This is a genomic window from Algibacter luteus (assembly GCF_900141715.1).
Classification (GTDB): Bacteria; Bacteroidota; Bacteroidia; order Flavobacteriales; family Flavobacteriaceae; genus Arenitalea; species Arenitalea lutea.
The window spans coordinates 115,343-163,196 of record NZ_FQYK01000006.1 but is presented as its reverse complement, the minus strand read 5'-3'; the positions used below and the strand labels follow the sequence as shown (position 1 = coordinate 163,196).

The window sequence follows — 47,854 nt, the reverse complement described above, 5'->3', positions numbered from 1 at the left end:
GATATTCATGGTAACGTAAACAGTGAAACAGCTACGGTAACAGTAGAAGATAAGATTAAACCAATAATTACTTGTGCATCAAATGATACGCGATTTATTGACCCTTATCAAACATACTACACTGTAGATGGAACAGAGTTTGATGCAACGGCTACAGATAATTGTGAAATTGCTTCAATTACTTATACAGGTGGCTCACCTAGTTCAAGTGGGTCTTTAATGGATGGAGTCCAATTATCTTTAGGAACAAATACAATGAGTTGGACGGCGTTAGATGTTAATGGAAATGACTCTGATTGCACAACAATTGTTGAAGTAATAAAACGCCCAACAACATTAACATATAATGGCGATTTAGTTGAGCAATATTCGGATAGCGTCGATTTATCTGCAACCTTAACTGATGATGTATCTGGAGATGGTGTCCAAGGAAAAACAATAACATTCACTATCGGGTCACAATCAACAACGGCAGTCACTAATACAAGTGGTGAAGCTTCTACAACTTTAATTTTAACTCAGGATCCAGCAGGTATATATACAGTAAATGCTGAATTTACTGAAGATGCTAGTTACCTTGGTAGCAGTGATAACAAATATTTCGATATTACTCAAGAAGATGCCATTGTAAATTATACGGGGCAATCGCTTCAGGCAACACCGAATGCTAATAGCACAAGCACTACAGTAATTCTTAGTGCTAATATTCAGGATATTACAATTAATCCTAGCAATACGCTTTATGATCCATACCAAGGAGATATTTTGAATGCAAGATTAAAGTTTGTAGATAGAGAAGGCACTTTTGATTCTGGTTGGTTAGATGTTAACGATTTGATAGACCCAGTAACGGGTACAGTAAGCTACGAATGGGCAACTTCAATATCTGGAAATAACACATCCGAATCATTTACAATAGGAATTATTGTTGATACTGGTTTTTATATTAGAAATTCTAGTGAAGATGATACGGTTGTTACTATTTATATTCCAACAGGAGATTTCATCACTGGTGGTGGTTACATATTACCAAATGCTTCAGCTGGTGAATATGCTTCAACCGATGGCTTGAAAACAAATTTTGGTTTTAATGTGAAGTATAATAAAAAAGGAAATAAATTGAAAGGGCATATGAATGTCATTTTTAGAAGACTAGAGAATGACGGCATTATACACGTGTATCAAATTAAAAGTAACGCCGTACAATCTTTAGGTGTTGATGTTTCAGATGAAGATGCACAATTTGCTACATTCATAACAAAATCTAATTTAAAAGACATTACAGATCCTTTAAACACAATTTCTTTAGGGGGTAATCTAATTTTAAAAGTAGATATGACCGATAGAGGAGAACCAGGTGAATTTGATACGATTGCATTTAATTTAACCGATGAAGGGTCAGGAGAACTTCTTTACTCAAGTAATTGGACTGGAATTGCTACAGATGAATTGCAACTTACAGGGGGGAATCTTAAAGTCCATAGTGGATTTAGTTTAGGTAATACTAGTAGTAAGGCTACAGAACCATTAGCAGAGGAGTTATTTGACAGCTTAGAATTAGTATCATGGCCAAATCCATCGGACGATTACTTTATTCTTAAATTAAAATCTAAAAACACGGTTGATAAAATGTATATCCAGGTTTTTGATTTAAATAACAGATTAGTTTCCTTTAAAACGGGTATTCCAAATAGGGATTATAAAATTGGGGCAACGCTGGAAGCTGGATTATATTTTGTAACAGTTACTCAAGGTAATGCTACTAAAATTGTAAAACTTATTAAGCATTAGGAAATTTAAATAAGATAATTTATAATAAGCAGGGTTTTAATTGATTTTGAGACCCTGTTTTATTTTATTGTCTCTCAAGAAGGCATTTCAATTCTACGAGCAGAAAAATGTTTATGAACAGTTGTGTTTACTGGAGGAAAAAGTTAAAGCCGTCTTGATTTTAAGGCACTGGATCATAGCCGGAACCTCCCCAAGGATGACAACTAAAAATACGTTTTAACGCTAACCAACCTCCTTTAATCAACCCATGTTTCTGTAAAGCTTCTTTGCTGTATTGTGAACAAGTTGGATGGTATCTACAAGTCGCAGGCGTCAGTGGAGATATAAGTGTTTGGTACACTTTTATCAGAATCAAAAACGGTGCAATGAGAAGTTTTTTCATTTTGTGTTAGTCTGTCAGGTTGAGCATAGTCGAAACCTACTTTTTGCGTTTAATGATAAAATAATTCTCAACTGCACTAGAACCGACAAACATTCTTAATTTGTTGAAAAAGTCGTACCGTCTTTACCATCTTTAAGTTGAATACCAACTGCAGCTAATTCATCACGTATTTTGTCAGAAAGTGCAAAATCTTTATTGGCTCTTGCGTCTTGTCTTAATTTAATTAACACATCTACAGCTCCTGCAAGTTTATCGGTTCCAGAATCGCTTTCATTTGTATTTTTGAGTCCTAGAACATCAAAAACAAAATCGTTAATAGTGTTTTTTAGTAACGCTAAATCTTCAGCATTTAAAGTTTCAAAACCTTCTTTTATTTGATTGATATATTTCGCTGCTTCAAATAAATGAGCAATTAAGATTGGTGAATTAAAATCATCATTCATCGCATCATAACACTTCTGTTTCCATACTTGAATATCTAAAGTTGAGGAGTTTGAAGCTTTTAAATCACTTAATAGATTTACGGCGTCCATTAATCTGTGAAGCCCTTTTTCACTAGCTAATAAACCATCATCGGTTAAATCTAATACACTTCGATAAGAAGACATGGCATTAAAAAACCTTATAACACTCGGCGAGTAAGCTTTACTGAAAAATTTGTTTTTTCCCGATAAGAGTTCGTCAGGATTTACAGTGTTTCCTGTAGTTTTAGACATGCGTTGACCGTTTAGCTCTAGCATGTTAGCGTGCATCCAATAATTTACGGGACTTTTACCTTTAGCCGCTTCATTTTGTGCTATTTCACATTCGTGATGCGGAAATTTTAAATCCATTCCACCACCATGAATATCAAATTGTTCACCTAAATACTTGGTGCTCATGGCAGTACATTCAAGGTGCCATCCAGGGAAACCATCACTCCAAGGGGAAGGCCAGCGCATAATATGTTGAGGTTCGGCTTTTTTCCAAAGCGCAAAATCTTGTGGATTTTTTTTGTCACTTTGACCATCTAACTCACGTGTATTATGAATTAAGTCTTCAAGCTTTCGTTTGCTTAATTTACCGTATTCGTTGGTTTCGTTAAACTTGTGTACATCAAAATAAACCGATCCGTTTACTTCATAAGCAAAACCATTATCAATGATATTTTTTATTAACTCGATTTGCTCAATGATATGTCCTGTTGCTGTAGGTTCTATGCTTGGAGGTAAAAAGTTTAGTGTATTTAAAATATTATGAAAATCGACAGTGTAGCGCTGAACAACTTCCATAGGTTCAATCTGTTCTAAACGCGCTTTTTTTGTGATTTTATCTTCACCAGCATCAGCATCATTTTCTAAATGTCCAGCATCAGTAATGTTTCTAACATATCTTACTTTATAGCCTAAATGCTTAAGATAGCGAAATACCATGTCGAAAGACATAAAAGTTCTCACGTTACCTAAATGTACATTACTGTATACAGTAGGCCCACAAACATACATGCCTATGTAACCTTCGTTTATAGGTTTGAAAAGTTCTTTTTTGCCGGTAAGTGAGTTATATAATTTAATCTGTTGTTCTTCGTAGAGTTGCATAGCTGTTAAGTCGTTAGGACTTTAGAAAATGATTTCGTAATGAGTTAATCTTATTAGTAATAGATTCCACTTCAAATCTAATATTTTTAAAGTTTTCTTCGGAAATAAATCCAAGTTCTTTTGATATTAATGCTTGGTTTAATAATTCTAGAGCGGAACTATAAGCTAAAGTCATGAAGTGTGCTCTATCTTTTTGAGTTAATCTTGCAGTACCTTCAGCAATATTTGAAGAAACAGAAACAGAACATCTTCTCATTTGAGAGGTAAGTCCAAATTTTTCTTCATTTGGAAATAATTCTGTAATTTGATAAGTTTTTGCTGCCAATTTAATAGCTTCTTTCCAAACGTCTAACTTTTCAAAAGAATATACATGCATTTTTTAAAAGTTTAGTTGTATGTCGTGTACTAGTAAAGTTGATTATTTCTATCCAACTTAACAGCTTTACGACTAAACATCAAACATCTTAGAACTTAGTATCTAATTTTATGTAATCTAGAAATTCACGACGAGTAGCCATATCTTTGAATTTTCCTCCAAATTCTGAAGTTACCGTGCTACTTTCTATATCTCGAATACCTCTAGAATTCACACAAAGGTGTTTAGCATCAATTACACAAGCCACATCTTTAGTACCTAAAACTTCTTGAAGTTCTCTTACAACTTGAATTGTTAAACGTTCTTGTACTTGCGGACGTTTTGCAAAATAATCAACAATTCGATTCATTTTAGATAACCCAACAACGGTGCCGTTAGATATATAAGCAATATGAGCACGCCCAACTATTGGCAACAAATGATGTTCGCAAGTTGAATATACAGTTATATTTTTTTCAACAAGCATTTCTCCATACTTGTATTTATTTTCAAAAGTAGAAGCACTTGGCTTTTTATTAGGATCTAAGCCACCAAAAATTTCTTTAACAAACATTTTAGCAACACGATTAGGCGTTCCTTTTAAACTGTCGTCTGTTAAATCTAATCCAAGAGTTTCCATGATGTGACGCACGTCATCTTTTATAATGTCTATTTTTTCTTCGTTAGAAAGTTTAAAAGCATCATTTCGCATTGGTGTATTTTCAGAAGTACCAATGTGCTCATTTCCTAAGGCATCAAAATCTTCCAAGTTGTTATCAAATTTCATGATTAAAAGCTCAAAATTTAATTTGCAAAGATAAGCATTTCTGTTTTGCTATAATTGCAGTTTAAAAATAATTAATATTAGACTTAGTCTGCTGTTTTAAGTTGAAATTACAGCATAATAAAAAAAAGCTTGAACGTTTTGATTCAAGCTTTATACCTTTAGTTTCAAAATGTGTTAAATATTAAATCCTAATGATAGGGTTATATTAGAATTTGATCTGTCTATAGAAGCCGTATCAATAAGACCAACATTATATAGTGGTGTTGAATCTGTACGCTCCCATTTATCATATGTAATGTCTAATTTAGTATTGCCGAAGTTGTATCCAAGTCCTAAAGAAAAGCCGGTTAGATCGCCTACCGTAATCCCGTCTGCGTATGGGCTTTCTTCAAAACGATAACCACCTCTAAAACTGAATTGTTCGTGCTTGTATTCGGCACCAAAACGGTAAGTTGCTGCATCAGTTAAAATTTCACTTATGGCGTTATTTAAATTTGAATAATCATTTTCTGGAGTAAACTTCGTTTTGCCATAATCTTTTTTAGAATAATCAAAACTTATCAGTCCTTGTTGTCCAAAAACATATGCTAAACTACCTGTGATTTTCGCTGGTGTTTGTAGTTTGTATCTTGGATAAACGTTTACAATACTTCCTATAAAGTCCATATCAGAATCCGATTGATTTGTCTCAATTAATTGTGAGGCCTCTTCATCAATAGAATACCATGTAGGTGAGTCGTATGTCAATCCAGCTCTAAACTCTGGCGATAATTTCATGATACCACCAATTTGAAAAGAAAATCCGTTTCCAGTTGTTGACAATGCGTTATCAAAATCAATAAAGTTTATTGACCCTCCGTTGGCATTATCCTCCATTAAAGAGGTACTTTTTTGAAAATCAATAAAATGTGAATTCAAGTTGATTCCCAAATAAAGATTGTCTTCATATTGGGCTGCAAGGTTAAATGAGATTTTTCCGTTATAACCGGTGCTTGTATATAGGTAATCTTGATCGAATGTACCATCAACTAAATTTGAAAAATATGTAGTGTTTTCATCATCATCAGCGTCAGGTTCTAGAATAAATGATTGATATCCTAAAAAGGCTTGTTGATGTGCAAAGCCGAAAACATTACCGATATCTGCATAGGCATCCTCAATAAACTCGCCATCTAATAAGGAGATGTCTCCTAACCTTACACCATCTGCGTAGTTTAAGAAATAGAGGTCTATAGATTGATTGTTGGTATTGGTTCCAACTGCATTCCAAACATCATCATAATTGTTAGTCCTTTCATAAGCAATACCTAGGGTGAATTTTTTCCAAGGCGAATTGTTATTTCGGTTTGCAAATACAAACGCAGCACCACCCTGATTAATATTGAAATCAGAAGTATTTGTATTTGTAGAGCTGTTAAAGTAATTGGCATTATTTTCTAAATCAACGTTTGAGCCAGAAAAAGAAGCATGACTTCTGCTAAAAACGGCAGAACTAGCTGGGTTTGCACTAACAGCACTCATATCACCACCCAAGGCACCAAAAGCACCACTTAATGCTCTAAAACGGGCAGTTCCTTGAATTTCACTTTGTGAAAATCTTACGGCATCACTTATATCTTGCGCGTAAATTGTAGACATAGATAGTAAACCTATGAACAGTAAATTTAACTTTTTCATATCTTGAATTTTCTCTTTAATAAATTAGGATTAACGTCTTCTACCACCACTTGATGATCTCGAGCTACTTCCAGAACTTCTACTACTTGATGATGATCGAGAAGCAGAACTTGACCTAGAACTAGAAGAACTAGATCTTGGTGAATAACTTCTATTGTTACTAGACGAAGATGATCTTCTATATGTACCAGAATTTGAGCTACTTCTTGACGATTGACCATAAACTGAACTTGAGCTTCTTCTTGCTGTTGAAGCTGATGATCTTACTGCTGAATTAGAAGAAGGTGTTCTCGCAACTGTTGAACGTCTTACCACTCCTGATGATGATCGTGTTCCGTTAGGGTTGTACGTTCTTCTCGTAGTTGTAGCGGAATTAGCATTTGAAGCAACACTTCCTCGACGCGATGTATTGTATTTTGAAGTTGTTCTACCTTGAGTAGTTACAGAGTTTCTTCGCGTTAAGTTATTGTTCGAGCTTCTAGCATTACTTGCATAGTAGCTACCTCTTCGACTATTGCTGTAAGACACATTATTTCTGTAACCTCTGTTGTTATAATATCCACGATTGTAGAATCCTCGGTTGTAAAATCCTCTGTTGTAACCCCAGTAATTGTTAAATGCCCAACCACCATAAAAACCACCATAATAAGGTGGACACCAGAATGGGTCATAGTATCCCCAAGTATTCCAGCCGCCATAAAAGCCACCGTTCCAACCCCAGTTATTCCAACCCCAGTTGTTGCCCCAACGGTTCCAACGATTCCATCCGAAGCCAAAACCTCCGTTCCAACCCCAGTTGTTCCATCCGTTGTCTATATAATTAATGGTGATATTGTTGCTATCTTGTCCCCATCCGGCATATCCTTGATAGTCATTGGTTAGGGTGTCATTTTCAACATAGTTAGGACCTTCATAAGCATCAATATCTGTAAAGATTTCGTCGCCCGCATAAATATTTTCAGATTCTATGGCTTTCGTTTTAAAATAGTCCTTATAATAATTACTATTTGCTTCGTTTTCCACTTTAACAACAGCCTCCGTATTTGGTGGTGTATATGTATCACCATAAATTCCATCACTGTCTACTCCAACATATTGGTAAGATCCACATGAAGCTAAGCCAAATAGCAGGCCAAGTAGGGCTACAAATGGCACTTTTCGTTTAAGGTAGTTGTTAAATTGCATATCTCGATAATTTTATTGTTGAACATAACAAAAATAGTTAGTTTTGCTAAACTATTTTATTTACAATAGTCACAATATTTGTGCCAAAACAAAAATATGAGCAAAAAACTTACAAGTAGAGCAGAGGATTATTCAAAATGGTATAATGAATTGGTCGTTAAAGCAGACCTAGCGGAGAATTCGGCGGTTAGAGGTTGCATGGTAATTAAGCCCTATGGTTATGCAATATGGGAAAAAATGCAAGCAGAATTAGATAGAATGTTTAAAGAAACTGGGCATCAAAATGCCTATTTTCCGTTGTTTGTACCTAAGAGTTTATTTGAAGCTGAAGAAAAAAATGCCGAAGGTTTTGCCAAAGAATGCGCCATAGTAACCCATTATAGATTACAAAATGATCCTGACAAACCAGGAAAATTGAGAGTAGACCCTGAAGCGAAGTTAGAAGAAGAGCTTATTGTAAGACCAACAAGTGAGGCTATTATTTGGAATACCTACAGAGGATGGATACAATCTTACAGAGATTTACCACTATTAATTAATCAATGGGCTAATGTAGTGCGCTGGGAAATGCGAACACGTTTATTTTTACGAACGGCTGAATTTTTATGGCAAGAAGGGCATACTGCTCACGAAACAAAGGCAGAAGCATTGGCTGAAGCCGAATTAATGAATAATGTTTATGCCACTTTTGTTGAAAAGTTCATGGCTATTCCGGTTATTCAAGGCTTAAAAACAGAGAGCGAGCGTTTTGCAGGTGCAGATGAAACCTATTGTATTGAAGCTTTAATGCAAGATGGTAAAGCGTTACAAGCAGGAACATCGCATTTCCTCGGTCAAAACTTTGCAAAAGCATTTGATGTGAAATTTGCTAATAAAGAAGGAAAACAAGATTACGTTTGGGCAACTTCTTGGGGTGTATCAACTCGATTAATGGGCGCCTTAATAATGACACATAGCGATGATAACGGATTGGTTTTACCTCCAAGTTTGGCACCAAATCAAGTGGTTATTGTTCCTATATATAAAAGTGAAGACGATTTAAATGCTATAACAGAGGTAGCAAATAAGATTATTTCAGATTTAAGAGCCAAACATATTTCTGTTAAGTATGACAATAGAACTACACACAGACCTGGAGCTAAATTTGCGCAGCACGAATTGCAAGGTGTACCACTTAGAATTGCTATAGGAGCAAGAGATTTAGCTAATGGTACTGTAGAGTTAGCACGTAGAGATTTGCTAACCAAAGAAGTTGTGGCATTATCAGATTTGAATGATAAAATTGAATTATTATTAAAAGAAATACAAGATTCTTTATTTAATAAAGCACTAGAATTTAGAGATACACATATAACAGAAGTTGATAATTTTGAAGAATTTAAAACAGTTTTAGAATCTAAAACAGGTTTTATTTCTGCGCATTGGGATGGTACAAATGAGACTGAAGATAAAATTAAAGAGCTTACAAAGGCAACAATTAGGTGTATTCCTTTAGAAGGAAAAATAGAGCCGGGTGTTTGTGTGTACTCAGGAAACCCTTCAAAACGTAGAGTATTGTTCGCAAAGGCGTATTAATTAGTGCTGAAAATGAGGTAAGTAAAATTTTTTTTAAAAAAAGATTATCTACCTCTTGCAACATTTAAAAATAGTTGTATTTTTGCATCCGCAATGGAAACGTTGTGAGTTATTTGAAAGATATTGTAAGTATAGATTTAAGTATTTATATTTGCAGACTCAAACCAAATGGCCCGTTCGTCTATCGGCTAGGACGCCAGGTTTTCATCCTGGTAAGAGGGGTTCGATTCCCCTACGGGCTACAATTAAAAAATTAAGAAAAAAACAAAATGGCAAATCATAAGTCAGCATTAAAAAGAATTAGAAGCAACGAAGCAAAACGCTTAGTGAATAAGTATCAGCACAAAACGACTCGTAATGCTATAAAAAGATTACGTGAGTTAACTGATAAGAAAGAAGCTGAGGCTTTATTTCCATCGGTTGTTTCAATGTTAGATAGATTAGCAAAGAAAAACATTATTCATGCTAACAAAGCTGCTAACCTAAAATCTGGTTTAGCTAAACATATAGCTGCACTTTAATTTAAAGTTTAAAATAATTAAAAGCCTCTCAGAAATGAGAGGCTTTTTTTATACTTAATCATTAAATTTTATTATTTAAGTTAAAGTTGTTTTAATTGGAATAAAAACGAAGAAAAGTGTCTTAAATTGACTTCTAAAATTTAAATTTGCATTTCACTGAAAGTATAAATTAAATCATCTTATCCGTTGGAAAATAAAGAAGCACAGAAATTAATTGATAAAATTCTTAAAAACCTAGACAAGACTGGGATTAATACAGAAGGCTTAGTAGAAAATCTTAAAACCTTAAGAGGTTATGCTTTAGAAGCACAAATTCCTTTAGTTGTAAAAGTATTACGATTAACTTACGAGCATATTGAAGCGAATGAATCTTTCTTAATACCTATTCTTGATGATGAGCCTATAGAAGAAGATGGTGATGTGGTAAGTGGTGATAACGATCCCGTTGAAAGCCTTAAATACTTAATTTCGTTGTTAAAGAATTTAAACAATAAAGGTAATATAGCCGATTTGAAAGAGTATAGAGATCTTCTAAATGATTTCTAAATAAACAGATTTTATTAATAAAGTAAAACCTCGACAACATTTGTTGTCGAGGTTTTTTTTGTTTCATTTGGAATTTGATTGAGCATATTAAAGTACTCGATCGATGTGGTAAGATTCTAAATCTTTTTTAGATTTTTTATTTGTTCTGGTTTTATAAGTTTTTTCGATCTTAATTTGAATCTTTTCAGAATTGCTAAATGAGAATCAAAATTATATAAAAATTCTTTCTTTATCATTCGTATTATGACCTAAATCAGGATTTAAATAACATATGACAATTGTCATAAAATCACATGAGTATTACAATGAAATTTGCATAGAATTAACAAAAGTAATAATATGAATAATTTAATAATAGCTGATAAATTAAAGATTATTGGATTAATAGCTTTAATTTTTTTACTTCCTAATTTAATACAAGCACAAGAGTTTAGTTTAAATAATCAAGAATCTACATTAGCCGTTTATGGTACTTCAAGTTTACATGATTGGCATGTTACTGCTGAAAATAAAAGTGGGAAACTTATTTGTACAAACCTAGAAACAGGAGAACTTCAATCATGCAGTTTTAAAGTTTTAGCAGAAAGTCTTAAAAGCGGTAAAGGCTCAATGGACAAGAATACTTATAAGGCTCTGAAAACAGATAAGTATAAATCAATAAGCTATGAGCTTGTTGAAGTTAAAGAAATCATAAACCAAGGCGCTGGAAAATTTTTAATAAAAAGTTTAGGGAACTTAACAATAACAGATACTAAAAAGCTTACACCTATAGATTTTGACCTCTTTATCGAAGATGGTAAAATAACTTTAAAGGGCGAGAAGGCTATTAAAATGACTGATTATAACATAGATCCACCAAAAGCTTTATTTGGTACAATAACTACCGGAAATGACTTAACAATTAAATTCACATCAATTTATAAATAATTTTTACAATCAACTTAAAAATAACAACCATGAAAAAACTAATTAAAAGTAGTATATTTTTTATCGCTGTATTAACAGCAACCAGTTTTTATGCTCAAAATAGAAATTTGGATAATTATAGACAGCCAGATAAAAATGGCATAAATGTATTTGAAGCACCAAAAGATACCGTTTCAACTTTTACAGATGTAAAGGTAAGAGTAGGAGGGTCTTCAACCTTACAATTTCAATCTTTAGACCACGAAAACTCTGGTGCTGTAGCTTTAAAAGAAATTGGCACAAACTTTAATTTAGCTACTGCCAATTTAGATTTAGATGTAGCTTTATATGATGGTGTTAGAATGCACTTACGTACTTACCTGTCTTCTCGTCACCACCCAGAACCATACGTAAAAGGTGGTTATTTCCAAATTGATAAATTAGATTTTATTAGCGAAGGATTCTTAAGCAATTTCATGAAGCATGCTACAATTAAAATTGGGCACATGGAAAATAACTATGGTGATGCTCACTTTAGAAGAAGCGATAATGCACAAACTATTTACAACCCGTTTGTTGGAAACTTAATTATGGACGCTTTTACAACCGAGGTTGGAGCAGAGTTATACTATCAGTGTGATAGTGGATTATTAGGAATGATAGGGTTTACAAACGGTAAATTAAATCAAGCAGTTGATAATCCAGATACTGGTGGCGCTTCTTTCTTGGCTAAGTTAGGTTACGACAAACAACTTAATAACGACTTAAGATTAAGACTAACGGGGTCTCTTTACAACACAGGAGCTGTAAGAACATCTTATTTATATAGTGCAGATAGAACAGGATCTCGTTATTACTTGGTATTAGAAGGTGAAGACGCGACAACAAAGGGTAACTTTAGATCAGGTCGATATAACCCAAATTTTGGTAATGAAATTACAGCAATTATGTTTAACCCTTTTGTAAAATATAAAGGATTAGAGTTTTTTGGAACCATTGAAACATCAAAAGGAAAGAGTAATTCTGAAACTGAAGAAAGAACTGCAAAGCAATTTGCTGGTGAGTTAATATATAGATTCGGTAACACTGAAAACTTTTATTTAGGTACACGTTACAATAAAGTAGATGCCGAAGATGCAAGTGGTGATGATGTTGAGATATCAAGATTTCAATTAGGTGCCGGTTGGTTTATGACGAATAATATTTTATTAAAACTAGAATACGTGTCACAAAAACATGATGGTTATAGCGCTACAAGTATTTTTGACGAAGGTAAATTTAACGGTTTAATGGCTGAAGCCGTAATTAGTTTTTAATTAATTTAAGTACATTTATTCACAAGTCTCAAAAAGTAATCGATTTAATTATTTGTAAAAGTATTTAAATTAGCATTATTTTTGAGACTTTGAATTTTGCAGAAGTATAAAGCATGGCATAAATTATCATGATTTTCAAAAAGTTAATATTTCTAATTTTTATAGTTTCAGCTCTAGCTTTTACAACTAGAGACTCGATCAGTAAAAACACATCCGTTTTTATAAATTCTGATAGTTACTTGTATGTAAAAGGAACAACCAACATTAGTAATTTTTCTTGCGATTTTAATATTTTAAAATTAGAAAATAGAATTCCGGTAAGTTTTATTACGAATGCTGGTGAAATGATTTTTGATAACACCGTTTTAGTTTTAGAAACAAGTTGTTTTGATTGCGGTGGAAAGGGTATTAACAATGATTTCAAAAAAATTTTAAAATCAGATAAATATCCGCAAATATTTTTAAATCTAGAAAAAATTAGTCGGTTAAATAATAGTAAAAGCGTTGAAGCCAAAATCGCTATTGAAATTGCAGGATTTAAGAAAACTCATGAAATTCCTGTGAAAATTAAGAAAGAACATGGTTTGCTCGTTTCAGGAAACTTAGAATTAAGTTTAAATGAGTATAATTTAGAAGCTCCTAAAAAACTATTCGGTCTAATTTCTATAAACGATACCATTGAAATAGATTTTAAATTACGAGTTCAGGAATATTAAATTAGCACGATATACAGATGTACATAAAAAAAAGCCTCAACAAGTTATGTTTTGGCTTTTTTTAATTTGAGTTAGTTATATAGTTACCCGTTTAAAAGGGTGTAAAATATGTGTTAATTACCCATTCATAGAAATCAAGAATTCCTCGTTGTTTCTGGTTTGCTTAAATCGGTCGTTAATAAATTCCATAGCTTCAACAGGGTTCATGTCAGCAAGATATTTGCGCATTACCCACATACGTTGTATAGTGACATCGTCTAATAAAATATCATCACGACGCGTGCTTGAAGACGTTAGGTCAATAGCAGGGAAAATTCGACGGTTAGATATTTTTCTATCCAATTGAAGTTCCATATTACCAGTTCCTTTAAATTCTTCGAAAATTACTTCATCCATTTTAGAACCAGTTTCGGTAAGTGCTGTAGCTATAATAGTTAAAGAACCTCCGTTCTCAATGTTACGTGCAGCACCAAAGAAACGTTTTGGTTTATGTAATGCATTGGCATCAACACCACCACTTAAAATTTTACCAGAAGCCGGTTGTACAGTATTATAAGCTCTCGCTAAACGTGTAATAGAATCTAAAAGAATCACCACATCATGACCACATTCTACCAAACGTTTTGCTTTTTCAAGAACAATATTGGCAATTTTTACGTGCTCATGAGCTTCTTTATCAAAGGTAGAAGCAATAACTTCACCACGCACATTACGTTGCATATCGGTAACCTCTTCCGGACGCTCATCAATTAATAATATCATTTGATAAACTTCTGGGTGGTTAGCTGCAATGGCGTTAGCTACATCTTTAAGCAACATGGTTTTACCCGTTTTTGGTTGCGAAACAATCATACCACGTTGTCCTTTCCCAATAGGAGCGAACAAGTCCATTATACGAGTTGAAATGGTGCTTTGTTTTTCGGCAATGTTGAATTTTTCTTGAGGAAATAACGGTGTTAAATGCTCGAAAGACACACGGTCTCTCACCACATTTGGATTTTGTCCGTTAATTTTGCTCACCTTAATTAAAGGGAAATACTTTTCACCTTCTTTTGGCGGACGTACATGCCCTAAAACGGTATCACCTGTTTTTAAACCAAACAATCTTATTTGCGATTGCGATACATAAATATCATCTGGTGATGATAAATAGTTGTAGTCCGATGAACGTAAAAATCCATAACCATCTTGCATGATGTCTAAAACACCTTCACTCTCAATAATGGCATCAAACTCATAATCAGGCTCACGATAACGATTACGGTTATCTTTATTACCCTTTTCTACATTACCATTTTTCTGGTTTTTATGCGGATTTTTATGTCCTTTTTGACTCGAACGTTGTTGATTGTCGTTCTGATTTTTATGTCTTGGATTATTATCCTGTTTTTTATCTTCTTTTGGTTGCTGATTTGTAGCGTCGTTCTGAGGAGCGGTTTCAGCTTTAACCTCAGTAGAAGATTCTGCGGGTTTAACAGCACGTTGTGGCTGTTCGTTTTTTACAGGTTTTTGTACGCGCTGTCTTGGTTTTCTTGCAGCAGGTTTAGGATTTGCTGATGCATCAGCACCTTCAGTAGGAACTACAGCTTTTACAGCTGATGGGTCTGCGGCTTGCTGATCTAAAATTTGATACACTAAATCCATTTTCTTTAAAGTACGGTATTTAGGTACGTTTAATTTTTTAGCAATCTCCTGTAAATCAGTAAGTTTTTGTTCTTTAAGTTGTGAAATTTCAAACATTGATGTTGAATTGAATATTATATTTGAATACTATTATAAGTAATCTTGAAAATTTTGATTTTATAATCTGAAGAATTAATCGCTTGTAATTGCGATTGTTGTGAATTATTACTGCAATAATACAACTTTATTTTATTTTTTAATATTAATTCTATTATTTTTGCGGTCTAGTTTCTTAAAAATTTATGTTACAACGCATACAAACTGTATATCTTTTATTAGCCGCTGGGGTTTCAGCAGGCTTAACTTTTGTATTTCATATCTGGATTACAGAACAAGATGTTGTGGTTTATGCGAAAGATGAATTATTGTATTTTGCCTTATTTTTAGGCTCTGCAATTTTATCGATAGTAGCCATATTTATGTATAAAAATAGGAAGTCTCAATTTGTAATGGGGCGACTTAACATCATATTAAACTTTATTTTACTAGGATTTTTCGTTTATCAATCACTAAATATATCTGGAGAAACGGCGGTTTCAGAGAAAGGTATTGGGATGCTTCTCCCTATTGTTTCTATCGTGTTGTTGGCATTAGCCAATAAGGCCATCAAGAAGGATGAAGACCTCGTAAAATCTGTTGATAGATTGCGTTAAACCTAACATCTTAGTAGTATTAGTGCGAAAAACCCAAAGCAATTGCTTTGGGTTTTTTTATATTATAGGCCTATTAACCTACCTTTTTTAATAACAAAGATTTATATCCTTAATGTTATTTTATCTCAATAAGTTCCAAATCGAAAGTTAATTCTTGTCCAGCTAATGGGTGGTTGGCATCAACAACAATAAATTCCTCGTTAACCTCGGCAACACGAAATTGTACTTCTCTACCATTTTCGTCTTTAGAAGCTAATCCCATACCAACCTCAGGCGTAATTTCTTGCGGAAGTTGTTCTTTCTGCACGTTATAAAATAATTCTTGTTGTACTTCACCATAAGCTTCTGCAACCGGAATAGTAATGGTTTTTTTCTCGTTTAGCGCCATAGAAATAATACCTTTCTCAAAACCAGGAATCAACATACCTTGCCCTAAAGTCACTTCTAGTGGTTCTCGTTCTAACGAGCTATCAAAAATTTGCCCGTTACTTAATTTTCCTGTGTAATGTACTTTTACCGTATCATTTTCTTTTACTTGACTCATAAATAATAATGTTTACTGTTTTTTTAAATAAGTCAGCAAATTTACAACTTATAAGGCAAAAAGGAACTGCTTTTTTGCATCACTTCTCGTACTTATTAGATTTTTAACAGAATTATAATAAATCTTTGGGCGTTACCCCGAAAAGGGGTCGGGCTTTCTGTTGCAAGTCCTCGCTCCGTGCCTTCGCTGTGGGCTATCCACTACAATCCCTAACGCACATATTTACTAAGTACATTTATAATTATAAAGTAAAGTCACTATTTGTTTAGAACACTATGGTTAATTATGCGTTTTAGGATGCCTAACCGGAAACTCAATAACCTCCAAATTATCAATTTTTTTTCCATCAATGGTAAATCGTAGCATGGTCCGTACTTTATGAAAACCATGTTTACCAACCGCTCCTGGATTCATGTGTAGTAAGTTTAATTTTTTATCGGGCATCACTTTTAAAATATGCGAATGACCACAAATAAACAGTCTTGGAGGGTTTCTTTTAATTCCTTCATAAACTCTACTGTTATATTTTGGTGGATACCCACCAATATGTGTTATCCAAACATCAACACCTTCACACATAAAACGATTGTGTTCAGGATATTCTAAACGCACTTTATCATCGTCAATATTACCATAAACAGCTCGTAAGGGCTTTAAAGCTTTAATGGCATCGGTAACTTTTAAGTCGCCAATATCGCCGGCATGCCAAACCTCGTCGGCTTGTTTTACGTGCCTTAAAATATCATCGTCAATATAACTATGCGTGTCTGAGAGTAAGAGTATTTTGGTCATGAATTTGTAATAGGCGTTTGCGCAGGTAAAGTTATTGATATTTGATTTAAACTTTTATATACATGTAAATAATTACTTGACTATGTGAAAGTTTTCGACTATCTTTAAGTTTAAGGTAAAAACATTATAACCTTGCCACGTAACCTTTGTTGTTTGTAAATAAAAACTAACCAATTAAATAATATATTATGAAAGTAAACGGATATGCTGCCCTAGAGCAAAAAGCAAAATTAGTACCATTCTCATATGAATTAGGAGAAATTGGTTCTGAAGAAGTTGATATTAAAGTTTCCTATTGTGGTATATGTCATTCAGATTTGAGTATGATAAATAATGATTGGGGAATGACTCAATATCCCATGGTGCCTGGTCATGAAATAATTGGTGAGGTAATAGCCAAAGGTAATGCCGTTAAAAATATTAGTGTTGGCGACAAAGTAGGATTGGGCTGGATGTCGGCATCATGTATGAGTTGCGATCAATGTATGGATGGCGAACACCACCTTTGCGCAAAAAGTGAGGCTACAATTGTAGGCAGAAATGGTGGGTTTGCCGACAAGGTTCGCGGGCATTGGTCTTGGGCCATTCCGCTTCCTAAAGGTATAGATATGAGTAAAGCAGGACCTTTATTATGCGGCGGTATTACCGTTTTCAATCCTATAATATTAGCTGGTGTTAAACCAACGGATCGCGTTGGCGTTATTGGCATTGGAGGCTTAGGGCATATGGCCGTTAAGTTTTTAAAACACTGGGGGTGCGAGGTAATTGCGTTTAGTTCAAATCCAGCCAAAAAGAAGTCCATTTTAAAAATGGGTGCGAGTCAGGTGATAGATTCAACATCACCCGAAGAACTAGAAAGTATAAGCGGCAAACTAAATTTTATATTAAATACCACTAATGTTTCATTAGATTGGAATTCTTACTTGGCCACATTAGCACCCAAAGGAAAATTTCACACGGTAGGTGCAGTATTAGAGCCAATGGAAATTTCAGCATTTAGTTTAATTATGGGAGAAAAATCGGTTGGTGGAAGTCCTATAGGTAGTCCTGCACTAACTAAAACCATGCTTGATTTTTGTGTAAGACATAATATTTATCCAGATGTTGAGGAATTTCCAATGGCAAAGGTGAATGAAGCCCTTGAACACCTAGAAAAAGGTAAAGCTAGATTTAGGATAGTCTTAAAAAATTAATAACAACCCTCTTAAAAAAAAATCACGTTTAGATTAAATACATAATCTTCAAACTAACGACGTTAGGAATTGAACAGCATGTTTTATGAGTCATAAAATGTTACTGATTATTGTTTTATGCGATACCATATTATATTACTGGGTAGCATTTGATTTTATAATAAAAATGTCGAAATTCGCTATATAACTGATAAAATTCATCGAACTAAATCTTCATTTTTACGTTCAATATAGCTTTAACGAAACGACTATAACAAATGGAAAATATCAAGAAAAGACTTTCATTTCTAAAACCGCAATTAATTGATAACATTATTGAAGTATCAGATGTGAAGAACATTCCAAATGGAACAGAAATTTTAAAAGAAGAACAATATGTAAAAGTATTACCAATTGTATTAGAGGGATTAGTTAAAGTTTATTCCAAATTTAATGAAAAAGAACTACTCTTATATTATATCGAGCCATCACAAAGTTGTGTCATGACTTTTTATGCGGCATTAAAAAACACTCCCAGCAAAGTTTATGCAACTACCGAAGAAGATTCGAAAATTTTATTAATTCCGGTTCAACATTTATCTACGTGGTTAAAAGTTTATCCAGATTTTAATGAATTGTTCTACAATCAATTTAATCTGAGATATTCGGAACTACTAAATACCATAGGACACCTGTTGTTAGATAAAATGGATAAGAGACTTTTTGAACATTTGAAGAAAAAATTAAGGTTGAGCAATACCACTACTGTTAAAATGAGTCACAATCAATTAGCCAATGAGTTGGGTACGGTTCGCGAGGTAATTACGAGGGTTTTAAAAAAACTTGAAACAGATGGTAAAGTGGAGCAGACTCATGAAGGCATTAAAATTACCGATGAGTGGTGACTTGAGTCACTGCACAGAATTTCTAATACCATTAATTTTGACGTAGCAATATTGCTCATAATTAAAATATTAGAAAATGAAAAAGAATATGGGAACAGCAGACAGGGTTATCAGAATTATAATCGCTGCAATTATAGGGATTCTTTACTTCACAGGAATTATTTCAGGAACTTTAGGACTTATACTACTAATTTTAGCAGGAGTATTTGTTTTGACAAGCTTTATTAGCTTTTGTCCAATTTATGCACCTTTAGGTATAAGTACGTGTTCATTAAAAGCAAAAAAATAGACTTATGAAAACGAGAATCATATTAATGATACAGGTTGTTTTATTGTCATTTATTTCTTGTAGTAACGATGATGATAGTTCATCAATTAACGTTAATAATCAGGTTCAAAAAAACGTTCAAAGTGGTACGTGGCGTATTACTAAATTTGAAGATTCTGGAAAAGACGAAACTAATCATTTTACAGGTTACAATTTTACATTTAATAGTACAGGAGTTTTAAATGCAAACAACGGAATTACTAATTACGATGGTACTTGGAGCTTAACGCATAGTAATAGTGATGACGACAGTGTAGATGATTTAGATTTTAATATCAACTTCAATTTAACTAATGACTTTGAAGATCTAAATGATGATTGGGATTTAATTTCTCAAACAGCTACTAAAATTGAACTTATTGATATAAGTGGTGGAAATGGTGGGACGGATTATTTAACTTTTGAGAAGAATTAATAATTGCAATCAACTTTGAATCAAAAAGCAATAGTGGCGAAAACCAGAGTTAACCCACTATTGCTTTTATTATAAACCATAATATAAGCATCAAAATTAATAAACTCCTATTTTATAAATTCACTCTAAATAACAAACTCACGTCAGGGATTGTAGTGGATAGCCCACAACGGGGGTACGGAGCGAGGACTTGTGACGAAAAGCCCGACCCTTATGGTAACCTGCCTGCCGGCAGGCAGGCGCCCAAATTCTCAATACAATTCCGATTAAAAAATCGAAATCACTCGAAGTGACACAATCAAACTTTTAATATTTAATTAAGATGCGGTGCTTTTTAGGAAGCGCAAATCTGTCTATCTTTGTGCTTTTAAATTGGTAAAGAACGCATTGAGGTATTTTATAGAACTTTCGTATAATGGCAAGGGTTATCATGGTTGGCAAAACCAGCCCAATGCATTGTCGGTTCAAGAAGTTGTTGAGAAGGGGTTGTCTACTTTACTGGGGCAGCCAATAGCCATAATGGGCGCAGGCCGTACTGATGCCGGTGTGCATGCTACGCAGCTGTTTGCACATTTTGATATCGATGTGAATTTTGTGCCTAAAGACCTAACATACAAGCTAAATTCTTTTTTACCAATAGATGTGGCCATTAACCGCATTTTTAAAGTGAAACCTGAAGCGCACGCCCGATTTGACGCAATTAGTAGAGCCTATTTGTACCGTGTAGCCTTAAAAAAAAATGTATTTACCTTTGATAATGCTTACTTTGTAAAACAGGATTTGGATGTTGAGAAAATGAATGAAGCCTCGAAAATGTTATTGGAGTATAAAGATTTTCAATGCTTTTCTAAAAGTAATACTGATGTAAAGACGTATAATTGCGATATAACACATGCGGAATGGTTTTTTAAAGATGACGAGCTGCATTTTGTTATTAAAGCCAATCGTTTTTTGCGAAATATGGTGCGCGCTATTGTTGGTACCATGATTAATATTGGTTTAGGGAAGATTTCGGTTGACGAATTACATACCATAATTGCCTCGAAGAATAGGAGTGAAGCGGGGTTCTCGGTTCCGGCGCATGGGTTGTATTTAACGAATATAGAGTATCCTGAAGATATAGAATTGTAAATGAGTAAAACGAAAGAGCAAATTTTTGACGTGAAACTTTTTAAGCGTCTGTTCGATTATATTAAACCTTATAAAGTTATATTTTTTGGTTTAATTTTTCTTGTTATCATGTTGGCTGCTTTAAGTGCAGCAACACCCTATATTACTAAATATGCCATTGATGAAAGTATAACCAACAAAGTTGAAAAAGACTTTTTGTTTTACATCATGCTCATGTTAGGGGTATTGGTGATGCAAACGGTTTTTCAGTTACTGTTTATTTATTATGCGGCTTGGTTAGGGCAAAACCTAGTAATGGATGTGCGTGTAAAATTGTTTGACCATTTGTTGCGTTTTAAAATGAAGTATTACGATAACTCATCGGTTGGGGTTCTTATAACCAGAGCAGTAACCGACATGGAAAGAATTGCCGATATTTTTGGTGAAGGCCTTTTTATGATTGTAAGAGATTTATTGACCATGACTGTTGTTTTTGGTGTGATGGTTTATTTAAATGTGAAGCTGAGTTTAATTGTGTTTATAATGATGCCTGTGTTGCTTTATGCCACTAGGATTTTTCAGAAATATATGAAACGCGCTTTTGAGGAGGTAAGAACAGAGGTTTCAAATTTGAATTCGTTTGTTCAAGAGCGTTTGACAGGGATGAAGATTTTACAAATTTTTACGCGTGAAGTTACAGAATACAAGAAATTTAAAGCCATAAACGAACGCCATAAAAAAGGATGGTTAAAAACGGTTTGGTATAACTCGATATTTTTCCCGTTAGCCGATTTGTTTTCTTCAATCACCATTGGTTTGGTGGCTTGGTATGGTGGATTAAATGTTGTACTGGAAAGTAGCTCGGTGTCGCAAGGAGATTTGGTAGCGTTTATCATGTTTGTACCTATGTTGTTTAGACCTTTAAGACAAATTGCCGATAAGTTTAATACACTTCAAATGGGAATGGTTGCAGCGACAAGAGTGTTTAAGGTTATAGATACCACATCGCAAATTGATGATTTGGGAACTCATGTGGCGCAATCTTTTAATGGAAATATAAAGTTTGATAATGTACACTTTAGCTATGTTCCTGATGAAGAGGTTTTAAAAGGTATTTCGTTTGATGTGAAAGCTGGCGAAACTGTTGCTATTGTTGGCGCTACTGGAGCAGGAAAATCCACAATTATAAATTTACTGAATCGTTTTTATGAAATTGGTGATGGTGTCATTTCCGTTGATGGTATTAATATTAAAGAAGTGACTTTACAGTCGCTACGGACTCAAATAGCTGTGGTCTTGCAAGATGTGTTTTTATTTGCCGATACTATTTTAAACAATATAACTTTAAATCATCCTGAAATTACCGAAGAGCAGGTGTATCAAGCAGCGAAAGATATTGGAATTCATGATTTTATTATGAGTTTACCCGATGGTTACCATTATAACGTAAAGGAGCGAGGTGCGATGTTATCATCTGGTCAGCGCCAACTCATATCGTTTTTAAGAGCATACACAACTAAACCGAGTATTTTGGTGTTGGATGAAGCCACGTCGTCTGTTGATTCGTATTCAGAACAACTCATTCAAAATGCAACCGATAAAATTACAAAAGGAAGAACTTCTATAGTTATTGCGCACCGTTTAGCAACAATCAAAAAAGCAGATAAAATTATTGTTATGGATGCAGGACAAATTGTAGAACAAGGTACACATGATGAACTTCTTAAAAAGAAAGATGGGTATTACAGGAATTTGTATGAAGTTCAGTTTTTACAAGAAGAAGAGCTTATTTAATTATTTTTTAGGCACAAAATCTTGAATATTTAAATCGCCCGTTAAAAATAAAATAATCATTGTAAAAATTGAAATGCCCATATAGCCAATAAATACAATCATTAGAAATGAAGGTATTCTCCAAAGCAATGATGCATTACTACAGGGTGAATTTTTAATAGCCACGTACATACAAAATAGAATCATAATAACCACATAAATTAAGGCTGTATCTACGTACATTTGAGGGCTTAAAGCTAACAATAATACTGCATAAACCGTTGAGATGATACTGAAGCTTGTAAGTGAATAAGTAGAAATAATAACGTGTTCTGGTAAATTATACTTCTTTCTATTAAAGACTAAATAACTCGCTAACGTAATAATTGGAATATATAAGAAATAGATTAACGAGCTATATTCCATTGAAGCTGAGAATATTTTTTCTGTACCTTCTTGTGGGTTGCTTGTTTGGGCGTAACTTATTTTTGAAAAATCGATTTTACCCCACGCCACTTTTTTCATAAAAAACAAAATTAACCCCGATGTTGTTAGCGCTATGGCTAGCATACTCACAGGGTTTAAGTATTTTTTACGCAATCCGTTTATATACCCACCACAAACTTCTTGCGGTTTTACAAGCATGTGCCAAAGGGTTTTAAAAAAGGTATTGTCTAAATTAAAATAGCGTTCAAAAAAATCTGAAATAAGACTCTTAGCAGTAATTCGTTTACTAACAACTTTTGCGCCACAGCTTGGGCAAAAACTAAAATCAGAACTTAAAGTATTGGCGCAATTTTTACAAGTCATACTAAACTAAACCTTCTTTTATCATTGCGGTAAGCTCGGTAGTATCATCGAAAACTACAAATTCACCATCTTTAAAATAAGATATATGTCCGGTTTCTTCACTTACTACAAGAGCTAGGGCATCGGTTTTTTCAGTAATTCCAATTGCTGCTCTATGACGTAAACCAAATCGCTGCGGAATTGATTTTTCATTGTTTACAGGGAGGATAACACGTGTTGCTTTAACAATATTATTACTAATAATTATGGCGCCATCGTGTAACGGACTATTCTTAAAAAAGATACTTTCAATAATAGGTTGGGTAACTTTTATATTCATTTCGTCTCCAGAAGAGGATAAAAAATCTAAATTATTATTTCGCTCGAAAACAATAAGTGCTCCCGTTTTAGACATCGACATTTTATTACAAGCAGATATAATGGCATCAACATTGGTTTCATCATTAGTCTCTGTTTTTAAAAATTTAATTTGTTGCAGAAATTTGCGTCGCCTTCCAAAATTTGTGGACCCAACCATGAGCAAAAATTTTCTAATTTCTGGCTGAAATACAACTATTAACGCGATAATACCCACTTTCATAAAACCACCAAAAATTCCAGTTAGCAGTTCCATATTCAGAAAATCCGTTAATCTCCAAGCGCCGTAAATAATAATGATTCCAATAAAAATATTGATAGCAACGGTTCCTTTAATAAGTCTGTAAACATAGTAGAGTAGAAGTGCAACGAGAATAACATCTATAATATCTACAACAGTAAATTTTAAAAGGTCTTTAAAAATATCCAATGGTGGTGGGTTTTTGTAAATTTAGTAAAAAAGGCTTAATTAAAAATGAATTCTTTATTAGAGATTTTAGTATGTTTTAAATCTGTTTGTTTCATAATTGATTTATAGTCAATGTAGTTTTGGAAAGACAAATCTTCATTAAAATTCAATAAAATAATACCATTAATTGTATCACATTTTTTTAGGTAATATGATAGACTGTCTTTTGTTGTTTCAACAATCATGGTTTTTAGCGACGTGCTTGCTATAGTAATTCCATTATTGGCTTCAAAAGCTATCGCGGTAGAATTATTTGAATCTTCAAAATTTGAAATGGCACCAGAATAATTATCCAACGATTCAGTTTGATAAGCAATATCAGTAAACTCAATAAATCCTAAATTCTTATTACTGGTATCACTACAGGTATAATAGTTTTTAGCATTTTCATTTTTATGACCAGCATTTGCCTTTTTGTTTTGCAAATATTGTATGTTAGGAATGACTTGTTTTAACGTCAAGCGCTTATCAACATTAACTAACCAATTTGTGCTGCTGATGAGGTTTTTTCTATTGAGTTCCATACCGTCCTCAGCTGTTTCATCATAAAATAAATACGCTGCCGAAACATCATTTATTTCAGATATTTCAGAATGACTTATCTCTGGTAATTGTACTACTTTTTCGTTTCCGCAGGATATGAAAACTAATAAAATGAACACGAAAAATATATACTTCATAATTATTTAAAATCTAACAATTCAACTAACTTAATACATTCTATGGCTTCTTTAACATCATGAACTCTTAAAATAGAAGCACCCTTTTGTAAAGCCACTGTATTTAATACCGAAGTACCGTTCAAGGCCTCCTTTGCTGAAGTTTTTAAGGGTTTATATATCATTGATTTTCTGGATACACCTACTAATAACGGTTTTTCAATAGAATTAAAAAGCTCAAGTTTATTTAAAAGCTCAAAATTCTGCTCTAAAGTTTTAGCAAAACCAAAACCAGGATCGATAATAACATCATTAATTCCTGAGGCATTTGCAGCAGCAATACGTTCTGAAAAATAATATGAAATGTCTTTCAGTAAATCATCATAATCTGTAAGTTTTTGCATGGTTTTTGGGTTTCCGCGCATGTGCATCATGATATAAGGCACTTGTAATTTAGCAATGGTTGTTAGCATGTTACTATCTAATTTTCCCGCAGAAATATCGTTAATTATAGCAGCACCAGCTTCTATACATTTTTGTGCGACTTCGCTTCTAAAGGTGTCAATTGAAAGTATAACTTCTGGAAATGCTCTTAGAATTAAGTTTACAATTGGTAGAATACGATTTAATTCGTCGGTCTCACTAATATGCTCTGCATTGGGTCGCGAACTATAGGCTCCAACATCTATAAAAGTGGCACCTTCATTTAACATTTGCTCAACGTGTTTTAGAACTTCACTTTCATTTTTGTGCTTACCACCATCATAGAAAGAGTCTGGGGTTATATTTAGTATTCCCATCACTTTTGGTGACGACAAATCAATCAGTTCGCCTTTGCAATTAATAGTCATTTATATTGTTTTGAATGGTGTTGGTACATAATTTAAAACTTTAAACCATAATCCTTGAAGGTTTTAATTATTTATGCGAAATTTACGCAAAATTCAATTTATAGATGCAAGATACTTCAAAACAATACGATGCGGTAATAGATACCTGTAAAAGTTTATTTGTAAAGAAAATGAGCGACTACGGAAGCGCTTGGAGAATTCTTAGATTGCCATCTTTAACCGATCAAATTTTTATTAAAGCACAGCGTATAAGAAGTCTACAGCAAAACGAGGTTAGAAAAGTTGATGAGGGTGAAGCTAGTGAGTTTATTGGAATTATAAATTACTGTATTATGGCTTTAATTCAGTTGGAAAAAGGTGTTGTAGAACAACCCGATATGTCTACTGAAGAAGCCGCAAAATTATACGAAGAAAAAGTAGCTGTAACAAAACAATTGATGGAAGATAAAAATCACGACTACGGCGAAGCATGGCGAGATATGCGTGTGAGTAGTTTAACCGATTTAATTTTACAAAAGTTGTTGCGTGTTAAACAAATTGAAGATAACCAAGGCAAAACAATAGTGAGCGAAGGTATTGATGCTAATTATCAAGATATGATTAACTATGCGGTTTTTGCAATGATTCATTTAAACGAAGGCAGGTCATGAAAGCAATAGTAAGTATATCAAGAATTTTAGTAGGTGTATTATTTATTTTTTCGGGATTTATAAAACTAAACGACCCATTAGGGTTTTCTTATAAATTACAAGAATATTTCAGTCCAGATGTATTAAATATTCCTTTTTTAGAACCTTACGCATTAATAATTTCAATTTTTGTTGTTGTTTTTGAAGTGGTTTTAGGGGTGTTTTTACTCATAGGCTATAAACCAAAATTTACAGTTTGGAGTTTATTGCTTATGATTTTGTTTTTTACATTTCTAACCTTTTACGCCGCTTATTTTGAAAAAGTAAAAGATTGCGGTTGCTTTGGCGATTTTATTAAACTGAAGCCTTGGGAAACCTTCTGGAAAGATGTGGCACTTTTGTTTTTTATACTCATTCTTTTTATTGGTGTGAAGTATATCAATCCTGTGTTTTCAAAATTGCCTACAACCATTCTTGCGCTTTTAAGTTTTGTCATCAGTTTATGGTTTGGATACCATGTGCTGATGCATTTACCAACAATCGATTTTAGAGCTTATGCCATTGGTAAAAATATTCAAGAAGGTATGTTGATACCAGAAGATGCACCAAAACCAATTCAAGAATACAGTTGGAAGTTTAATGTAAATGGCGAAGAAAAAATTATAAAAACCAATGGATCTTATCCGTCTGTTGATGGCGAGTTTTTAGAGGTTGAAACAAAAGTTATTCAAGAAGGTTACACGCCACCGGTAGTCGATTTTTCCATTGAAAGTGCGGATGAAGATTTAACTACGCACTTCTTAGAACAAGAAAATCTAATTCTAGTGGTATCTTACAGTTTAGAAAGCATCGAACAACAAGGCGCTTTAAAACTGAAAGCGTTACAAGATAAAGCGAGAAAAAACAATTATCAAATTATAGGGTTAACAGCTTCAGGAGAAGATGCTAAAAAGCGAATAAATGAGGCTTATAATATTGATTTCAACTGGTATTTATGCGATGAAAAAGCACTAAAAACTGTGGTGCGTTCTAACCCAGGAGTTTTAGAATTAGATAAAGGTTTGGTGCAACAAAAAGTGCACTGGAATGATATTGAAGATTTGAAGCTTCCAAAGGTTGCAAAACAACCAGAACCAAAAAAAGCAGAGGAAATAGCCTATTTTGTGAATGGAGAACCATCAACAAAAGTAGAAGTAGAAGCTATAGATTCTGCTAACATTGAAAGTGTAAATGTTATTAAGGATTCTGTTCAAATTAAGGAATTGAATGCCTTAAATAAGACTACATATAAAGGAATTATCGAAATAGAGCTTAAGGATTAATCTGTATTTGAATTCAAAACAACTAAACGCATCAACAACTAATATTGTTTATTGATAAACTATCTACTAAATAAAATTTTTTACGCGTTACTGACTTTACTGGGAGTCGTTACAGTAATATTCTTTTTATTTAGCGTCCTTCCAGGAGATCCTGCACAAATGATGATGGGGCAAAATGATGATAGCGAACAATTAGCTATAATCAAGAAAAAATACGGTTTTGATAAGCCAATATCTACACAGTATTTGTATTACTTAAACGATTTATCTCCCATATCATTTCATTCTAATAATGCACAAGATTATACATTTCTAAGTGAAGGGAAATATAATGCAACATCGCTGTTTTCTTTAGGTAATACAATCACAGTATTAAAAAAGCCATACTTAAGAGAGTCTTTTGCGAAGCAAGGTAAACGTGTTAGTCAGGTATTATCTGAAACCTTGCCAAATACATTTGTTTTAGCGGTATCGGCAATTATTATAGCCATAATAATAGGAATTTTATTGGGTATTGTATCGGCACTCTATAAAGATCAATGGCTTGATAAGAGTATTCAAATTTTTAGCACTTTGGGGATGAGTATTCCTTCTTTTTTTAGTGCGATTTTATTCGCTTGGTTTTTTGGTTATATTTTACACGAATTCACCAATTTAGAAATGACGGGAAGTCTGTATGAACTTGATGATTTTGGTGAAGCCATGCATATTAAATGGAAAAATTTAATTTTGCCAGCTGTGGTTTTAGGAATTCGTCCGTTAGCTGTAGTCATTCAATTAATGAGAAATTCGTTATTAGAAGTTTTTAATCAAGATTATATCAGAACTGCACGTGCCAAAGGCTTAAGCGAATTTCAAATAATTAAAAAGCACGCCGTAAAGAATGCGCTAAACCCTGTTGTTACTGCAATTTCAGGATGGTTTGCTTCCATGCTGGCAGGAGCAGTGTTTGTGGAGTACATTTTTGGTTGGAACGGCTTAGGAAAAGAGATTGTAAACGCCTTAAATACACTAGATTTACCTGTAATTATGGGTTCTGTGTTAATTATAGCCGTAATGTTTATAATAATCAATATTTTTGTAGATATTATTTACGTTTGGTTAGACCCAAAAGTAAAACTAGAATAATTACTGTAAAAGCAAGCACTTTACAAGTAGCCTTAACGTATGAAGAAAACACTGTATATCTTAATCCTATTTTTATCAGTTTTTAGCTGTAATTCGCAAGTGCCAACACAATTTTCAGAAGTAGCTCTAAGTGATATGTTTGTCAATTTAGATGGTGATGATATAGCATTTAATAACATTTTAAAAGCCCAGAGCAATCAAACCATCGTTATAGATATTTGGGCATCTTGGTGTGGCGATTGTTTAAAAGGCATGCCAAAAGTAAAAGCATTACAAAAATCGTATCCAGATGCGTCTTATGTGTTTTTGTCTTTAGATAAAAACCAAGAAGCTTGGAAACGAGGCATTAAAAAATATAAGATAAAGGGGAATCATTATTTCATGAAATCAGGTTGGGATGGTCCGTTCGGAGAGTTTGTAAAACTAGATTGGATACCAAGATATATGGTAGTTGATACCCAAGGAAACATAAAATTATTCAAGGCTATAAAAGCCGATGACGATAACATAAAACAGAGTTTAAAATAATTAAATAAAATCCCAAACTTAAAAATGGGTATTATAAAATGAGAAAACAAATAGTAGCCGGAAACTGGAAGATGAACAATGATTTAGCACAAACCGAAGCGCTAATCACTGCCTTAAAAAAACAAACTAAAACTACTGATGCCGAAGTCATGATTGCGCCGACAGCAACCAATCTGTGGCAAGCATATAACTCGTTAAAAGATTCAAAAATCGAAGTTATAGCACAAAATATGCATTTTGCAGAAAATGGTGCTTATACTGGCGAAATCAGTGCAAGTATGTTAAAAAGTATCGGTATAAACACGGTTATTTTAGGACACAGTGAGCGTCGTGAGTATTTCAATGAAACCGACGAGCTGCTTGCTAAAAAGGTAGATGCTGCTCTTGCAAAAGGTATGCGCGTTATTTTCTGTTTTGGTGAAGAATTGGCCGATAGAAAAGCTGGAAAAGAAGAAACAGTAGTTGGAAACCAAATCAAAAACGCGTTGTTTCATTTAAATGCGGCGGCATTTCAAAATATCATTTTAGCTTACGAACCAGTATGGGCTATTGGAACTGGCGAAACTGCAAGTCCAGAGCAGGCGCAAGACATGCATGCATTCATCAGAAAAACACTTGCAGATAAATACGGAAACGATATTGCTGAAGAAGTTTCAATTCTTTACGGCGGAAGTGTAAAACCTGCTAATGCCGAAGAGATTTTCTCAAAACCAGATGTCGATGGAGGTTTAATTGGTGGAGCGTCGCTAAATGCCGATGATTTCTTTGCTATAGTAAACGCATTTTAAAAATTTATAGTTTTAACATTTCCAGAACTAAGGAAATTTTTAAAAATAACTTGTGCGCCTGCCTGCCGGCAGGCAGGTTACCACAAGGGTCGCGCTTTACACTTCAAGTCCTCGCTTTAGCGCTATTAATCGCTAAAGCTGTGGGCTTTCCATTGCAATCGCTAACGCGGGTTAATCCGCCAAAATAATAGTTTAAGCCATGTCCAATACAATCTATATTGGTTACAACTTTAAAGTACAACCGCTTCAACCAGCAGTAGAAATACTTATTGCAGAATTGGGTTATGCCGGTTTTGAAAGTTTTGTTGAAAATGAAGATGGCGTTACGGCATACATTCAAAAAGAAGAGTGGAACCAAGATATTTTGGAAGATGTTCAAATACTAAATTCCAAGGAGTTCAATATTGCCTATACTTTTGAAGATATCGAGCAAACCAATTGGAATGCCGAATGGGAAAAGAATTTTAATCCTATTGTAGTCGATGATACTTGTGCAGTTCGCGCGCCATTTCACGAAAAATTTAATGTACAATACGATATCATTATAGAACCAAAAATGAGTTTCGGTACAGGGCATCACGAAACTACACATATGATGATACAGCATATTTTAAAAAATGATTTTAAAGATAAATCTGTTTTAGATATGGGTTGTGGCACAGGCGTGTTGGCTATTTTAGCCGAATTAAAAGGCGCAAAACCAATAGATGCCATAGATTATGATAATTGGTGCTATCTCAACAGTTTAGAAAATGTAGAGCGTAATAATTGTAAACACATCACTGTTATTGAGGGAGATGCATCAGTGTTAAAAAATAAATACGACATTATAATTGCAAATATTAACCGAAACATTTTATTACAAGATATGGCAACTTACATCTCGTGTTTAAATAAAAATGGCATGTTATTTTTAAGTGGATTTTATGATGACGATGTTGCATTAATCACTTCCGAATGTGAAAAACATTTGTTAAAATTTGAAGAAAAACTAGAACGAAACAATTGGGTATCATTAAAATTTTTAAATTAGTAAAGAAATTAATCCCCAAAGATTGTTGAAATTATGAGTAATCAAGAAAAAACATCCGAAGAATTATTATTACAGGAAGAAGTCTTAACTCAAAACGAGATTGTGTTATATAACGACGAGGTAAACACTTTCGATCATGTTATTGAAACACTAATTTATGCCTGCGACCATACTGCAGAACAAGCAGAACAATGTTCGTTAATCGTGCATTATAAGGGAAAATGTACTGTAAAAACAGGCTTATACGACGATTTAAAACCACGTTGCTCTATGCTTTTAGAAGCAGGATTGAGTGCAGAAATCGTTTAATTATTCATTCTGCCAATAGCACAACTCACAAACGACTTTGCTTTTGTGGTTAGGGCATTTTTATCTCCAACCTCAGGATATCCTATATCCACTAAAACGGCTTTCACTTTTGCAATAGTACTTTCATTTTCATAATCAAAAGTAACGGTGCTTGTTTCGTTATTTACTAAAATTTGTGAAACATCATCTAAACTAGAGAGTTTTTTAGTAATGGTGTTAGCACAACCACCACATTTTAAATTTTGTATTTGTATTGTAGTATTCATTTTTTAGATTTTACACTATTCACTCCTAAAATGCTATAAATAGAACAAAAATTAATAAAACTAGTTATTAGTAGAATAATGGCAACAACCATTAATATATAGGCTAGTGTTCCAGTAATAACATTGAAGTAATATAATAACGCCACTGTAATTGCTATAATGACTCTTAAGCCTTTATCTAAATTCCCAATGTTCTTTTTCATATGCGATTAATTTAAAGTTGATGGGCACACATAATTGGTTTTTGGCAAATCGGTTTTTTTCAAATCAGCAAAACCACCTGCCAAATCAACTAAATTGTTAAATCCACGAGCTTTTAAAATGGATGCAGCTATAACAGAACGATAACCTCCAGCACAGTGCACATAGTAAGTTTCGTTTTTATTAATAGCATTCATGTTATCGTTAATATAGTCTAATGCAAAGTGTTTCACATTATCGCCTTCCAAATGTTCAGATTGGTATTCACCATCTTTTCGAACATCTAAAACTTTAATATTTTGAGATTTAAAAATTCCAGAAAAGGTCTCAGCATCAATAGATTCTATGGTTTCAATATCTTTTCCAGCTTTTTCCCAAGCCTGTAAACCGCCTTCCAAATAACCTAAGGTATTGTCGTAACCAACCCTAGAAAGTCTTGTAACGGTTTCTTTTTCTTTGCCTTTAGGAGTAACTAATAAAATAGGTTGTTTTAAATCTGTTATTAAAGCACCAACCCAAGGCGCGAAAGAGCCATTTAAACCTATAAATATCGAGTTCGGTATATGTGCTTTTACAAATTCCTTTTCGCTTCGCACATCTAATACTAGGGCATCTTCATTATTCGCTATATTTTCAAATTCTTCTGGATTTAAAGGTGTATCACCTTTTTTCAAAATGGTTTCAAAAGCATCATATCCAGATTTATTCATCATAGCATTTTTAGCAAAATATTGCGGTGGTGGTGCAATACCAGTTAAAACTTCTTTAACAAACTCTTCTCTGGTCATGTCTGCTCTAAGCGCATAGTTTGTTTTCTTTTGTTCGCCTAAAACACCAACAGTTTCTTTACTTAAATTTTTTCCACATGCAGATCCTGCACCATGAGCCGGATAAACAATAACATCATCTGGTAAAGGCATTATCTTATTACGCAGAGAATCATATAACATACTCGCTAAATCTTCTTTTGTTAAATCTGATTTTATAGCTAAATCTGGTCGTCCAACATCGCCTAAAAACAGGGTGTCACCTGAGAAAATTGCGTGTTCTTTTCCATTTTCGTCTAATAACAGATAGGTTGAAGATTCTAGTGTGTGTCCGGGTGTATGCAATACCTTAATGGTGATATTACCCACTTTAAACGCTTCATTATCTTTGGCTTCATGAATATCATAACTGGTTTTAGCACCAGGGCCAAATATTATTTTAGCGCCTGTTTTTTTTGCTAAATCAATATGTCCTGAAACAAAATCGGCATGAAAATGGGTTTCAAAAATATATTTGATTTTGGCATTTTCTTTATTCGCTTTGTCAACATATTGTTGTGTTTCTCGCAAGGGGTCTATAATAGCAACTTCACCATTCGATTCAATGTAATAAGCTCCTTGGGCTAAACAGCCTGTATATATTTGTTCAATTTTCATAACTAATCTTAATTGTCTTAAAATTACAAAACCTTAATCAATCGAAATGTGATTTAGGTCAGATTTAATACTATTTTAACTCTTTGTAAATGATATATATAGCCATAATTAATACAAAGTAGCCGAAACTCTTTTTTAATTTAGGGCCACTAATAAATTTTGATAAAAACACGCCTAAAACGATTCCGAAAACTGAAATTAATGTAAATGTCAACAAGAATACCCATTCAATTTCTAAAGTTTGAACGTCACCGATAAATCCTATTAATGAATTTATAGTTACAATAATTAACGATGTTCCTACGGCTTTTTTCATAGGAATATTTGCCCAAATCACTAAAGCTGGGACGTACAAAAAACCACCGCCGGCACCAATAATTCCCGTAATTGTTCCTATTACTAAGCCTTGAACAAATGTTTTGTAATAAGGTTGACTCTTTGAACTTACTTCTAGTTCTTTTCTATTTTTAATCATAGAAATAGAGGCCAAAAGCATGATAATGGCAAAAAATATCATGATGCCCATCCCTTTTGAAAGTTGAAAGTCTCCTATAGATAACAGAGTTTCTGGTATTCCTGGAACCAAATAGCGTCGTGATAAATATACTGCGACAAAAGACGGGAATGAGAAAGCTAATCCTGTTTTAAAATCAACCAGACCTTTTTTGTGCTTTTGATAGGTGCCCACCATTGATGATGTGCCCACTACAAAAAGAGAATATGCTGTAGCAATGACAGGATTATAACCAAGTAAGTAAACCAAAAGAGGAACTGTTAAAATGGAGCCACCACCACCTATAAGTCCTAAAACTAGACCTACGATTAGTGCTCCTAAGTATCCTAACATTTCGGTTAAATCCATTTAGTGCGGTAATTTGTTTTTTACAAGTCCGTATATGAAAGTTCCAACTATGGCAGCAGCTATAACAATTATCATGCTCCAAACTCCGGTACCTAAAAGGATGTACATTGGCCCTGGACATGCACCTATAAGCGCCCAACCAAAACCAAATATTATTCCACCAACTATATATCTAACTAATCCATGTTCTTTTTTAGGAACATGTATTTTTGAGCCTGTAATGCTTTTTATATATCCTTTATTTGAAATTTGTAGAAATACAATTCCAGTAATTATGGCTGTACCAATAATGCCATACATGTGGAAGGATTGAAACCTAAACATTTCATAAATGCGGTACCAAGAGACCGCTTCAGATTTCACCAAAATGATACCAAAAAATATACCTACCAATAAAAATCTTAATGCTTTCATATGTTTAAAATATTAGAGGTAATAAAAAATTTGCCATGACTAAACCGCCTATAAAAAAACCTATTACGGCAATTAAAGATGGTTTTTGTAAACTGCTTAAACCAGAAATAGCATGACCGGAAGTACAGCCAGCGGCATAGCGCGTACCGAAACCTACCAAAAGGCCACCAACTACCAATAATAAGAGTGTACTTGGTGAGTTTAAATTTTCTAAACCAAAAAGTTCGTTTGGTACTAGGCTTTTTCCTGGATTATTAAACCCCATTTTTTCTAGTTCTCCAATGGTAGTAGGGTTTAAGTTGGTTCCGCTGTCATTGGATAAAAATTGTACAGCAATAAAACCCCCAATTATAGATCCAAGAACAACAGTTAAATTCCAGAGTTTATCTTTCCAATTAACATTGAAAAAATCTGAGAATTTACCAGCTCCAGCCATTGAGCACATGGTGCTAAGGTTCGATGACATGCCGAAAGTTTTACCAAAGTAGAGTAGAAGTGCCATAACAAAGGCAATTAATGGCCCTGAAACATACCAAGGCCATGGATTTAAAATGAATTGTAAGTCCATGAATTTTTGCGAATTTAAATTAGTCGAATTTAAGTTATGTAATATTTGTTACTTATTAATGGCGAAAGATACGTAAAGTGTTTGAACCATAGGTCTTGACCGCGTTAGGGATTGAAATGGAAAGCCCACAGCTGAGGTACGAAGCGAGGACTTGTAATGTAAAGCCCGACCCTTTTGGTAACCTGCCTGCCGGCAGGCAGGCGCCCTAATAACGGTTTACAATATTTCTATTTTGTTTCTGCTGAGTTTGATTTTGTTTTCGTTTTCGAGTTGCTTTAACAGTCTTGAAATAACCACGCGCGAAGTATGTAAGTCTTCAGCGATGTCTAAATGTTTTACAACTAAGGTTTTTGACGCATGCAGTTTAGTTTTGTTTATGAGATAGTTGTAGAGGCGCTCGTCCATTTTTAAGAATGCTATACTATCTATGGCTTCTAGCATTTCATCGAATCGGGTTTGGTAGCTTTGAATGATGAAATTTCTCCAGCTCTCATTGTTATGAAACCATTTTTGCATGTTTTGAACAGGAATCATAATTAGGGTTGAGTCTTGTTCAGCAACCGCTCTAATCTTACTTTTTGTGGTACCCATACAACAGGTAAGGGACATGGTGCAGGTTTCGCCAGCTTCTAAAAAATAGATAAGGAGCTCGTTACCACCTTCGTCTTCACGGAGTATTTTGATGTTTCCATTTAGAAGAATAGGAATGTGCGTTAGTGGTTGGTTGATATCTATGATGATGTCATCCTTTTTAAAAGAAACTAATTTACCAACAGTATCTATTTCGTTGAGGAGCGCTTCATCAAAAATAGAATTGAATTTATTTTGTAGTACGTTTGAATTCATATTCAAAAGTAATGAATTTAAAAAAATTGAAAGAAATTGTTTGGTGGAGTTTTAATAAAAAATGTATATTTGCACCCACGAAAAAAGGCCATGTGGCGCAACTGAATAGCGCACTTGATTACGGCTCAAGAGGTTGCAGGTTTGAATCCTGCCATGGTCACAAAAATATTACTAGAGAAAAAGTATTTAAAAGCGAGTTTCAATTTTGAAACTCGCTTTTTTTTATTCGCTATTCTATACATTTTAGCTTATCCATAAAGAACTCTTTGTATTCTATAAAAGGAATGATTTTAATGTCTTCGGTTCCGCGAAGTTCAATAGATTTTATGGGAGCAGTTTTTAATATTTCTATATGCGTATCGGATAATCTTGCTTTGAAAAGAAATACTTCTCCGCATTCGATATCCCAAGAATGATAAAATGCTATGGTTCGATCGTTTTCTAGGGTTACCCGTACGCTAGATCTTTGGTTTGGTAAATATGTGGCGCAACCTAAATCATCTGTTAGATTGAAAAAGATGTCTGTTTTTCTACCTTGTTTGTAAAGCTCTACTGTTAGATTTTTACCTAAGGTATAAGGCTCAGTTCTTATAGTTGTGATGTTATAGAATTTATCATATTCATTAATCTGGTAATGACAAGAGTCTCTAAACTTCATCCTTTCTAACAAGGCCTTTTGTTTACGTTCTTCTTCAGCAGATTTAGAAGCGATCTCTTGATTTTCAGTTGCGTTATTTGTGTTGTTTCTTATTCTTTCTAATGCTAAGCGTTCTTGTTGTAAAACTTGAGCGATAGAATCGTTTTGTCTTTTAAGCTTTTGTAATTCTTTACGTTCCTTTTCTATTGCTTGGGCGACAGAATCTTTAATTCTTTTCTCTAGAAGTAGTTTTGCTTGTGCCTCTTGACTCTGATTCAACTTATTTTGTTCCTGAGCTGCTGCTAATGCTTTTTGTTGTGCTTGCGCTTTTGCAACGGAGTCGTTTCTTTTTCTAAGAAGCTCGAGTTCTTTTTGCCTTTCTGCTTCAGCTTTGGCCATCGCTTCTTGCTTTTTTCTTTCGTCCAATGCTTTTTGTGCTGCTTGAACTTTAGCAACAGAGTCGTTTCTTTTTCTTAGTAGCTCCAGTGCTTTCTCTTGTGCTTCTTTTTCTGCTTTAATTATAGAGTCGTTTCGTTTTCGCAGTGCTATTAGCTTTTCTGCTTCTGCTTCAGCTTTGGCAATAGAATCTTTTTTGGCTTGTTCCAAACGCAGGCGTTCTTCTTCGGCTTTAGCTTTTATTATAGAGTCGTTACGTTTTTGCAACGCAAGGAGTCTTTCTGCTTCGGCTTGAGCCTTAGCTTTTGCTTTAGCGATAGAATCTTGTTTTTGCTTTTCTTCTAAAAGTCTTTTTTGTTCTAAAGCTACTTGGGCTAAAGAATCTTTTTTGGCTTGCTCTAAACGCAGGCGTTCTTCTTCGGCTTTAGCTTTTGCAATGGAGTCGTTACGTTTTTGTAATGCAAGGAGTCTTTCAGCTTCAGCTTGAGCCTCAGCTTTTGCTTTGGCGATAGAGTCTTGTTTTTGCTTTTCCTCTAATCGTCTTTTTTGTTCTAAAGCTACTTGGGCTAAAGAATCTTTTTTGACTTGCGCTAAACGCAGTCGTTCTTCTTCGGCTTTCGCTTTAGCTATAGAGTCGTTACGTTTTTGTATGGCTAAAAGTCTTTCAGCTTCGGCTTGAGCATCAGCTTTTGCTTTAATGATAGAGTCTTGTTTTTTCTTTTCTTCTAAAAGTCTTTTTTGTTCTAAAGCTACTCGGGCTAAAGAATCTTTTTTGGCTTGTTCTAAACGCAGTCGTTCTTCTTGGGCTTTAGCTTTTGCGATGGAGTCGTTACGTTTTTGTATTGCAAGGAGTCTTTCTACTTCAGCTTGGGCTTCCGCTTTTGCTTTAACGATAGAGTCTTGCTTTTGCTTTTCTTCTAATCGTCTTTTTTGTTCTAAAGCTACTTGGGCCAAAGAATCTTTTTTGGCTTGTTCTAAACGCAGGCGTTCTTCTTCGGCTTTAGCTTTTGCAATGGAGTCGTTACGTTTTTGTAAGGCTAAAAGTCTTTCAGCTTCAGCTTGGGCTTCCGCTTTTGCTTTAGCGATAGAGTCTTGCTTCTGCTTTTCTTCTAATCGTCTTTTTTGTTCTAAAGCTACTTGGGCCAAAGAATCTTTTTTGGCTTGTTCTAAACGCAGGCGTTCTTCTTCGGCTTTAGCTTTTGCAATGGAGTCGTTACGTTTTTGTAAGGCTAAAAGTCTTTCAGCTTCAGCTTGGGCTTCCGCTTTTGCTTTAGCGATTGAATCTTGTTTTCGTTTTTCTTCTAGAAGTCTTTTTTGTTCTAAAGCTACTCGGGCCAAAGAATCTTTTTTGGCTTGCACTAAACGCAGGCGTTCTTCTTCGGCTTTCGCTTTTGCAATGGAGTCGTTACGTTTTTGTAAGGCTAAAAGTCTTTCAGCTTCAACTTTAGCCTTAGCAATGGAGTCATTACGTTTTTTCTCCATCAGTATTCTATTGGCTTCAGCTTCAATTGCTGCAATAGAATCTTTCTTTCGTTGTTCGATTAAAGCTTTTTCTGCATTGGCTTTATTCGCTATTTCGTCTAATTTTCTTTGTCTTTCTTTCCTTTCGGCAATAGCTTTTATTCTTTGAGCTTCTTCATGATCGAAATATAAATCCATCATTTGCTCATTCACAAAGAGATATTGATCTTTTACAAAGCCAACAAGGTCTTTATATTTTACTTTGTAGGTATAACTGCCTAAGTAGCTAGTTACGATACATCTTTCGTTCTCTTTAAATTCAGCAATAGTTTCAGAATTTGATGCTTCAGTGGCATAAAGCGCACCATCTTGAGCGAATTTGGTAGCAATTTTGGCTTCTTCTTGAGCAAATAGGTTTATGGTGAAGCTTAAAAATAATATTAATGGATAAATATGTTTAACCATGAGTGTTCGATTTGTGGGGCTTTTTTTAATTATTGTACAAATGTAATATACCAATCATTTAAAAAACAAAATTTAAGCCAAAATGCAAATTTTACCTATCAATTTAATGCATTTCTGGTTACAAACCATCTCCAGCCTATAATTGCCATTTGTATTTTAGTGGCTTTAGCTAAATCTAATTGTTTTTTGGAATAACTCGGTAAGATGAGTTTGTTAACCTTTGCTAATATTTTAAAAACTTGCTTTTTCACGTTGCTGTCTGTTTTAATGCAAAAATAGTAAAACTTATTCTAGACTAAGTTTTACAGCATTTTGATTAAATAAGTGCGATTAGAAATAATATCACACTAATGATAATTTTGGCAAGTGCAATCATAGTTTTAAAATTTAGAAGATTATTAATTAGATTATTTTTTTGAATGTTTTTTGAAGATATAGATTTCAAGATATGTCTACCAAACGTTTAAGCAAAAATCGATGAATTTGGATATAGATTTGTAATTAATAAAATGAAATTAGTTTTAATATTGTAGTGACTACCTTTATCTAAGTTTCAATTAGTAATAAATTATATTAAAAAAGTAAAATTATGTTATAAATATAGAGGTGTTTTGTTCTGTTTTTTAAAACCCTAGGGGCTTTTTGTTATAAAAATTCAATATTTTAATGAATTCATCTTTTTTTAGGATATTTAAAACAAAAAAAGACACTCGTAGGAGTGCCTTTGAATTTTAAACTAAAATGATGCTTTTATTTTTTGGTAGTAATTTCAACAACACCATGTTCAGCCGGTTTACCATGTTTTTTAATGGCGGAATCTCCTTTAATCACGTTTATAGTTTTAATATCATCATTATCTAATGCTTTAAACGTTTTTGAATCTACAACTTTACCATCAATAATGTATAAAGGTTCTTCACCATCTTCAGTTTTTAAAACAAACTTGTTTTTACCTTCACCTTTTCCTAATGTTTTTATTTTATAAGATTTCCCGTTTGATTCATTGCCTTTAACAATAATAATGTCTTCTTCTTTATTGATGTCGTCATTATCTACCATCACTTCAATAATATCGTCTTTATCACTGTTTTCGTTAATTTCAACAACCTTAATGCGTTTTTTAAAGGTGTTTTCTCCCTTATCTTTAGTTATAAAATGAATAGAATTATTATTTAATTCATAAACTTCGTCCTCATCAGAAATAAAAATAGCATTAGTGCCACTTCCTGTTTTACGAATTTTGTGACTAACAGTATCGCCATCTTTTATAACATAAGAGATTATTTCTTTTTTAATATCTGCATTGCCAATAGAAATGTTTTTCCCGTTTTTACCAAAAGCTATTTTAATAGGTGCAATGGCTTCATCAGAGTTTAAGTTAAAATTGGCGTTCGAGTCTTTTCCAGAAGCTTCAATTTTAATGGCAGTTATTTCACCTTCTGCATTACGACTCACACCTTTAAACTTTAATGTAACGCCTTTTGATTTGGCGGTTTTCGCTATTTTATCTAATTCGGCATCGGTTGTGGTTTTTGTAATAATAAATACTTCTAATTCTTTTCGTGCATCTATACCATTGCTAATAACGGATGGCTTAACGGTTACCATTTCGTTTCCAAGCGCAGTTGAAGTTTCAAACGGTTCTAAATTACCTAGAATCGTATTGGGCATCATATTCACAACAGGTTCTGTCTTTTCAATATAAATTTCCTTCATATTAAAACTCATAAGAAATAGAGCTATTAAAGGAACAACAAGGGCATACTTAATTTTTTTAATGTTTTTTGATTTTGTTTTTTGTAACATAACGATTCGTTTTTTGATTAATGAATTATAGAAATTATTGCTTAAGGCCAATTGATGAGTTGGCACACTCGTTTTAAGCAAGGTATATTGATACGTTTTTTTGCATACCGCAGTATTAACGGTATCATGATCAGCTAAAAACTCTAAATTTTGTTTTAAATCTTTAGTATAAAGCCATATAAACGGATTAAACCAAAGCGCAATACATGCCAAATGTGTAAGTAAAATATCAATACTGTGGTATTGTTTTGCATGAACCTTTTCGTGTGCTATTATCTGATTTAACTCTGCTTGATCAAATTGATCTGGATTGTAAACAATCCAATTAAAGAATGAGAAGGGAGACACGTCCTCAGCTGTTTTCACAAAAGTGTATTCGCCAATTTTCTCTTTGTCATTTCCTGCTATAACTCGTGCTAAAGAAGACATTTGAATTAAGAATCGCGTAAAAAACAAGACCATCCCCAATACATAGGCAAATATGGTATAATCTAGTAAGCTCAATCCCGAATCTGTCGCGGCAGGCGTAACATCAATAAAAGCGTAATTGGTTACATTAACAGGTGTATACTCAACGTATACCGGAATAACAATCAAAGGTAAAGTTAAAGCAACTAACAGTCCTATTAACAAAAACCATCGGTTAGACTTAAAGAATGTTTCTCGCTGTAACAGTAGTTTATAAAACAAGTATAATATAGTTATAATGGCACTGGCTTTAATAATATGTTCCATGATTAGGCTTCTTTTTCAATTAGTTTAATAATCTCCTTTAAGTCCTCAACACTTATTTTTTCTTCCTTAGCAAAAAACGACACCACATTTTTATACGAATTATTAAAATAATTATCTATGGCCATGTTCATAAATCGTTTTCTATAATCCTCTTTTTTCACAATAGGGTAGTACTGGTGTGTTTTACCATAAGCGTTGTAAGCCACATAACCTTTGTCTTCTAAATTTCTAATAATTGTAGAAAGCGTGTTATAATGTGGTTTGTCATCTTTTATTTCTGCAAGTACATCTTTTACAAAAGCCTTTTCTAACTTCCATAAAATGTGCATAATTTCCTCTTCCTTATTGGTTAATTTTTCCATTAATTCATGTGTTTTTAAGTCGGTACAAGCGTAAACTTATGTGTTTTAATTTGGGCGCCTGCCTGCCGGCAGGCAGGTTACCACAATGGTCGGGCTTTTCGCTACTAGTTTTGGCTCGATGCTCGCCTCGCCAAAAGCTAAGCACTGCAATCCCTAACGCATTACAAACCTATAACTATTTTTATAGTTATACAACTATGTTAGTAGTTATTTAACTAAATTTTAAGTTTTCAACTCCAATTTGAAAATCATAATTCAAAAATCGTAATTCGTAAATTCTTGTATTATCTTCGCAAAAATTTTATTTATGAGTATCCTTTGGGTAATCCTTGGTTTTATTTTGTTAGTCGTAGGAGGAGAGTATCTTGTTAGATCTTCGGTAGCATTATCATTTAAATTTAATATCTCTAGAATGGTTATTGGTATGACGGTGGTATCTTTTGCCACGTCTGCACCCGAGTTATTAGTTAGTTTACAAGCAGCACTTTCAGGTTCACCTGCAATAGCCATAAATAATGTTGTAGGATCAAATATTGCTAATATCGGTTTAGTTCTGGGAATTACTGCTTTGGTAGGTGCTATAGCTGTCGATAAATCGTTTTACAAGCTTAATTGGCCAGTAATGATGGTTTTTTCAATAGTACTTTATTATTTTTTAAAAAACGACAACCTGCTATCGGCATTAGAAGGAGCTATACTTTTCATCGGCCTTCTTTTATTTTTAGTCATTCTTATTAAAAGTGCAAAAAAGGATTTGGTTGTAGAAGAAGTTGACGAAGCACTTTCTACTATATCAAATTTTAAAATTGCACTATGGTTATTAATTGGTGCGGTGGCGTTATATTTTGGTAGCGAATGGTTGGTAGAAGGTTCTAAAGAAATCGCGCGTTCTGTAGGAGTAAGTGAAGCCGTAATAGGCGTTTCTTTAATTGCAATTGGCACCAGTGTTCCAGAATTAGCAGCATCGGTAATAGCCGCAGCTAAAAAGGAGAAAGCTATTTCTTTAGGAAATTTAATTGGCTCAAATATATTTAATATAGGTTCCGTTTTAGGATTAACAGCCTTAGTTAAGCCAATTCCAGTAACAGAACCACAAATTCTTTCAAGCGATATTTTTTGGATGCTTGGTTTTTCGGCAGTTTTAATTCCATTAATATTTTTACCCAAACGATTACAAATAGGACGACTCGAAGGATTCTTTCTGGTAATTTGTTATGGTGTTTTTATGTTTTTAGTATTTACCAAAGGCAAATTTTAAAATTTTTAATCTTTATATACGGCAACTGCAATTTTAGAATCTGCAGTACCATAATATAAAAACCATTGGTTATTAAAATAAACTAAACCTTCAACGAAACATACTTCATTCACTTCACCCACTTTTTCATAATCTTTATCTGGGTGAATAAAATGCTTATCCGTTCTATCAATTAGTTTAAAAGGTGCGTTTTTATCAAACAAGGCTTGTCCTGCAGCATAAGTAAATTTCGGTAAACTCGTATCGTTAAAATTTTCGGCATTACTACCATTATAAATTAACAGAATGCCATCGTCTGTAATTAACGCATAAGGTCCAGGTTCAACTAATCTGCTATCAAAATAACCCATTCTTGGATGTAACACAGAAATCATTTTTTTAGATTCCGAGTTTTCAGCGACTTCCCAATTTATAAGGTCTTCAGAATATGCCATAAAAATATTAGTATCGCCAAAATACATCCAGTATTTGCCATCAATTTTTTTTGCAACCATTTTATTGCCTAGTAATTCACTTACTATGGCTCCAGCTTTAGACCATAAATCTTTATATTTTTCATTTTTTAAAATCAATCCGTGTTTTATCCAAGTTGCTAAATCTTTTGATGATGCGATACTCAAGCGAGCCGTTTTTCCATCGTAAGATGTGTAGGTCATAAAATATTCTCCAGTATCACTCTCTATAATTCTAGGGTCTTCCACACCATCAAAATAACAGAAATAACAGTCTTCAGAATTTGTTTTCGCAGTCGAATCTTTTTTATAGTTCCATTCGTAAATTTTCATAGCATCGGTATCAGGATAGAAAATAGGTTCTGGCATTTTATCGAAATGCAAACCGTCTTCACTTATAGCCATACCAATTCGGGAAGTTCCCAAAGAGTCTTGTGCTCTGTATAATAAATAAACTTTATTGTCTTTTACAATTGCTGTTGGGTTAAGCACATTGCGTTCTTCCCAATTTACCGTATTGTTTGTAATAGGGTCTATAAATTTTAAATCCGAGGTTGGACTTAAAATAGGGTTTAAGCTATCAACTTTTTCAAAATACGGAAATGCCCAATTTTTTAAATCTTCAGATGATGTATTTTTTGTGGGTATTTTAGTTTCGCACCCCATTAATAAGAGTGCTATAAAAAGATATTGAAATAGTTTCATAACATTAGAGGTTAGTTAGTTTAATGTATTTGTGAATCACTAAGTTAGGTGTTTTAAATACAAATTCAATTAAAGACCCTCTTAAAGTTATTTATAAAAAAAAAGCGCTTACAACTGTAAGCGCTTTTTTTTATGAACAAAACTAATATTATTAAACTTTTGCAGATTTAACAGTTTTAATAATACGTCCTGCAATTTTATAAGGGTCACCATTAGAAGCAGGTCTTCTGTCTTCTAACCAGCCTTTCCATCCTTTTTCTACTGTAATAATTGGAATTCTTATTGAAGCTCCACGGTCAGATACTCCATAAGAGAAATCAGTAATAGCAGCTGTTTCGTGTAAACCAGTTAAACGTTGATCGTTAAACTCACCATAAACAGCAATGTGTTCTTTCACTACAGGGCGGAAAGCTTCACATATTTTCTCGTAAACTTCTTTAGAACCACAAGTTCTTAAAGTCGTGTTAGAGAAGTTAGCGTGCATACCAGAACCATTCCAATCCATATCTTTTCCAAGTGGTTTTGGATGGTAATCAATGTAGTATCCATATTTTTCAGTCAATCTATCTAATAAATATCTAGCAACCCACATTTCGTCACCAGCTAATTTAGCACCTTTTGCGAATAGTTGGAATTCCCATTGTCCACAAGCAACCTCCTGGTTAATACCTTCAAAGTTTAATCCAGCAGCAATACATAGATCAGCGTGCTCTTCAACTAAATCTCTACCATGTGTGTTTTTACCACCAACAGAACAGTAGTACATTCCTTGTGGCGCAGGATATCCTCCTACAGGGAAACCTAATGGTAATTGAGTAGCAGTATCCATTATGAAATATTCTTGCTCAAAACCAAACCAGAAATCATTATCATCATCATCAATAGTTGCTCTTCCGTTTGATACGTGAGGTGTTCCATCAGCATTTAAAACTTCAGTCATAACTAAATAACCGTTAACGCGCTCTGGATCTGGAAAAATAGCAACTGGTTTAAGGATACAATCAGAAGATCCGCCCTCCGCTTGTCTAGTTGAAGATCCGTCAAAAGACCAATTGTCTAATTCTTCAATAGTTCCTTTAAAGTTTTCATGCTCTTCTACTTTAGTTTTACTTCTCAAATTTTGAGTTGGGAAATACCCGTCTAACCAAATGTATTCTAATTTAATTTTTGCCATAATATTTTAAAATGAGAAATTAATATTGTTTCAACAAATATATATTTTTATTGAGACACTGCATATTTGAGGGGGTGTTAATGTGAAAACCTGAGTTATTTTTATTTATACCCTATTTTTTTGGGGTTTATTTTAAAAAAAGCATAGTATATTATATAAATATTGAAAAATTGTTAACTAGGTGTTTCAGGATTCAATCGCTATAGTTAATTTTGTAATTCTAATTGAATCAAATTAATACGCCCATGTCAACATTACGATTTCATGCTTTAAAAGAATCATTCGCTCATAAACCTATTCCTATTGAAGAATCTTTGAAGCGTTCAGAGATTTTTGGAAAAAATGTATTTAATGAGAACACGATGCGTCAGTATTTAACAAAAGACGCTTTTCTTGGTGTAATGAGTGCCATTCAGGATGGTACCAAAATTAAAAGATCAATTGCCGACCAGGTGGCTTCATCTATGAAAGATTGGGCCTTATCTAAGGGCGTAACCCATTATACGCATTGGTTTCAGCCTTTAACGGGTGCGACTGCAGAAAAACATGACGCCTTTTTTGAAACTATAGAAGGCGGAATGGCTATTGAGAAATTTGGAGGTAACCAATTGGTACAACAGGAACCAGATGCGTCTAGTTTTCCAAGTGGAGGTATTCGGAATACATTTGAAGCAAGAGGATATACCGCTTGGGATCCAACATCACCAGCTTTTATATATGGTACAACGCTTTGTATTCCAACCATTTTCGTAGCTTATACAGGAGAGGCTTTAGATTATAAAACACCACTTTTAAGAGCCTTACAAGCTGTAGATTCAGCGGCAACAGCTGTGTGTAAATATTTTGATAAAAACGTAAAAAAAGTAACTTCATCTTTAGGTTGGGAACAAGAATACTTTTTAATAGATAAATTAATGGCGGCCAGTCGTCCAGATATTTCCTTAACGGGCAGAACCTTATTAGGACATTCTTCAGCCAAGGGACAACAATTAGATGATCATTACTTTGGATCTATTCCTAACAGAGCTCTTAACTTTATGCGTGAATTAGAAACCGAATGTATGCTTCTTGGTATTCCGGTTAAAACAAGACATAATGAGGTGGCTCCGAATCAATTTGAATTGGCTCCAATATTTGAAGAAGCCAATTTAGCTGTCGATCATAACGCTTTACTTATGGATATTATGGGACGCGTCGCTTCACGACATAATTTTAAAGTGTTGCTTCATGAAAAACCGTTTGCAGGTGTAAATGGTTCTGGTAAGCATAACAATTGGTCATTGTCTACAGATACCGGTGTGAATTTATTGGCACCCGGAAAGACCCCAATGAGTAATCTGCAGTTTTTGACATTTTTCATTAATACCATTAAAGCAGTACATACCTACGAAGCTCTTCTGCGAGCATCGATTGCTTCTGCAAGTAACGATCATAGATTGGGAGCTAACGAAGCGCCGCCAGCAATTATGTCGGTGTTTATTGGAGACCAATTAACAAAGGTTTTAGAGGAGTTAGAGGGTGTAACCAAAGGTAAATTATCGCCAGAAGAAAAAACCGAATTAAAATTAAATGTAGTAGGTAAAATTCCTGATGTACTTCTTGACAATACTGATAGAAATCGTACATCGCCTTTCGCCTTTACAGGAAATAAGTTTGAGTTTAGAGCTGTGGGGTCGCTTGCAAATTGCGGTAACCCGATGACGGTTTTAAACACCATCGTTGCTAAACAACTAAAAGACTTCAAAAAAGAGGTTGATACCTTAATAGCGAAAAAAGACTTAAAGAAAGACGAAGCCGTTTTTAATGTACTAAGAGAATATATTAAATCTTCGAGAGCTATCTTATTTGAAGGAAACGGTTATGGAAAAGAATGGGAAAAAGAAGCGAAAAAGCGTGGATTAAGTAATAACAAAACCACGCCCGAAGCCTTAAAAGCTAAAATTTCAAAAGAAAGTATTGCTTTGTTTGAAGACATGAAAGTAATGAGTAAAACCGAAACTGAAGCTCGTTACGAAATTGAGGTTGAAGCTTACATCATGCATGTGCAAATTGAAAGCCGAGTGTTAGGTGATATTGCAAGAAATCATATCGTACCAACTGCTGTGAAATATCAAAATATATTGGTTGAAAACGTACGCGGATTGAAGGAGATATTTGAAGAAAAGTACAACAGTGTGTCTAAGGAGCAAATCAATCTTATTGAAGAAATTTCAAATCATATAGAAGGCAT

49 protein-coding genes and 2 tRNA genes (1 of these 51 only partly in view) are annotated in these 47,854 nt (G+C 33.8%); 25 read left to right on the top strand and 26 right to left on the bottom strand.

Features of this window, described 5'->3' with window-relative positions:
- A partial coding sequence (locus BUA46_RS12410) for a T9SS type A sorting domain-containing protein (protein ID WP_143148133.1) occupies positions 1–1,791 on the top strand: 1,791 nt, incomplete at its 5' end.
- Between the two features lie 160 nt (positions 1,792–1,951).
- Here the strand turns inward: BUA46_RS12410 and yidD are convergent.
- The 6 genes from yidD to BUA46_RS12380 all read right to left on the bottom strand — a co-directional run bounded on the left by yidD (position 1,952) and on the right by BUA46_RS12380 (position 7,754).
- Entirely contained in the window at positions 1,952–2,173 is a 222-nt protein-coding gene (gene yidD / locus BUA46_RS12405; protein WP_026010155.1) for a membrane protein insertion efficiency factor YidD, read from the bottom strand.
- A gap of 95 nt (positions 2,174–2,268) precedes the next feature.
- The gene (cysS, locus tag BUA46_RS12400; protein WP_019388757.1) at positions 2,269–3,750 is read right to left on the bottom strand and encodes a cysteine--tRNA ligase; all 1,482 of its coding nucleotides are present in this window, start codon (positions 3,748–3,750) and stop codon (positions 2,269–2,271) included.
- A gap of 13 nt (positions 3,751–3,763) precedes the next feature.
- Positions 3,764–4,126 (bottom strand): four helix bundle protein, encoded by a 363-nt coding sequence (locus tag BUA46_RS12395; protein WP_019388758.1) that lies wholly within the window; start codon positions 4,124–4,126, stop codon positions 3,764–3,766.
- An 88-nt stretch (positions 4,127–4,214) separates the two neighbouring features.
- Entirely contained in the window at positions 4,215–4,892 is a 678-nt protein-coding gene (gene folE, locus BUA46_RS12390; RefSeq protein WP_019388759.1) for a GTP cyclohydrolase I FolE, read from the bottom strand.
- A gap of 174 nt (positions 4,893–5,066) precedes the next feature.
- The gene (locus tag BUA46_RS12385) at positions 5,067–6,569 is read right to left on the bottom strand and encodes an OmpP1/FadL family transporter (RefSeq protein ID WP_026010156.1); all 1,503 of its coding nucleotides are present in this window, start codon (positions 6,567–6,569) and stop codon (positions 5,067–5,069) included.
- Between the two features lie 30 nt (positions 6,570–6,599).
- The gene (locus tag BUA46_RS12380; protein ID WP_019388761.1) at positions 6,600–7,754 is read right to left on the bottom strand and encodes a hypothetical protein; all 1,155 of its coding nucleotides are present in this window, start codon (positions 7,752–7,754) and stop codon (positions 6,600–6,602) included.
- Between the two features lie 96 nt (positions 7,755–7,850).
- On the opposite strand from BUA46_RS12380, the gene proS reads away from it, so the two are divergent.
- From proS to BUA46_RS12345, 7 genes are all read left to right on the top strand, one after another.
- Positions 7,851–9,329, top strand: coding sequence for a proline--tRNA ligase (gene proS / locus BUA46_RS12375; protein WP_019388762.1), 1,479 nt, complete (start codon positions 7,851–7,853; stop codon positions 9,327–9,329).
- 170 nt (positions 9,330–9,499) lie between these two features.
- Positions 9,500–9,571 (top strand) — tRNA-Glu (locus BUA46_RS12370).
- Positions 9,572–9,598: 27 nt separating this feature from the next.
- The gene (gene rpsT, locus BUA46_RS12365) at positions 9,599–9,850 is read left to right on the top strand and encodes a 30S ribosomal protein S20 (protein ID WP_019388763.1); all 252 of its coding nucleotides are present in this window, start codon (positions 9,599–9,601) and stop codon (positions 9,848–9,850) included.
- 186 nt (positions 9,851–10,036) lie between these two features.
- Complete coding sequence (locus BUA46_RS12360) at positions 10,037–10,396, top strand: hypothetical protein (RefSeq protein WP_019388764.1); 360 nt, start codon at positions 10,037–10,039, stop codon at positions 10,394–10,396.
- Positions 10,397–10,735: 339 nt separating this feature from the next.
- Positions 10,736–11,323 (top strand): YceI family protein, encoded by a 588-nt coding sequence (locus BUA46_RS12355; RefSeq protein WP_019388766.1) that lies wholly within the window; start codon positions 10,736–10,738, stop codon positions 11,321–11,323.
- A gap of 29 nt (positions 11,324–11,352) precedes the next feature.
- A complete protein-coding gene (locus BUA46_RS12350; protein ID WP_019388767.1) occupies positions 11,353–12,618 on the top strand; it encodes a TonB-dependent receptor in 1,266 nt (421 codons plus the stop codon).
- Positions 12,619–12,746: 128 nt separating this feature from the next.
- Positions 12,747–13,334, top strand: coding sequence for a YceI family protein (locus tag BUA46_RS12345; RefSeq protein WP_019388768.1), 588 nt, complete (start codon positions 12,747–12,749; stop codon positions 13,332–13,334).
- Positions 13,335–13,451: 117 nt separating this feature from the next.
- Here BUA46_RS12345 and rho read toward each other — a convergent pair whose 3' ends face one another.
- Entirely contained in the window at positions 13,452–15,074 is a 1,623-nt protein-coding gene (gene rho / locus BUA46_RS12340) for a transcription termination factor Rho (RefSeq protein ID WP_019388769.1), read from the bottom strand.
- Between the two features lie 185 nt (positions 15,075–15,259).
- Between rho and BUA46_RS12335 the strand changes: the two genes are divergently transcribed.
- A complete protein-coding gene (locus BUA46_RS12335; protein ID WP_019388770.1) occupies positions 15,260–15,670 on the top strand; it encodes a DUF4293 domain-containing protein in 411 nt (136 codons plus the stop codon).
- 115 nt (positions 15,671–15,785) lie between these two features.
- On the opposite strand, the gene BUA46_RS12330 is transcribed toward BUA46_RS12335, so the two are convergent.
- Both BUA46_RS12330 and BUA46_RS12325 read right to left on the bottom strand, forming a co-directional pair.
- Positions 15,786–16,214 (bottom strand): FKBP-type peptidyl-prolyl cis-trans isomerase, encoded by a 429-nt coding sequence (locus tag BUA46_RS12330; protein ID WP_019388771.1) that lies wholly within the window; start codon positions 16,212–16,214, stop codon positions 15,786–15,788.
- A gap of 279 nt (positions 16,215–16,493) precedes the next feature.
- Entirely contained in the window at positions 16,494–17,006 is a 513-nt protein-coding gene (locus tag BUA46_RS12325) for a metallophosphoesterase family protein (protein WP_019388772.1), read from the bottom strand.
- A gap of 188 nt (positions 17,007–17,194) precedes the next feature.
- Here BUA46_RS12325 and ahr point away from each other — a divergent pair, with 188 nt between their 5' ends.
- The 6 genes from ahr (at position 17,195) to BUA46_RS12295 (ending at position 22,730) form a co-directional block, all read left to right on the top strand.
- Positions 17,195–18,199, top strand: coding sequence for an NADPH-dependent aldehyde reductase Ahr (gene ahr / locus BUA46_RS12320; RefSeq protein ID WP_019388773.1), 1,005 nt, complete (start codon positions 17,195–17,197; stop codon positions 18,197–18,199).
- A 257-nt stretch (positions 18,200–18,456) separates the two neighbouring features.
- A complete protein-coding gene (locus BUA46_RS12315) occupies positions 18,457–19,083 on the top strand; it encodes a Crp/Fnr family transcriptional regulator (protein WP_019388774.1) in 627 nt (208 codons plus the stop codon).
- A 76-nt stretch (positions 19,084–19,159) separates the two neighbouring features.
- Positions 19,160–19,372, top strand: coding sequence for a YgaP family membrane protein (locus BUA46_RS12310; RefSeq protein WP_019388775.1), 213 nt, complete (start codon positions 19,160–19,162; stop codon positions 19,370–19,372).
- Between the two features lie 4 nt (positions 19,373–19,376).
- Positions 19,377–19,826 (top strand): hypothetical protein, encoded by a 450-nt coding sequence (locus BUA46_RS12305; protein ID WP_237714679.1) that lies wholly within the window; start codon positions 19,377–19,379, stop codon positions 19,824–19,826.
- Positions 19,827–20,213: 387 nt separating this feature from the next.
- Positions 20,214–20,957 carry a tRNA pseudouridine(38-40) synthase TruA gene (gene truA / locus BUA46_RS12300; RefSeq protein ID WP_019388777.1) on the top strand — a complete coding sequence of 248 codons (744 nt, stop codon included), beginning with the start codon at positions 20,214–20,216 and terminating at the stop codon, positions 20,955–20,957.
- Positions 20,958–22,730: an ABC transporter ATP-binding protein gene (locus tag BUA46_RS12295; protein ID WP_019388778.1), complete on the top strand. Its 1,773-nt coding sequence runs from the start codon at positions 20,958–20,960 to the stop codon at positions 22,728–22,730.
- On the opposite strand, the gene BUA46_RS12290 is transcribed toward BUA46_RS12295, so the two are convergent.
- The 4 genes from BUA46_RS12290 to folP are packed head-to-tail and all read right to left on the bottom strand — an operon-like array spanning position 22,731 to position 25,855.
- Complete coding sequence (locus tag BUA46_RS12290; RefSeq protein ID WP_019388779.1) at positions 22,731–23,519, bottom strand: DUF3667 domain-containing protein; 789 nt, start codon at positions 23,517–23,519, stop codon at positions 22,731–22,733.
- Between the two features lies 1 nt (position 23,520).
- Complete coding sequence (locus BUA46_RS12285) at positions 23,521–24,306, bottom strand: diadenylate cyclase (RefSeq protein WP_019388780.1); 786 nt, start codon at positions 24,304–24,306, stop codon at positions 23,521–23,523.
- 35 nt (positions 24,307–24,341) lie between these two features.
- A complete protein-coding gene (locus BUA46_RS12280; protein ID WP_019388781.1) occupies positions 24,342–25,025 on the bottom strand; it encodes a hypothetical protein in 684 nt (227 codons plus the stop codon).
- A 2-nt stretch (positions 25,026–25,027) separates the two neighbouring features.
- A complete protein-coding gene (folP, locus tag BUA46_RS12275) occupies positions 25,028–25,855 on the bottom strand; it encodes a dihydropteroate synthase (protein ID WP_019388782.1) in 828 nt (275 codons plus the stop codon).
- 104 nt (positions 25,856–25,959) lie between these two features.
- Here folP and BUA46_RS12270 point away from each other — a divergent pair, with 104 nt between their 5' ends.
- The 7 genes from BUA46_RS12270 (at position 25,960) to BUA46_RS12240 (ending at position 31,592) form a co-directional block, all read left to right on the top strand.
- Entirely contained in the window at positions 25,960–26,505 is a 546-nt protein-coding gene (locus tag BUA46_RS12270; RefSeq protein ID WP_019388783.1) for a DUF1599 domain-containing protein, read from the top strand.
- Entirely contained in the window at positions 26,502–27,806 is a 1,305-nt protein-coding gene (locus tag BUA46_RS12265; RefSeq protein WP_019388784.1) for a BT_3928 family protein, read from the top strand. Before BUA46_RS12270 ends, BUA46_RS12265 begins: the two co-directional genes overlap by 4 nt.
- Before the next feature lie 51 nt (positions 27,807–27,857).
- Positions 27,858–28,934 carry an ABC transporter permease gene (locus BUA46_RS12260; protein ID WP_026010157.1) on the top strand — a complete coding sequence of 359 codons (1,077 nt, stop codon included), beginning with the start codon at positions 27,858–27,860 and terminating at the stop codon, positions 28,932–28,934.
- A gap of 39 nt (positions 28,935–28,973) precedes the next feature.
- Positions 28,974–29,462 carry a TlpA family protein disulfide reductase gene (locus BUA46_RS12255; protein WP_019388786.1) on the top strand — a complete coding sequence of 163 codons (489 nt, stop codon included), beginning with the start codon at positions 28,974–28,976 and terminating at the stop codon, positions 29,460–29,462.
- Between the two features lie 38 nt (positions 29,463–29,500).
- Positions 29,501–30,250: a triose-phosphate isomerase gene (gene tpiA, locus BUA46_RS12250; protein ID WP_019388787.1), complete on the top strand. Its 750-nt coding sequence runs from the start codon at positions 29,501–29,503 to the stop codon at positions 30,248–30,250.
- A 199-nt stretch (positions 30,251–30,449) separates the two neighbouring features.
- On the top strand, positions 30,450–31,283 hold the full coding sequence (gene prmA / locus BUA46_RS12245; RefSeq protein WP_019388788.1) for a 50S ribosomal protein L11 methyltransferase: 834 nt from the start codon (positions 30,450–30,452) through the stop codon (positions 31,281–31,283).
- 33 nt (positions 31,284–31,316) lie between these two features.
- A complete protein-coding gene (locus BUA46_RS12240) occupies positions 31,317–31,592 on the top strand; it encodes an ATP-dependent Clp protease adaptor ClpS (protein ID WP_019388789.1) in 276 nt (91 codons plus the stop codon).
- Here the strand turns inward: BUA46_RS12240 and BUA46_RS12235 are convergent.
- From BUA46_RS12235 to BUA46_RS12205, 7 genes are all read right to left on the bottom strand, one after another.
- The gene (locus BUA46_RS12235) at positions 31,589–31,858 is read right to left on the bottom strand and encodes a heavy-metal-associated domain-containing protein (RefSeq protein WP_019388790.1); all 270 of its coding nucleotides are present in this window, start codon (positions 31,856–31,858) and stop codon (positions 31,589–31,591) included. The genes BUA46_RS12240 and BUA46_RS12235 overlap by 4 nt on opposite strands.
- The gene (locus BUA46_RS12230) at positions 31,855–32,061 is read right to left on the bottom strand and encodes a YgaP family membrane protein (protein WP_019388791.1); all 207 of its coding nucleotides are present in this window, start codon (positions 32,059–32,061) and stop codon (positions 31,855–31,857) included. Before BUA46_RS12230 ends, BUA46_RS12235 begins: the two co-directional genes overlap by 4 nt.
- 6 nt (positions 32,062–32,067) lie before the next feature.
- A complete protein-coding gene (locus tag BUA46_RS12225) occupies positions 32,068–33,483 on the bottom strand; it encodes an MBL fold metallo-hydrolase (RefSeq protein ID WP_019388792.1) in 1,416 nt (471 codons plus the stop codon).
- 70 nt (positions 33,484–33,553) lie between these two features.
- Positions 33,554–34,345 (bottom strand): sulfite exporter TauE/SafE family protein, encoded by a 792-nt coding sequence (locus BUA46_RS12220; RefSeq protein ID WP_019388793.1) that lies wholly within the window; start codon positions 34,343–34,345, stop codon positions 33,554–33,556.
- Positions 34,346–34,759 carry a DUF6691 family protein gene (locus tag BUA46_RS12215; protein ID WP_019388794.1) on the bottom strand — a complete coding sequence of 138 codons (414 nt, stop codon included), beginning with the start codon at positions 34,757–34,759 and terminating at the stop codon, positions 34,346–34,348.
- A gap of 4 nt (positions 34,760–34,763) precedes the next feature.
- Entirely contained in the window at positions 34,764–35,327 is a 564-nt protein-coding gene (locus BUA46_RS12210; RefSeq protein WP_019388795.1) for a YeeE/YedE family protein, read from the bottom strand.
- Between the two features lie 216 nt (positions 35,328–35,543).
- Positions 35,544–36,173: a Crp/Fnr family transcriptional regulator gene (locus BUA46_RS12205; RefSeq protein ID WP_019388796.1), complete on the bottom strand. Its 630-nt coding sequence runs from the start codon at positions 36,171–36,173 to the stop codon at positions 35,544–35,546.
- Positions 36,174–36,259: 86 nt separating this feature from the next.
- On the opposite strand from BUA46_RS12205, the gene BUA46_RS12200 reads away from it, so the two are divergent.
- Positions 36,260–36,333: transfer RNA gene (locus BUA46_RS12200), tRNA-Arg, on the top strand.
- A gap of 69 nt (positions 36,334–36,402) precedes the next feature.
- Here BUA46_RS12200 and BUA46_RS12195 read toward each other — a convergent pair.
- From BUA46_RS12195 to BUA46_RS12180, 4 genes are all read right to left on the bottom strand, one after another.
- Positions 36,403–39,132 carry a hypothetical protein gene (locus BUA46_RS12195; RefSeq protein ID WP_143148132.1) on the bottom strand — a complete coding sequence of 910 codons (2,730 nt, stop codon included), beginning with the start codon at positions 39,130–39,132 and terminating at the stop codon, positions 36,403–36,405.
- Between the two features lie 98 nt (positions 39,133–39,230).
- On the bottom strand, positions 39,231–39,383 hold the full coding sequence (locus tag BUA46_RS12190; RefSeq protein ID WP_019388074.1) for a hypothetical protein: 153 nt from the start codon (positions 39,381–39,383) through the stop codon (positions 39,231–39,233).
- A gap of 499 nt (positions 39,384–39,882) precedes the next feature.
- Positions 39,883–41,673, bottom strand: coding sequence for a M56 family metallopeptidase (locus BUA46_RS12185; protein ID WP_019388075.1), 1,791 nt, complete (start codon positions 41,671–41,673; stop codon positions 39,883–39,885).
- A gap of 2 nt (positions 41,674–41,675) precedes the next feature.
- Positions 41,676–42,035, bottom strand: a complete 360-nt coding sequence (locus BUA46_RS12180; protein WP_019388076.1) for a BlaI/MecI/CopY family transcriptional regulator — start codon at positions 42,033–42,035, stop codon at positions 41,676–41,678.
- Positions 42,036–42,342: 307 nt separating this feature from the next.
- Between BUA46_RS12180 and BUA46_RS12175 the strand changes: the two genes are divergently transcribed.
- Positions 42,343–43,293 (top strand): calcium/sodium antiporter, encoded by a 951-nt coding sequence (locus BUA46_RS12175; protein ID WP_019388077.1) that lies wholly within the window; start codon positions 42,343–42,345, stop codon positions 43,291–43,293.
- A gap of 5 nt (positions 43,294–43,298) precedes the next feature.
- Here the strand turns inward: BUA46_RS12175 and BUA46_RS12170 are convergent, their stop codons facing one another.
- Positions 43,299–44,450, bottom strand: coding sequence for a glycoside hydrolase family 130 protein (locus BUA46_RS12170; protein WP_035106436.1), 1,152 nt, complete (start codon positions 44,448–44,450; stop codon positions 43,299–43,301).
- Positions 44,451–44,601: 151 nt separating this feature from the next.
- Positions 44,602–45,624: a glutamine synthetase beta-grasp domain-containing protein gene (locus BUA46_RS12165; RefSeq protein WP_019388079.1), complete on the bottom strand. Its 1,023-nt coding sequence runs from the start codon at positions 45,622–45,624 to the stop codon at positions 44,602–44,604.
- Positions 45,625–45,869: 245 nt separating this feature from the next.
- Between BUA46_RS12165 and BUA46_RS12160 the strand changes: the two genes are divergently transcribed.
- Positions 45,870–47,854: the 5' portion of a glutamine synthetase III family protein gene (locus tag BUA46_RS12160; RefSeq protein ID WP_019388080.1), read on the top strand. 202 nt of this gene lie beyond the right edge of the window; the window shows 1,985 of its 2,187 coding nt (coding positions 1–1,985); it begins with the start codon at positions 45,870–45,872; the stop codon falls past the right edge of the window.

Coding starts and splice junctions, on each gene's coding strand:
- BUA46_RS12335 (WP_019388770.1), top strand. CDS start 15,260: ATGTTACAACGCATACAAACTGTATATCTTTTATTAGCCGCTGGGGTT.
- BUA46_RS12255 (WP_019388786.1), top strand. CDS start 28,974: ATGAAGAAAACACTGTATATCTTAATCCTATTTTTATCAGTTTTTAGC.
- BUA46_RS12235 (WP_019388790.1), bottom strand. CDS start 31,858: ATGAATACTACAATACAAATACAAAATTTAAAATGTGGTGGTTGTGCT.
- BUA46_RS12310 (WP_019388775.1), top strand. CDS start 19,160: ATGAAAAAGAATATGGGAACAGCAGACAGGGTTATCAGAATTATAATC.
- BUA46_RS12270 (WP_019388783.1), top strand. CDS start 25,960: ATGCAAGATACTTCAAAACAATACGATGCGGTAATAGATACCTGTAAA.
- ahr (WP_019388773.1), top strand. CDS start 17,195: ATGAAAGTAAACGGATATGCTGCCCTAGAGCAAAAAGCAAAATTAGTA.
- BUA46_RS12225 (WP_019388792.1), bottom strand. CDS start 33,483: ATGAAAATTGAACAAATATATACAGGCTGTTTAGCCCAAGGAGCTTAT.
- rpsT (WP_019388763.1), top strand. CDS start 9,599: ATGGCAAATCATAAGTCAGCATTAAAAAGAATTAGAAGCAACGAAGCA.
- BUA46_RS12280 (WP_019388781.1), bottom strand. CDS start 25,025: ATGAAGTATATATTTTTCGTGTTCATTTTATTAGTTTTCATATCCTGC.
- BUA46_RS12175 (WP_019388077.1), top strand. CDS start 42,343: ATGAGTATCCTTTGGGTAATCCTTGGTTTTATTTTGTTAGTCGTAGGA.
- folP (WP_019388782.1), bottom strand. CDS start 25,855: ATGACTATTAATTGCAAAGGCGAACTGATTGATTTGTCGTCACCAAAA.
- BUA46_RS12205 (WP_019388796.1), bottom strand. CDS start 36,173: ATGAATTCAAACGTACTACAAAATAAATTCAATTCTATTTTTGATGAA.
- BUA46_RS12380 (WP_019388761.1), bottom strand. CDS start 7,754: ATGCAATTTAACAACTACCTTAAACGAAAAGTGCCATTTGTAGCCCTA.
- BUA46_RS12330 (WP_019388771.1), bottom strand. CDS start 16,214: ATGAGTCAAGTAAAAGAAAATGATACGGTAAAAGTACATTACACAGGA.
- BUA46_RS12195 (WP_143148132.1), bottom strand. CDS start 39,132: ATGGTTAAACATATTTATCCATTAATATTATTTTTAAGCTTCACCATA.
- BUA46_RS12305 (WP_237714679.1), top strand. CDS start 19,377: ATGAAAACGAGAATCATATTAATGATACAGGTTGTTTTATTGTCATTT.
- BUA46_RS12395 (WP_019388758.1), bottom strand. CDS start 4,126: ATGCATGTATATTCTTTTGAAAAGTTAGACGTTTGGAAAGAAGCTATT.
- BUA46_RS12170 (WP_035106436.1), bottom strand. CDS start 44,450: ATGAAACTATTTCAATATCTTTTTATAGCACTCTTATTAATGGGGTGC.
- BUA46_RS12350 (WP_019388767.1), top strand. CDS start 11,353: ATGAAAAAACTAATTAAAAGTAGTATATTTTTTATCGCTGTATTAACA.
- BUA46_RS12230 (WP_019388791.1), bottom strand. CDS start 32,061: ATGAAAAAGAACATTGGGAATTTAGATAAAGGCTTAAGAGTCATTATA.
- BUA46_RS12220 (WP_019388793.1), bottom strand. CDS start 34,345: ATGGATTTAACCGAAATGTTAGGATACTTAGGAGCACTAATCGTAGGT.
- folE (WP_019388759.1), bottom strand. CDS start 4,892: ATGAAATTTGATAACAACTTGGAAGATTTTGATGCCTTAGGAAATGAG.
- yidD (WP_026010155.1), bottom strand. CDS start 2,173: ATGAAAAAACTTCTCATTGCACCGTTTTTGATTCTGATAAAAGTGTAC.
- tpiA (WP_019388787.1), top strand. CDS start 29,501: ATGAGAAAACAAATAGTAGCCGGAAACTGGAAGATGAACAATGATTTA.
- BUA46_RS12240 (WP_019388789.1), top strand. CDS start 31,317: ATGAGTAATCAAGAAAAAACATCCGAAGAATTATTATTACAGGAAGAA.
- BUA46_RS12265 (WP_019388784.1), top strand. CDS start 26,502: ATGAAAGCAATAGTAAGTATATCAAGAATTTTAGTAGGTGTATTATTT.
- BUA46_RS12295 (WP_019388778.1), top strand. CDS start 20,958: ATGAGTAAAACGAAAGAGCAAATTTTTGACGTGAAACTTTTTAAGCGT.
- BUA46_RS12355 (WP_019388766.1), top strand. CDS start 10,736: ATGAATAATTTAATAATAGCTGATAAATTAAAGATTATTGGATTAATA.
- BUA46_RS12185 (WP_019388075.1), bottom strand. CDS start 41,673: ATGGAACATATTATTAAAGCCAGTGCCATTATAACTATATTATACTTG.
- BUA46_RS12345 (WP_019388768.1), top strand. CDS start 12,747: ATGATTTTCAAAAAGTTAATATTTCTAATTTTTATAGTTTCAGCTCTA.
- BUA46_RS12290 (WP_019388779.1), bottom strand. CDS start 23,519: ATGACTTGTAAAAATTGCGCCAATACTTTAAGTTCTGATTTTAGTTTT.
- cysS (WP_019388757.1), bottom strand. CDS start 3,750: ATGCAACTCTACGAAGAACAACAGATTAAATTATATAACTCACTTACC.
- BUA46_RS12325 (WP_019388772.1), bottom strand. CDS start 17,006: ATGACCAAAATACTCTTACTCTCAGACACGCATAGTTATATTGACGAT.
- BUA46_RS12215 (WP_019388794.1), bottom strand. CDS start 34,759: ATGAAAGCATTAAGATTTTTATTGGTAGGTATATTTTTTGGTATCATT.
- BUA46_RS12165 (WP_019388079.1), bottom strand. CDS start 45,624: ATGGCAAAAATTAAATTAGAATACATTTGGTTAGACGGGTATTTCCCA.
- BUA46_RS12385 (WP_026010156.1), bottom strand. CDS start 6,569: ATGAAAAAGTTAAATTTACTGTTCATAGGTTTACTATCTATGTCTACA.
- proS (WP_019388762.1), top strand. CDS start 7,851: ATGAGCAAAAAACTTACAAGTAGAGCAGAGGATTATTCAAAATGGTAT.
- prmA (WP_019388788.1), top strand. CDS start 30,450: ATGTCCAATACAATCTATATTGGTTACAACTTTAAAGTACAACCGCTT.
- BUA46_RS12315 (WP_019388774.1), top strand. CDS start 18,457: ATGGAAAATATCAAGAAAAGACTTTCATTTCTAAAACCGCAATTAATT.
- BUA46_RS12180 (WP_019388076.1), bottom strand. CDS start 42,035: ATGGAAAAATTAACCAATAAGGAAGAGGAAATTATGCACATTTTATGG.
- rho (WP_019388769.1), bottom strand. CDS start 15,074: ATGTTTGAAATTTCACAACTTAAAGAACAAAAACTTACTGATTTACAG.
- BUA46_RS12210 (WP_019388795.1), bottom strand. CDS start 35,327: ATGGACTTACAATTCATTTTAAATCCATGGCCTTGGTATGTTTCAGGG.